50 protein-coding genes and 1 rRNA gene (1 of these 51 only partly in view) are annotated in these 56,541 nt (G+C 73.3%); 14 read left to right on the top strand and 37 right to left on the bottom strand.

All coding sequences use genetic code 11. The features are described from left to right. The 3 genes in view from ACIBW6_RS29820 to ACIBW6_RS29810 are tightly spaced (at most 53 nt apart) and all read right to left on the bottom strand, a layout consistent with a single transcriptional unit that may run on beyond the window. A protein-coding gene (locus tag ACIBW6_RS29820) for an amino acid ABC transporter permease (RefSeq protein WP_399064992.1) crosses the window boundary here: on the bottom strand, window positions 1-337 show its beginning. It extends 560 nt beyond the left edge of the window; the window shows 337 of its 897 coding nt (coding positions 1-337); it begins with the start codon at window positions 335-337; its stop codon lies off the left edge, out of view. 53 nt (window positions 338-390) lie between these two features. Then, a complete protein-coding gene (locus ACIBW6_RS29815) occupies window positions 391-2,181 on the bottom strand; it encodes an FAD/NAD(P)-binding protein (protein WP_399064990.1) in 1,791 nt (596 codons plus the stop codon). After that, complete coding sequence (locus ACIBW6_RS29810; protein ID WP_399064988.1) at window positions 2,178-3,026, bottom strand: amino acid ABC transporter permease; 849 nt, start codon at window positions 3,024-3,026, stop codon at window positions 2,178-2,180. The genes ACIBW6_RS29815 and ACIBW6_RS29810 overlap by 4 nt, the downstream gene beginning before the upstream one ends. Before the next feature lie 528 nt (window positions 3,027-3,554). Here ACIBW6_RS29810 and ACIBW6_RS29805 point away from each other — a divergent pair. After that, window positions 3,555-4,496, top strand: coding sequence for an ABC transporter substrate-binding protein (locus tag ACIBW6_RS29805; protein ID WP_399064986.1), 942 nt, complete (start codon window positions 3,555-3,557; stop codon window positions 4,494-4,496). A gap of 352 nt (window positions 4,497-4,848) precedes the next feature. Here the strand turns inward: ACIBW6_RS29805 and ACIBW6_RS29800 are convergent, their stop codons facing one another. After that, the gene (locus tag ACIBW6_RS29800; RefSeq protein WP_399064984.1) at window positions 4,849-6,168 is read right to left on the bottom strand and encodes a DUF5685 family protein; all 1,320 of its coding nucleotides are present in this window, start codon (window positions 6,166-6,168) and stop codon (window positions 4,849-4,851) included. 343 nt (window positions 6,169-6,511) lie between these two features. On the opposite strand from ACIBW6_RS29800, the gene ACIBW6_RS29795 reads away from it, so the two are divergent. Continuing rightward, entirely contained in the window at window positions 6,512-6,958 is a 447-nt protein-coding gene (locus ACIBW6_RS29795) for a cell division protein SepF (RefSeq protein WP_399064982.1), read from the top strand. Between the two features lie 129 nt (window positions 6,959-7,087). Here the strand turns inward: ACIBW6_RS29795 and ACIBW6_RS29790 are convergent, their stop codons facing one another. Beyond that, window positions 7,088-8,695, bottom strand: coding sequence for an MFS transporter (locus tag ACIBW6_RS29790; protein ID WP_399064980.1), 1,608 nt, complete (start codon window positions 8,693-8,695; stop codon window positions 7,088-7,090). Window positions 8,696-8,942: 247 nt separating this feature from the next. Here ACIBW6_RS29790 and ACIBW6_RS29785 point away from each other — a divergent pair, with 247 nt between their 5' ends. Further along, window positions 8,943-10,076 carry a hypothetical protein gene (locus tag ACIBW6_RS29785; protein ID WP_399064979.1) on the top strand — a complete coding sequence of 378 codons (1,134 nt, stop codon included), beginning with the start codon at window positions 8,943-8,945 and terminating at the stop codon, window positions 10,074-10,076. Between the two features lie 259 nt (window positions 10,077-10,335). Beyond that, window positions 10,336-11,349 carry a phosphatase PAP2 family protein gene (locus ACIBW6_RS29780; RefSeq protein WP_399064977.1) on the top strand — a complete coding sequence of 338 codons (1,014 nt, stop codon included), beginning with the start codon at window positions 10,336-10,338 and terminating at the stop codon, window positions 11,347-11,349. A 104-nt stretch (window positions 11,350-11,453) separates the two neighbouring features. Here ACIBW6_RS29780 and ACIBW6_RS29775 read toward each other — a convergent pair whose 3' ends face one another. Then, entirely contained in the window at window positions 11,454-11,669 is a 216-nt protein-coding gene (locus tag ACIBW6_RS29775; RefSeq protein WP_399064975.1) for an I78 family peptidase inhibitor, read from the bottom strand. A 424-nt stretch (window positions 11,670-12,093) separates the two neighbouring features. Between ACIBW6_RS29775 and ctaD the strand changes: the two genes are divergently transcribed. Further along, window positions 12,094-13,818 (top strand): cytochrome c oxidase subunit I, encoded by a 1,725-nt coding sequence (gene ctaD / locus ACIBW6_RS29770; RefSeq protein WP_399064973.1) that lies wholly within the window; start codon window positions 12,094-12,096, stop codon window positions 13,816-13,818. A gap of 7 nt (window positions 13,819-13,825) precedes the next feature. Here the strand turns inward: ctaD and ACIBW6_RS29765 are convergent, their stop codons facing one another. The 3 genes from ACIBW6_RS29765 to ACIBW6_RS29755 form a co-directional block, all read right to left on the bottom strand. Continuing rightward, window positions 13,826-14,602 (bottom strand): hypothetical protein, encoded by a 777-nt coding sequence (locus tag ACIBW6_RS29765; protein ID WP_399065180.1) that lies wholly within the window; start codon window positions 14,600-14,602, stop codon window positions 13,826-13,828. A 59-nt stretch (window positions 14,603-14,661) separates the two neighbouring features. After that, on the bottom strand, window positions 14,662-15,909 hold the full coding sequence (locus ACIBW6_RS29760; RefSeq protein ID WP_399064971.1) for a glycosyltransferase family 4 protein: 1,248 nt from the start codon (window positions 15,907-15,909) through the stop codon (window positions 14,662-14,664). Window positions 15,910-16,256: 347 nt separating this feature from the next. After that, on the bottom strand, window positions 16,257-16,703 hold the full coding sequence (locus ACIBW6_RS29755) for a transglycosylase family protein (RefSeq protein ID WP_399064969.1): 447 nt from the start codon (window positions 16,701-16,703) through the stop codon (window positions 16,257-16,259). Between the two features lie 189 nt (window positions 16,704-16,892). On the opposite strand from ACIBW6_RS29755, the gene ACIBW6_RS29750 reads away from it, so the two are divergent. Both ACIBW6_RS29750 and ACIBW6_RS29745 read left to right on the top strand, forming a co-directional pair. Then, a complete protein-coding gene (locus ACIBW6_RS29750; RefSeq protein ID WP_399064967.1) occupies window positions 16,893-17,690 on the top strand; it encodes a hypothetical protein in 798 nt (265 codons plus the stop codon). A 187-nt stretch (window positions 17,691-17,877) separates the two neighbouring features. Further along, entirely contained in the window at window positions 17,878-18,159 is a 282-nt protein-coding gene (locus ACIBW6_RS29745; protein WP_399064965.1) for a hypothetical protein, read from the top strand. Between the two features lie 42 nt (window positions 18,160-18,201). Here the strand turns inward: ACIBW6_RS29745 and der are convergent, their stop codons facing one another. From der to aroH, 5 genes are all read right to left on the bottom strand, one after another. Next, the gene (gene der / locus ACIBW6_RS29740; RefSeq protein ID WP_399064964.1) at window positions 18,202-19,674 is read right to left on the bottom strand and encodes a ribosome biogenesis GTPase Der; all 1,473 of its coding nucleotides are present in this window, start codon (window positions 19,672-19,674) and stop codon (window positions 18,202-18,204) included. Between the two features lie 76 nt (window positions 19,675-19,750). Further along, a complete protein-coding gene (locus ACIBW6_RS29735) occupies window positions 19,751-20,410 on the bottom strand; it encodes a lysophospholipid acyltransferase family protein (RefSeq protein WP_399064962.1) in 660 nt (219 codons plus the stop codon). Beyond that, window positions 20,407-21,102, bottom strand: a complete 696-nt coding sequence (gene cmk, locus ACIBW6_RS29730) for a (d)CMP kinase (protein WP_399064959.1) — start codon at window positions 21,100-21,102, stop codon at window positions 20,407-20,409. Before cmk ends, ACIBW6_RS29735 begins: the two co-directional genes overlap by 4 nt. A 100-nt stretch (window positions 21,103-21,202) precedes the next feature. After that, complete coding sequence (locus tag ACIBW6_RS29725; protein WP_399064957.1) at window positions 21,203-22,288, bottom strand: prephenate dehydrogenase; 1,086 nt, start codon at window positions 22,286-22,288, stop codon at window positions 21,203-21,205. Then, window positions 22,285-22,647, bottom strand: coding sequence for a chorismate mutase (aroH, locus tag ACIBW6_RS29720; protein WP_399064956.1), 363 nt, complete (start codon window positions 22,645-22,647; stop codon window positions 22,285-22,287). The genes ACIBW6_RS29725 and aroH overlap by 4 nt, the downstream gene beginning before the upstream one ends. Window positions 22,648-22,811: 164 nt before the next feature. Here aroH and ACIBW6_RS29715 point away from each other — a divergent pair, with 164 nt between their 5' ends. Next, window positions 22,812-23,519, top strand: a complete 708-nt coding sequence (locus ACIBW6_RS29715) for a DNA polymerase beta superfamily protein (protein ID WP_399064954.1) — start codon at window positions 22,812-22,814, stop codon at window positions 23,517-23,519. A 7-nt stretch (window positions 23,520-23,526) separates the two neighbouring features. On the opposite strand, the gene ACIBW6_RS29710 is transcribed toward ACIBW6_RS29715, so the two are convergent. From ACIBW6_RS29710 to ACIBW6_RS29660, 11 genes are all read right to left on the bottom strand, one after another. Continuing rightward, on the bottom strand, window positions 23,527-24,552 hold the full coding sequence (locus tag ACIBW6_RS29710; RefSeq protein WP_399064952.1) for an ADP-ribosylglycohydrolase family protein: 1,026 nt from the start codon (window positions 24,550-24,552) through the stop codon (window positions 23,527-23,529). After that, entirely contained in the window at window positions 24,549-25,298 is a 750-nt protein-coding gene (locus ACIBW6_RS29705; RefSeq protein WP_399064950.1) for an NUDIX hydrolase, read from the bottom strand. Before ACIBW6_RS29705 ends, ACIBW6_RS29710 begins: the two co-directional genes overlap by 4 nt. A gap of 87 nt (window positions 25,299-25,385) precedes the next feature. Then, on the bottom strand, window positions 25,386-26,567 hold the full coding sequence (locus ACIBW6_RS29700; RefSeq protein ID WP_399064948.1) for a pseudouridine synthase: 1,182 nt from the start codon (window positions 26,565-26,567) through the stop codon (window positions 25,386-25,388). A 12-nt stretch (window positions 26,568-26,579) separates the two neighbouring features. Then, window positions 26,580-27,230 carry an SMC-Scp complex subunit ScpB gene (gene scpB, locus ACIBW6_RS29695; RefSeq protein ID WP_399064946.1) on the bottom strand — a complete coding sequence of 217 codons (651 nt, stop codon included), beginning with the start codon at window positions 27,228-27,230 and terminating at the stop codon, window positions 26,580-26,582. Beyond that, entirely contained in the window at window positions 27,227-28,243 is a 1,017-nt protein-coding gene (locus ACIBW6_RS29690; protein WP_399064944.1) for a segregation and condensation protein A, read from the bottom strand. Before ACIBW6_RS29690 ends, scpB begins: the two co-directional genes overlap by 4 nt. 27 nt (window positions 28,244-28,270) lie before the next feature. Then, window positions 28,271-28,891 carry a hypothetical protein gene (locus ACIBW6_RS29685; protein ID WP_399064942.1) on the bottom strand — a complete coding sequence of 207 codons (621 nt, stop codon included), beginning with the start codon at window positions 28,889-28,891 and terminating at the stop codon, window positions 28,271-28,273. After that, the gene (locus tag ACIBW6_RS29680) at window positions 28,876-30,057 is read right to left on the bottom strand and encodes a ParA family protein (protein WP_399064941.1); all 1,182 of its coding nucleotides are present in this window, start codon (window positions 30,055-30,057) and stop codon (window positions 28,876-28,878) included. The genes ACIBW6_RS29685 and ACIBW6_RS29680 overlap by 16 nt, the downstream gene beginning before the upstream one ends. Before the next feature lie 331 nt (window positions 30,058-30,388). After that, window positions 30,389-31,504 (bottom strand): alanine dehydrogenase, encoded by a 1,116-nt coding sequence (ald, locus tag ACIBW6_RS29675; RefSeq protein WP_399064939.1) that lies wholly within the window; start codon window positions 31,502-31,504, stop codon window positions 30,389-30,391. Between the two features lie 145 nt (window positions 31,505-31,649). Further along, the gene (locus ACIBW6_RS29670; protein WP_399064937.1) at window positions 31,650-33,779 is read right to left on the bottom strand and encodes a tetratricopeptide repeat protein; all 2,130 of its coding nucleotides are present in this window, start codon (window positions 33,777-33,779) and stop codon (window positions 31,650-31,652) included. 529 nt (window positions 33,780-34,308) lie between these two features. Then, window positions 34,309-34,938, bottom strand: a complete 630-nt coding sequence (locus ACIBW6_RS29665; RefSeq protein WP_399064935.1) for an NUDIX domain-containing protein — start codon at window positions 34,936-34,938, stop codon at window positions 34,309-34,311. Window positions 34,939-35,032: 94 nt separating this feature from the next. After that, the gene (locus ACIBW6_RS29660; protein ID WP_399064932.1) at window positions 35,033-36,712 is read right to left on the bottom strand and encodes a CTP synthase; all 1,680 of its coding nucleotides are present in this window, start codon (window positions 36,710-36,712) and stop codon (window positions 35,033-35,035) included. 575 nt (window positions 36,713-37,287) lie between these two features. On the opposite strand from ACIBW6_RS29660, the gene ACIBW6_RS29655 reads away from it, so the two are divergent. Then, a complete protein-coding gene (locus ACIBW6_RS29655) occupies window positions 37,288-39,090 on the top strand; it encodes a glycoside hydrolase family 15 protein (RefSeq protein ID WP_399065178.1) in 1,803 nt (600 codons plus the stop codon). A gap of 44 nt (window positions 39,091-39,134) precedes the next feature. Beyond that, complete coding sequence (locus tag ACIBW6_RS29650) at window positions 39,135-40,799, top strand: PucR family transcriptional regulator (protein ID WP_399064931.1); 1,665 nt, start codon at window positions 39,135-39,137, stop codon at window positions 40,797-40,799. Between the two features lie 11 nt (window positions 40,800-40,810). Here the strand turns inward: ACIBW6_RS29650 and ACIBW6_RS29645 are convergent, their stop codons facing one another. From ACIBW6_RS29645 to ACIBW6_RS29620, 6 genes are all read right to left on the bottom strand, one after another. Then, entirely contained in the window at window positions 40,811-42,022 is a 1,212-nt protein-coding gene (locus ACIBW6_RS29645; protein ID WP_399064929.1) for a glycosyltransferase family 4 protein, read from the bottom strand. 151 nt (window positions 42,023-42,173) lie between these two features. Continuing rightward, window positions 42,174-42,965, bottom strand: coding sequence for a hypothetical protein (locus ACIBW6_RS29640; protein WP_399064927.1), 792 nt, complete (start codon window positions 42,963-42,965; stop codon window positions 42,174-42,176). A gap of 50 nt (window positions 42,966-43,015) precedes the next feature. Then, on the bottom strand, window positions 43,016-44,740 hold the full coding sequence (recN, locus tag ACIBW6_RS29635) for a DNA repair protein RecN (RefSeq protein WP_399065176.1): 1,725 nt from the start codon (window positions 44,738-44,740) through the stop codon (window positions 43,016-43,018). Window positions 44,741-44,997: 257 nt separating this feature from the next. Further along, window positions 44,998-45,900, bottom strand: a complete 903-nt coding sequence (locus ACIBW6_RS29630; protein WP_399064925.1) for an NAD kinase — start codon at window positions 45,898-45,900, stop codon at window positions 44,998-45,000. Then, complete coding sequence (locus ACIBW6_RS29625; protein ID WP_399064923.1) at window positions 45,897-46,712, bottom strand: TlyA family RNA methyltransferase; 816 nt, start codon at window positions 46,710-46,712, stop codon at window positions 45,897-45,899. The genes ACIBW6_RS29630 and ACIBW6_RS29625 overlap by 4 nt, the downstream gene beginning before the upstream one ends. A 7-nt stretch (window positions 46,713-46,719) precedes the next feature. Continuing rightward, entirely contained in the window at window positions 46,720-47,037 is a 318-nt protein-coding gene (locus tag ACIBW6_RS29620) for a hypothetical protein (protein ID WP_399064921.1), read from the bottom strand. Window positions 47,038-47,079: 42 nt separating this feature from the next. Between ACIBW6_RS29620 and ACIBW6_RS29615 the strand changes: the two genes are divergently transcribed. Further along, window positions 47,080-47,427 (top strand): SCP2 sterol-binding domain-containing protein, encoded by a 348-nt coding sequence (locus ACIBW6_RS29615; protein WP_399064919.1) that lies wholly within the window; start codon window positions 47,080-47,082, stop codon window positions 47,425-47,427. Here the strand turns inward: ACIBW6_RS29615 and ACIBW6_RS29610 are convergent. The 3 genes from ACIBW6_RS29610 to ACIBW6_RS29600 are packed head-to-tail and all read right to left on the bottom strand — an operon-like array spanning window position 47,411 to window position 50,390. Next, window positions 47,411-48,313: an ABC transporter ATP-binding protein gene (locus ACIBW6_RS29610; protein WP_399064917.1), complete on the bottom strand. Its 903-nt coding sequence runs from the start codon at window positions 48,311-48,313 to the stop codon at window positions 47,411-47,413. The two genes, ACIBW6_RS29615 and ACIBW6_RS29610, sit on opposite strands and share 17 nt — an antisense overlap. Next, a complete protein-coding gene (locus ACIBW6_RS29605) occupies window positions 48,310-49,347 on the bottom strand; it encodes a FecCD family ABC transporter permease (RefSeq protein WP_399064915.1) in 1,038 nt (345 codons plus the stop codon). Before ACIBW6_RS29605 ends, ACIBW6_RS29610 begins: the two co-directional genes overlap by 4 nt. Further along, window positions 49,344-50,390 carry a FecCD family ABC transporter permease gene (locus ACIBW6_RS29600; RefSeq protein ID WP_399064913.1) on the bottom strand — a complete coding sequence of 349 codons (1,047 nt, stop codon included), beginning with the start codon at window positions 50,388-50,390 and terminating at the stop codon, window positions 49,344-49,346. The genes ACIBW6_RS29605 and ACIBW6_RS29600 overlap by 4 nt, the downstream gene beginning before the upstream one ends. A gap of 286 nt (window positions 50,391-50,676) precedes the next feature. Here ACIBW6_RS29600 and ACIBW6_RS29595 point away from each other — a divergent pair, with 286 nt between their 5' ends. Then, entirely contained in the window at window positions 50,677-51,525 is an 849-nt protein-coding gene (locus ACIBW6_RS29595; RefSeq protein ID WP_399065174.1) for a siderophore-interacting protein, read from the top strand. A 318-nt stretch (window positions 51,526-51,843) separates the two neighbouring features. On the opposite strand, the gene ACIBW6_RS29590 is transcribed toward ACIBW6_RS29595, so the two are convergent. Beyond that, window positions 51,844-52,896, bottom strand: a complete 1,053-nt coding sequence (locus ACIBW6_RS29590; protein WP_399064911.1) for an HAD hydrolase-like protein — start codon at window positions 52,894-52,896, stop codon at window positions 51,844-51,846. A 72-nt stretch (window positions 52,897-52,968) separates the two neighbouring features. On the opposite strand from ACIBW6_RS29590, the gene ACIBW6_RS29585 reads away from it, so the two are divergent. Then, window positions 52,969-54,252, top strand: coding sequence for a DUF1015 family protein (locus ACIBW6_RS29585; protein ID WP_399064910.1), 1,284 nt, complete (start codon window positions 52,969-52,971; stop codon window positions 54,250-54,252). A 61-nt stretch (window positions 54,253-54,313) separates the two neighbouring features. Here the strand turns inward: ACIBW6_RS29585 and ACIBW6_RS29580 are convergent, their stop codons facing one another. Beyond that, window positions 54,314-55,150: a hypothetical protein gene (locus tag ACIBW6_RS29580; RefSeq protein ID WP_399065172.1), complete on the bottom strand. Its 837-nt coding sequence runs from the start codon at window positions 55,148-55,150 to the stop codon at window positions 54,314-54,316. A 609-nt stretch (window positions 55,151-55,759) separates the two neighbouring features. Between ACIBW6_RS29580 and ACIBW6_RS29575 the strand changes: the two genes are divergently transcribed. Next, window positions 55,760-56,449, top strand: a complete 690-nt coding sequence (locus ACIBW6_RS29575) for a hypothetical protein (RefSeq protein ID WP_399065192.1) — start codon at window positions 55,760-55,762, stop codon at window positions 56,447-56,449. Here the strand turns inward: ACIBW6_RS29575 and rrf are convergent. Then, window positions 56,449-56,541: ribosomal RNA gene (gene rrf, locus ACIBW6_RS29570) — 5S ribosomal RNA — on the bottom strand; the annotation flags it as partial. The two genes, ACIBW6_RS29575 and rrf, sit on opposite strands and share 1 nt — an antisense overlap.

The raw sequence follows: 56,541 nt of genomic DNA, 5'->3' as shown, positions 1-56,541 counted from the left end.
TCTTCAGGAACCGGCTGCGCGAAAGGCGCATGAAGGCGAGCACGATGCCGAGGGCGAAGCCGAGCGCGGTGCCGTAGAAGGTGAGCTGGAGGGTGGTCCAGACGGCTTTGAGGACGACGTCCGCGGCGAAGAACTCCGCGAACACCTCCCACTCCCAGCCCGCGTTGGTGACAAGGCCGTGGACGAACTGGGCGAGCAGCACCGCGGTCGCGGCGACGGCCGCCCACCGCCAGGGGTGGCGGACGGGGACGACCTTCAGCCGGCCGTAGTCGGTGCCGGGCGCGGCGGTGGCCGCTGTGTCGCTCTTCTCCAGGGGTGGATCGCTGGTCAGGGGCATGGAGGTACCTCACGGGGTCGGGACGGACGAGACGTGCGGGGCGGACGCGCAGCTCAGGCGGCGGTGGCGCTACAGGAGAGGTCGCGCAGGAACGCGAGGACCGCGCGCGCGGTGGCGTCGTTCTGCCGGAAGGAGGGGCTGTTCGTCCGGGGCCGGGTGAAGGCGCCGGCGCCGCGCGCGTTCGTCTGCGGGCCGAGCGCGAAGCGGCGCGGGTGGGCGCTGCCGTCGCGGTACAGGACCCGGCCGTCGTCCGGGTCGACGGCCAGCAGCCCGGCGGGGGTCGACGCGGCCCCTTCCTCGTACAGCTCGCGCAGCAGCCGGTCGCGGGTGCGGGCGAGCGTGGGGCCGGGCAGCCGGGCCTCGACGAGGGCGCGGGCCTCGACGGTGTGGCCGGGCACGGTGGCGCTGGTGGCGCGGAAGACGCCGTCCTCGGCGCTGACCCGCATGTCGGCGCCGACGAACCGCACGACGCCGGCGCGGGAGAGCGCGAGCAGCCGGCGCAGCCGTGGGCCGGGCGGCCCCGAGGCAAGGAAGCTGAAGAAGCCGTGCCACCAGGTGCCGATGTCGCCGAGCCGCACGAGCTGCCCGTACACGGAGAGCAGACCGAGGAAGACGGCCAGGTCGGGGCTGTGCGCCGGGTCGTGGCGGCGGCCGAGACCGGCGGTGACGTGGCCGCGCAGCCCGTCCTGCAACTGCTCGTACGAGGCGTACCGGACGCCGTCGAGGGGGTGGTCGAGGGCGGCGAGGTCGAGCCGGTCGGCCGGGTCGGGCACGGCGGACGCGACGAGGGCCGCCAGCTCGGCGCCGAGCGGGGTGGCGGCCGCGTACTTCTCCGCGAAGTCGTGCCAGGCCATCGTGGTGCGCCCGGGGTGCGCGGTGAAGAGGCGGTGGTAGTGCGCGTACCCGAGTTCCTTGTCGACGAGCGGCCACACATCGGCCCGGAAGTCGAACCCGCCTTTCCTGGCGAGGAGTTCGTCGATCTGGGCCGGGCCGAGGAAGCGCGGCAGCGGTGGCCGCCCGCCCGCCGTCGCGTCCCAGTCGTAGCCGATCTTCGAGTGGTAGGGCACGCCGCGCCGGGACCCGACGTGCAGCACGGGTTCGCGTCCGGAGGGCAGGTAGCGGTCCCCTTCGTAGCGGCCGCCGCGCCCCTCGGTGAGCAGCACCATCAGGTCGACGAAGGCGAGCCCGAAGCCGCGGACGAGGACGTCCTGTCCGGGTGCGAGCGCGCTCAGGTCGGAGTCGGCGGTGAAGTCCGGCGGCAGGTGGACCAGCCCGTGACGGGCGGCGTACGCGCTCAACTCCCGCTGTTCGTCGTCGGGTTCGGCGTCGAGGTGGCCCTGGGCGAGGACGACGGCGTCGGCGAGCAGCGGCCGGGTCCTGTCCTCCAGCCACACCTGCTGGCGGCCGTGGCGCGGTCCGCCGACGCGCAGCGCGCGGGTGGCGTGGTGGTGGACGGTGACGCCGTCGGGCAGCTCGGCGACGGCGCGCTCGAACACCCAGCGCAGGTAGCCGCCCTGGCGCCGCCGGTCGGCGAAGACGCGCCCGTCGATGCCGGCCCACTCGTGCAGGGCGGGCCCGGGCCGCACCGGCCCGTCGAGCCGCACGGTGTCGTCGGTGAACATGGTGACGTCCTGGGCCTGCGAGTTCATCCACAGCAGCGGTGACTGCTCACGCCGCCAGATCCGGCCGCCGCCCGGCGGGTAGGGGTCGACGAGGTGCACGTCGAGCGCCAACTCGCCGGTGTGTTCCTGCGCGTTGACCGCGAGGCGTTCGAGGACGCCGGTCCCCCGCGGCCCGGCGCCCACGATCACCAGGGCCCGCCGGCCGGGCCGCGCCGCGCTCATCGCGCCGTCCCGCGGGCGTAGTGCCGTTCGACGGCGTACTGGCCGGCGCTGAGCAGCGAGGTGACGACGATGTACCAGAGGGTGGCGACGAGCAGCAGCGGGATGACCTGGTAGGTGCGGTGGTAGACGAGCTGGACCGAGTACAGCAGGTCCTGGACGGCGATGACGCTGACGATGGAGGTGCCCTTGAGGGTGCCGATCAGCATGTTCCCGGCCGGCGGCACGATGGAGCGCATGGCCTGCGGCAGGACGATGCGCCGCCACCGGCGCCACCGGCTGAGGCCGAGGGCCTGGGCCGCCTCGACCTGCCCGCGTTCGACGGAGAGGATGCCGCCGCGCACGACCTCGGCGGCGTACGCGGCCTCGTGCAGGGTCAGCCCGATGATGGCGACGGTGACGGGCCCGAACAGGTCGACCGTCCGCACGCCGAGGACCGTCGGGTACAGGGCGCCGATGTTGAACCAGAACAGCAGCTGCACCAGGATGGGCATCGACCGGAACAGCCACACGTATCCCCAACTCACCGCCCGCAGTACAGGGTTGGTGGAGAGCCGCATGACGGCGAGCAGGGCGCCGAGGGCGAAGCCGAGCACCATGACGAGCGCGGTCAGCCAGAGCGTGAGCCCGAGCCCGCGCAGGACCGCCGCCGTCGTGAAGTACTCGGCGACGACGTCCCACTGGAAGGCCTCGTTGCGCAGGACCGAGGTGACGGCGAGGGCGAGCAGGGCGAGGACGAGGCCTGCGGCGCACCACTGGCCGACGCGGCGCTGCGGGACGATGCGCGGCACGGCGGCGGGATCGGGCGGGGCCGAGGGCGGCGCTTGGGCGAGGGTCTGTGAGGACATGAGAAGGCTCCGTGGTGCTGGACGTCCAGCACGGTCTTGCCTTCACACCTGCGGGTCGCACGCCTGGGCCGTGGACACGGACGCGGCACCGGAGCCCCTCAGCAGCGGTACCGCCCCCGAGAGTACGGGGCGGATCGCGGGCGCTGTCAAGGCTGTCCGGACTGTGAGCCGTCCGTCTCAAGTGAGTTGACGCCGAAACGGATGCCTGTTCCACTGTGCCCATGCATCCGCAGCAGTGGCTGGTCACGCGCTCCCACATCGACTTCGGTCGCGTGTGGTCCGCGTCCTGTTGATGCCCTTCTGACGCCTTCTGCGCGCGTCACCTCTCCTTGATCCTCCTTCTCCACTCGGCGCCTCTGCGCGCCCCGGCGTCGCGTCCGGCTTCCTCCGTCGCGACCGCTCTCTTCACGCGTCCCGGTATGCGCCGCCGCGCGCACCCGCCCGCGCCTTCACCCTGTCGCACCCTCCCCTCCCCTCGCCCCACTCCGTCCCGCGTGCCGGCCACTTCGAAGGGCAGAACCCCACCCCATGCGCACCACATCCCTGACCTCGGCGTTCGCGCTGATCACCGTCGCCGCCCTGGGGCTGACGGCCTGCGGCTCCGGGGACGGCGCCGGCGGCGCCGCGCCCGCCGCGGCCGAGAACGCCACGATCCCTACCACGGACGTGGTCTCCGCCGTCACGAAGGACCCCGCGGCGGCGAAGCTGCTCCCCGCGGACGTCCGCCGCTCCGGGCATCTCACCCTCGCGGTGAGCGTCGGCGGCTCGCCCCCCAACTCGGCCTACCTGCCCGACGGCAAGACGATCGTCGGGCAGGACATCGACTTCGCCCGGGCCGTCGCCGAGGTGCTCGGGATCGGCCTCGACCAGCAGGTCGCGGGGTTCGAGGCGATCCTGCCCGCCCTGGGCAGCGGCAAGTACGACCTCGGCACGGGCAACTTCGGCGTCACCGACGAGCGCCGCAGGACGATCGACTTCGTCACCTACATCAACGACGGCCAGGGCTTCGCCGTCCGCAAGGACAGCAGCCTGAAGAAGGTCACCGACCTGACCCAGCTCTGCGGGCTGAACGTGGCGACGGGCGCGGGCACCACCTTCGAGGCGACTCTGGAGAAGAGCAAGGCGGGCTGCGAGAAGGCGGGCAAGAAGGCCTACGACGTCAAGACGTACGCCGAGCCGAGCGCCGTCTGGTCCTCGCTCCAGCAGGGCCGCTCCGACCTGGTGATGAGCACGATCAACGGGCTGCGCTACGCGGTGACGCAGCAGGAGGGCCTGAAGTTCCTCAACGAGTTCCACCGGCTGGACGTCGGCTTCGCCTTCAAGAAGGGGACACCGCTGGCCCCCGCGTTCCAGGCCGCGGTGAACAAGCTGATCGCCGACGGCACGTACGCAAAGATCCTGAAGAAATGGGGCACGGCCCCCTCAGCGATCACCACGTCCCGCATCTCCCCACCCGAAATCAAGGACTGACGCGCCCTTCCGCGAGGGGGGGGGGGGGGGGGGGGGGGGGGGGGGGGGGGGGGGGGGGGGGCGGGCCCCCCGCTACCCCCCCCCCCCCAATCCCCCCCCCCCCCCCCCCCCCGCGCCGCGCCGCGCGGGGGGGGGGGGGGGGGGGGGGGCCCCCCCCCGGGGGGGCGGGGCCCCCCCCCACCCCGCCAGAGACCCGGGGCGCATCAGCGCCCCATCAGGGGCGCGGGGAACTGCGCGACCAGCCACGACGCACCGTCACCCGCCCACACCCCCAGCCGGGCACACGCTCCCCCACCCCCGCCTCCGCGCCCCGCACCATGCACCCCGCACTACGCACCCCGCACCCCGCACCTCACACCCCACAGTCACAACAGGAGCAGCACTCACAGCACTCACACGCCTCACAACAAGAGCAGTCACAGTCCCCACAGCTGCTGCAAAGCCCTTCCCGCTTCTTCCGGGACCAGGGCCCCTCGAACTCGTCCGCGCAGCACACCTTGCAGGTGCAGCAGAGACCGACCGCGACGGCGCACCCGGCGAGCAGCCCCCGCTTGCCGGGCTTGGGCGGCGGGACGGACGGCCCACCCCAGAATCCGCCTCCCCCGCCCCCGCTCCCGCTCCCGCTCCCGCCATGCCCGCCGGGCCCACCGGGCCCGCCGGGCCCGCCGGGCCCGCCGACTCCACCGGGCCCACCCCCATAGGGATTGCCGGAGGCGTACGCCCCCGAGCCGGCCGGCGCATACGGACCACCGGGCGCCCCGGTCGGCACCCACCCCTCGGGCACACCACCCCGCTGGGGCGTGGACGCGGCAGCGGCATGCGCGCCGAACGCCCGGTCCACCGACCGTCCCAGCTCGTGCGCGAGCAGCAGATGCGCCAGCTTCCCGTCGGTGAGGTCGGTCTCGCGCAGCGCGAGCCGGACCCCGCGCACGGCGTCGTCCGCGAGCCGCCGCGCCTCGGCGAGGCCGGTCCCGGTGGCGGTCAGCGGGTTCCAGGCCCCGGCGGCGGCGTCGGCGGCCCGGTCCTCGACGGCGTCCAGGAGGTGGGCGAGCCGGCCGAAGAGCCGCCCGGCCTCGGCGAGCGGCCGCGCGTTGCCCGGCCGCCCGGCGAGCACCGCGGTGTGCGCGAACGCCGCGGCGGTCGCGGTCTCGGTCGGCTCGGTGACGGTCAGCACGGAGGTGCCGGGCCTGGCCTGCGCCTCGACGCCCGGCTGCCGTGCGACGGCGTCGACGAGCACGGCCGTGTCGAAGCCGACCGCGGACCCCGTCTCGGCCCCGGCCCGGCTCCAGCGCGCGGCGACCCGCCGTGCGGCGGCGGCCACCGGGCGGCGGGCGAACGCGCCGTCCCGGTCGTCGACATGGTCGCGCACCTTCGCCGAGGCGAGGACCAGCGAGACGGCGGCGGCCAGCCGCGCGCCCTCGCCCCGCGCGACGGACGCGGTCCGCATCCCGCGCAGCGGGCAGGGGCCGGCCTGCCGGCGGCGGTCCCCGGGCCGCTGCGACTGAGCCTCCGTCAGGACGGAGACGAGCAGGCCGTCGTAGTTGGTGACGACCCGGGCGAACTGCCCATGGTCCCCGCGCAGCGCCAGGCAGAGCCCGCAGAGGTGGGCCGTCCACTGGGCGCGCAGCCCCTCACCGAGCCGATGACCGCAGGGCCGGACGATTCCGAACAAGGCGACTCCCCCGTACGCCGGATGACGGCCCGTCAACAAGTCGACACGCTGTGTCGATCCGCCCGGACCGGGACGATCGCATCGTAGCGACCCCCCGAAAGGCCCCTTCGTTCACCCGTACGCCCCTCACCTCACCCAAATGCCACGAACAATCATATTTCACTCACTGTCAGCAGGCTTTACCCGCATGACCCTTGGGAATACCGGGAGGACACCGTGTTGACTGTGCACCAGTCCCGTCACGAAAACCCCGCGCGGCGACTATCCACTTGGCGCCGCATCAGCATCATGGACGACGATGGGGATACAGAACGCAGAGGAACCGGTGTGAGAGGAGGCGTCCATGGGATCGGTGCGCAAGGCGAGTGCCTGGCTTGGCCTCGTCGACGACAACGATGACGAGCGTTACTACGACGACGATTACGACGAGGGCCCCGAGCCCGCCGCGAGCGCGGCCGCCTGGGTGACGGACCCGCGGGTGAAGGTCGCCGCGGAGGAGGCCGAGGAGGAGGGCCGCCGCATCGGCACCGTGACTCCGGACAGCTTCCGGGACGCGCGGCGGATCGGCGAGATGTTCCGGGACGGTGTCCCGGTCATCATGAACCTGACGGCGATGGAGCCCGCCGACGCCAAGCGCGTGGTGGACTTCGCGGCGGGACTCATCTTCGGCCTGCGCGGTTCGATCGACCGGGTCGCCACCCGGGTCTTCCTGCTGACCCCCGCGGACACGCAGATCGTCTCGGGGCGTGAGGCCCGGACCCAGCCGGACGGTTTCTTCAACCAGAGCTGAGGCGCTCCGCTCGGGACAGGGGTCCCGGGTGGACGCCCGGCGCCCTTCCCGCCATGGGTGACCCGGGGTTCCGGGCGGGTGGGAGGGCGGACGCGCGCGGCCGCGGGCCGGGCGCACCAGCACGGTGGATCAGCCGACCGACGACCGGGCCGGGAGGGACTCCGATTCCGCGCCGCCCGCCGCGGGCGCCTCGCACTCCATCCGCCGCGGCAGCCGCAGCGCGGCCCCCGCACCGAGGAACAGCAGCACCGCACTGACGACCAGCGTCACGTGCAGCCCGTGCACGAACGCCGCCCGCGCGGCCTCCCGCAGCGCCGCCCCCGCGCCGCCGCCGAGCCGCGCCGCGACCTGGTAGGCCTCCCCCAGCGAATGCCCGGCCGCGCCGCTCGCCGTGCCGGGGACCCCGGTGACGTGGGTGAGCCGGGGCGCGTAGGCCGCGTTCATCACGGAACCGAGCAGCGCGATGCCCATGCCCGCGCCGAGCTGGTACGAGGTCTCGCCGATCGCGGCCGCGCCCCCGGCGTCGTCGGCCGGTGCCTCGGTGAGCATCGACTCGTAGGCGCCGAACAGGGTGGACTGGAAGCCGAAGCCGAGCAGGACGAACCCGGTGCCGAGCAGCCAGGGCCGGTCCTGCTCGCCCATCAGGCACAGCAGCAGCACGGCGCAGGCGGTGAGCGTGAAGCCGCAGCTGACCATGGCGCGCGGCCCGATCCGGCGCAGCGTCGCGGAGCCGATGACCCCCGCGACCATCGCCGCGAACGTCAGCGGCAGCATCCGCAGGCCCGTCTCCAGCGGGGTCATCCGCAGCACGAGTTGCAGGTACTGGACGGCGATCAGTTCGAGCCCGACGAGCGCCAGCATCGCGATGACTATGCAGCCGACCGAGGTGGAGAACGCGGCGCGGGAGAACAGCCGCATGTCGATCAGCGGATGCTCGCGCCTGCGCTGCCTGCGGACGAAGAGCACGAGGAGTGCGACGCCCGCGAGGAACGGCACCACCGCGGCCGCGTCGAGCGGATCGCGGCCGATGCCGAGCTCCTTGATGCCGTAGACGACACCGAGCACGCCGAGCGCGGCGACCAGCGCGCCGAACAGGTCCCAGGGGCCGTCCGCGCGCCCCCTGGACTCGGGCACGAGGATCCGGCAGAGCGGCAGCATGACCGCCATCAGCGGGATGTTGATGAGGAAGACGGAGCCCCACCAGAAGTGCTCGACGAGGAAACCGCCGAGGACGGGTCCGGTGGCGGCGCCGACCGCGGCGACCGCGGTCCACACGCCGATGGCGACGGCCCGCTCGCGCCGGTCGGGGAAGACGTCCCGCAGGATCGACAGGGTCGCGGGCATGATCATCGCGCCGCCGATGCCGAGCAGGGCGCGGGCCAGGATCAGCACCTGCGCGGAGTCGGCGAGGACGGCCAGCGCGGAGGCCGCGCCGAACAGGGCGTAGCCGAGCAGCAGGATCCGTCTGCGGCCGACGCGGTCGCCGAGGGTGCCGAAGAGGATCAGCAGCGAGGCGCAGATCAGCGGATAGGCGTCGCCGATCCAGAGCAGCTCGACGGAGGTGGGCCGCAGCTCCTCGGTGACCGAGGGCAGGGCGACGTAGAGGATCGTCGAGTCGAGGGCGACCAGCAGCAGGCTGGTGCAGAGCACCACGAGGACGACCCAGCGGTTGGTGCGGGTGCGGGCGGCCGCCACTCGATCGCGCAGGCGTCCGGCGGCCGTGCTCGTCCCGGACATGTGCGTACCTCCCAGTGGTCCTCGCGTCCGGCGGATCCGCGGGCCGGGGATGCCCGCGGTCTTCGGCCCGGGAGGAGCGGCCTCCCGGCCCCGCTGCGAAAGGCGAGTGAGCCGTCAGCGTACGCGAGTTCAGGCCACTGACACGTGGCGGACCTCTCACGATGCGCCCGGAGCCGTGTGGTGTGCGCCACTCGCCTGACAGGGGCGGCGGACCGGCCGGGCTGCGACGGCGTCGATAATCGGGGCCGTGAACGACGAAGATCCGCATCGGCGGCCCATCCCGCGCCGGGCCCTGCCCGTGCTGCTCGGCTACGCGGGGGTGCGCGCCCTCGGCCTGCTGGCGCTCGCCGTCTGGAGCGCCGCCGCGGGCAAGAGTCCGCACACGCTGCTGAGCGCGCGCTGGGACTCCCTCTGGTACACCCGGGTCGCCGCACACGGGTACGGCTGGTCGGTGACGCTGCCGGACGGCAGCGTCCACTCGAACCTGGCGTTCTTCCCGCTGCTGCCGTGGCTGGAGCGGGCCGGGGCCGCGGTCCTGCCGCTCTCCTACGCCGACGCCGGCCTGCTGGTGAGCGCGCTGGCCTCCTTGGCGGCGGCCTGGGGGATCTTCGCCGTCGGTGACCAGGTGTACGGGCGCCGGGCCGGGGTCTGCCTGGCCGTCCTGTGGGGGGCGCTGCCCATCGGCGTCGTGGCGTCGATGGCGTACAGCGAGGCCCTCTTCACGGCCCTCGCGGCCTGGGGTCTCTACGCGGTCCTGCGGCGGCAGTGGGTGAGCGCGGGGCTGCTGGCCTCGCTCGCCGGACTGACCCGGCCGATCGGTGCGGCCGTCGTGGCGGCGCTCTGGGTGGCGGCCGCGCTGTGGATCGCGCGCGAGCGCCGGGCCCCGTGGCGGCTGCTGCTCGGCGTGCTGCTCGCGCCGGTGGGCGCCGCGGCGTACGTGCTGTGGGTCGGGCACCGCACCGGCGGCGGCCTCTTCGGCTACCTGGACGTGCAGGGCCAGTGGGGCAACGGCTTCGACGGCGGCGCCGCCTTCGCCCGGTTCATCGGCGACAGGTTCGCCTCGCCCTGGGGCGCGCTCGCCGGGGTGGGCCTGATCATCGGGGTGGCGCTGCTGATCTGGCTCTACGTGAGCGGGGTGCGGCAGCGCCAGCCGGTGCCGCTGCTGGTCTACACCGGGTTCGTCATGGTGCTTGCCCTGTGTGCTTCGGGGTACTTCGGATCGAAACCGCGGCTGCTGCTGCCCGCGTTCCCGCTGCTGCTCCCGGTCGCGGTGGCGCTCGCCCGGTGGCGTACCAGCAGGTCGGCGTGGTCGCTCGGCAGTCTGGCGCTGGTCTCGGCGGTCTACGGGGCGTTCTGGCTGAACGGTTCCGGCCCGCCATGACCGGTTCCGGCCGCCTCTGATCGATCATCGCGGGCCCGATGACCGGACGGAGAATTCCGTGCCAGCACGCGGTGAACGCATTTATAAGCGCGCCATAACGAGAGACGGGAAACGATCGGCGAATAACGGAGGGCTTCCGCGGCCGGTAAACGGAATGCCGGGAACAAAGGGACTTCTGAGAGGAATCCCACATCACATCGTCATCACAAAGCCTCTGTTTCGTGCTGGTCCGCCGCGCGCCCGCTGTAGCGTCGATTGGGTGCGTACCGAACGAAACCTGACCCGGCGCATCGAGCGGGTCTTCGCCCGGCTCGACCGCGAGCCCGAACGGCCGGCCAACCTGGACATGCCCAGGATGAGCCGGCACCGCGCCGTGCTCCTCGGGCTGACGCTCTCCTTCTACCTCGCGATCGTGGTGGCGGTCCTGACCACGTCGTGGCTGGTCGCCTTCGACTGGCAGGTCATGTTCTTCCGCCCCTACCAGCAGTGGCCGCAGATCCACGCCTTCCTCGACTACTGGGTGGTGCTCGGCCAGCGCGGCCCGACCGCCGTCATGGTGATGGCGTGGCTGGGCTGGCGCTCGTGGCGCCAGCACACCCTGCGCCCCCTGCTGATGTTCGGTACCGCACTCCTCCTGCTGAACGTGACGGTGGGCGCCGCCAAGCTCGGCATGGGCCGCGCCGGCCCGCACTACGCGACCCTCATCGGCTCGAACGAGATGTGGCAGAACGGCGATATATTTCCGTCGGGACACACCGCCAACGCCGTGGTGACCTGGGGAATCCTCGCCTACCTGGCCTCCACCCCGCGCGCCAGGCGCTGGCTCTCCGCGGTCTCCGCGGTGATCTCCCTGAGCGTCGGCCTGACCACCGTCTACCTCGGTACGCACTGGCTGAGCGACGTCCTCCTCGGCTGGGCCGCGGGCCTGCTCATCCTGCTCGCGCTGCCCTGGTTCGAGCCGCTGGTCGCCCGCGTCGAGGGCCTGGTCCTCGACCAGCGCACCCGCTGGCGCACCCGGCGCACCGGCCTGGCCGCCCCCGCCCCGGCCGCCGCGTCCACCCCGGCCCGGACCCCGGTCCCCGCCGAGGACGGCCCGAGGACCCGCGAGCCGGTCGGGGCCGCGCGCCCCACCAGCCGCCCCTCCGCGCTGCTCGCGCCGGGTCCGCACACCCCGCGCGGCGAGCGCACGCCGGTCAGCCCGGCGGGCAGCAGACGCCCGGCGACCGCCCGGAACGCGGCGCGGGCCGCCACCACCGACCCGCAGCGCGCCTAGAGCCTGACCCCACCCCAGGACCAGCGGGCACGGTACGCACAACCAGCCCGCGCAGCGGAAGGGCCCCGGAACCTCTCAGGAGGTCCGGGGCCCTTCCGTGTCGCTCAGCCCTTCCAGCACCGCGTCACCGTGCCGTCGGTGACCTCGAAGTTCAGCCTCCCCGTGCGGTACTCCATCGTGATGATCGCGCCCGGCGGCAGCTGCCGGACGGTCGACCAGCCACGGCCGCGCGCCTGCCGTTCGGCCGGCTCGGCGGCGAGTCCGACGTACGCGTCGGGGGTGTCCTGGGGCTCTGCGGGCGGGGTCGGAACGGGTGCCATACCGCCACCGTAGGCGGTCGGCGCGGGCGGCGCCAGGGCCGCCCGCGCAAGCCCGCCACGGGTTGGTACGGTCACGCTTTCGTCACAAGATCACGACAGTTGTTTCTGTCGAACTTCCTCACACGATCGGGCGGTTCCCGACTTCTTACGCTCTTCTTATGCGGGCTCCCCCGGCGGGCGTGCGGGCAATTCCGCGGGACCGTACGCAAGCCGCCGGACCGGTCCGGAAAAGGTGCCGACGGGGCCATTCCCGATTTCCCGCCCATGGCGAATCCCGCCGCGCGCCGGGCGAGTTGTACCCGTCCGGGAATTGCCCACCGGGTCCCGCGCAGGGCTCCGCCCCCTGTCGCGACGTGCGTGACGCGAGCATCATGGCGGTGTTCGACAGCAGGCCCGGGACGCGTCGGCAGCGAGGGGGTAAGCGATGGGGACGACCGGTGTGCAGGCCGGGCCACCGGCGGTGGGACCGGCCCGGGAACGGCAGCCGGGCCGGGTGGTCGTGGAGTGGCTGACCACCACCGACCACAAGAAGATCGGCCACCTCTACCTGATCACGGCGTTCGCGTTCTTCCTGGCCGGCGGCCTGATGGCGCTGCTGATGCGGGCCGAACTCGCCCGCCCCGGGCTCCAGCTGGTCTCCAACGAGGAGTACAACCAGCTCTTCACGATGCACGGCACGATCATGCTGCTGCTCTTCGCGACCCCGACCTTCGCCGGCTTCGCCAACGAGATCATGCCGCTGCAGATCGGCTCGCCCGACGTCGCGTTCCCCCGCCTGAACATGCTGTCGTACTGGCTGTTCCTCTTCGGCGGACTGATCGTGCTCGGCTCGCTCATGGTGCCGGGCGGCGCGGCGGACTTCGGCTGGTTCGCCTACGCGCCGCTGAACAGCCTGACCCGCTCCCCCGGCATCGGCGCCGACATGTGGATCATGGGTCTCGCGCTCTCCGGGTTCGGCACGATCCTCGGGTCGGTGAACTTCCTGACCACGATCATCGGGATGCGCGCGCCCGGCATGACGATGTTCCGGATGCCGATCTTCACCTGGAACACGCTCTTCACGTCGATCCTCGTGCTGCTCGCCTTCCCGGTCCTGGCCGCCGCGCTGCTCTGTCTGGAGGCGGACCGGCGGTTCGGCTCGGTGGTCTTCGAGGCCCGGTTCGGGGGCGCGCTGCTGTGGCAGCACCTCTTCTGGTTCTTCGGGCATCCCGAGGTCTACATCATCGCGCTGCCCTTCTTCGGCATCATCAGCGAGATCCTGCCGGTCTTCAGCCGCAAGCCGATCTGGGGCTACACGATGCTGGTCGGCGCCACGATGGCGATCACCGGCCTGTCGGTGGTCGTGTGGGCGCACCACATGTTCGTGACGGGCGGTGTGCTGCTGCCGTTCTTCTCGTTCATGTCCTTCCTCATCGCGGTGCCCACCGGCGTGAAGTTCTTCAACTGGACCGGCACGATGCTCAAGGGCTCGCTGTCGTTCGAGACACCGATGCTCTGGTCGGTCGGCTTCCTGGTGACCTTCCTGTTCGGCGGCCTGACCGGCGTCATCCTGGCCTCGCCGCCGATGGACTTCCACGTCTCGGACACGTACTTCGTGGTGGCGCACTTCCACTACGTGGTGTTCGGGACGGTCGTCTTCGCCACGTTCGCCGGGTTCTTCTTCTGGTGGCCCAAACTGACCGGGAAGCTGCTCGACGAGCGGCTCGGGAAGATCCAGTTCTGGACGCTCTTCGTCGGCTTCCACCTGACGTTCCTGGTGCAGCACTGGCTGGGCGCGGAGGGCATGCCACGGCGGTACGCGGACTACCTCGCGGCCGACGGGTTCACCGCCCTGAACTCGCTGTCGACCGTGGGCTCGTTCCTGGTCGGCCTGTCCACCCTGCCGTTCCTCTACAACCTCTGGAAGACGGCGAAATACGGGGCGAAGGTGGAGGTGGACGACCCCTGGGGCTTCGGCCGCTCCCTGGAGTGGGCCACCTCGTGCCCGCCGCCCCGGCACAACTTCACGACGCTGCCGAAGATCCGCTCGGAGTCCCCGGCGTTCGACCTGCACCACCCGCGGTTCGCGGCGCACGCGTCCGTCGAGTCCGGCGCCCGCACCGCCCACACCGCTCATAACGCGGACACCGACGCCCACGTCGGCGAGTGAGCGCGCGCTACAGCGCGGGGCGCACCACGATCGCGAGGTCGTTGTCGCCCGTGTAGTACGGCTCGGCCTCCAGCTCGCCCCCGGCGACACGGACCCGGCTCGCCGGGTAGGCGAAGATCGGCTTCTTGTCGGCCACGTCGTCCAGGAGCCGGGCCAGGCGCACCTCGGGCCCGTCCTCCCCGCCGGGCCGCAGCCACAGGTCCCAGCGCCCCTCGGAGAGCTCGTCGTAGCCGATGCGCAGGGTGAACTCGGCGCCGCTCACACCCAGTTCGGCGCGCAGGACCGGCCCCGAGGCGGCGCGGGCCCGTATCTCGGCCTGCGCCTTGGCGGTGAACTCCGTGCCGTAGACGCGGCCGTGGACGGTCAACTCACCGTCCACGATGAGCAGTTCGCCGGCCTCGGCGTGCGGGGTGCGCAGCCAGCTGCGGACCGTGAGGTTGCCGTGCTTGGTCGCGTACGGGATGCGCACGGCCACGTAGCCGCGCGATCCGCCGGGCGCGCGGTCGACCAGCGAGCGCAGGTCGTTCACCCCCGGCATCAGGCGCACCAGGTCGCCGCCGGCGACCTGGGCGTAGGCGTCCCAGCGCCCCTCGGGCAGGCCGACACTGATCGGCAGGGTGGCGCGCAGGCGGCCCTCGCCCACCGGGGTGAGCGGCAGCCGCACCTCCTCGCCGTCCGCCCGGCCGACCAGCACGAGGTGGGCCGGGGCGGGGCCGCTCCGGTCCAGGACGTCGAAGGTGAGCCCGCCGGCGGAGTCGGCGATGCAGTCGGCGCGGGGTGCCATGCGGACGGTCCTGTCGTCGGACGGGGGGTCGGTGCGGGGCGAGGCGAGCGGGGTGGTGGTCATGCGGTGCGCCCCTTCTCCAGCGGTCTCAGCGCGTCGCGTACGGCGTAGGCGCCGCTCAGCAGCGATCCGCGCGCCCGGTGCAGCAGTCCGACGGAGCCGCCCCGGCCGGTGAGCGAGCCGAAGAGGTCCTCGTAGCGCTCGGCGATCCGGGCGGGGTCGAACCGCGCGGAGTGCGTCAGCGCCTGCGCCGCCATCCGCTGCCGGAGCGCGTCGTCGTTGATCAGTTCGAGCAGGCCACCGGCGATCGCGGCGGTGTTGCCGACCTCGACGAGGCGTCCGTCGACACCGTTGTCGATGATCTCACCGGGGCCGTGCGGGCAGTCGGTGGAGACGACGGGCAGCCCGCACCGCATCGCCTCGACGATGGTCATGCCGAACGACTCGAACGTCGACGTCACGGCCGCGACCGAGCCCTTGGCCCACTCGGGCTCGATGGGGTGGGCGGTGCCCATGAGGAAGACGTGGTTGTACAGGCCGCGCTGGTCGATGAGGCGGCGCAGCTTCTCCTTCTGCTTGCCGCCGCCGTAGATCCGCAGCCGCCAGTCGGGGCGCTCGGCGCGCACCGTGTCGAACGCCTTGATCAGCAGGTCGTACCGCTTGACGGGGGCGAGCCGGCCCGCGGCCACGACCCACTTGCCGCTCCCGTCGGCCGGAGCGACGGCGGGCGCGGGCACCGGGTTGGGCATGGCCTCCAGGCGCACCCCGGGCAGCCGCATCCGGTCGCGGTAGGCGCGGGCGTCGGCCTCGGTGGTGGTGGTGAGCGCGTCGAGCCGGGGGTAGACGCTGCGCAGCCGGCCGCGCAGCCCCGCGGAGTGCGCGTCCAGCGTGAGGTGCTCCTGGCCGACGCGGAGCGGGCCGCGCCGGGTCTGGCGCGCCAGGTGCACGTTCAGGCCGGGCCGGGTGCCGACCACGACGTCCGCGTCGACGCCGGAGAGGTGCTCCGCGATGCGCCGGTCGGTGAGGGCGCTGTACTGGTCGTAGCGCCCCTCCTGCCGGGGGAAGACGGCGGCGGCCTTCGTGAAGTCGGGGTCGTCGCCGTCGTACCCGGCCGAGTCCTGGCGCAGGTCGACGAGGTGACGCAGCCGCACGCGGGGATCGGGCGCGAAGACGGGCTCGTCCCGGTGGCGGAAGACGGAGACGACCTCCACGTCGTGCTGCTCGGCCAGGGTGTTGGCGAGGTTGTACGTAGTGCGGATCGTCCCTCCGATCCCGTACGCATTGTGAATCAGGAAAGAAATCTGCATGCGTCCCCGTATCCCACCATTCCTCGCGGCCGGTCCGGACGGTCTGCTTTCGGTCTGAACGGCCCGGGTGCTCCGCCTACCGGATGGTTAGACAGGGATTCCCTGGCGTGGGTTGTGCCTCATCATCATGTTGTTCCAGAACAGTTGCCTGATCGGTAGTCATCTGCGGGAACCCTTTGGCCGTTCTGTCCATCAGCGTGACGACGTCGCTGGTGAGGACGGTGGACCACGTCAACAGCCGTCCGGTTCCCATCGCTCCTTCGAGTGGGCCCGCGTCCACCCGCCGCCCGGAAGACAGGCCTTTCGGGTGGTGGGCGGCGCGGGCCGCGTGCGGTAGGGCGCGGAGGCTACGCGAACAGCCCCGGCGGGACATGGCCGCGGTCGGCGAGCCGGTACTGCTTCGCGCAGGCGGGCCAGGCGCCCCAGCCCTGCGCGCTCTGCACCTTCTCGGCCACCTTGATCTGCTCGTCCCGGGTGGCGAGGTCGGCGCGCGGCGCGTACTTCAGGCCGCCGTACGCCTCCCAGGTGGACTGCTTGAACTGGAGTCCGCCGTAGTAGGAGTTGCCGGTGTTGGCGGACCACCGCCCGCCGCTCTCGCACTCGGCGATGCAGGACCACGGCCGCTCTTCGTCCGCGCACGCGGAGGACGGCGCGGTGTCGGGGTTCCCGGGCCCGAAGAAAGCGGGGGGCGGGGCTGCGGACGCGACGGCCGGCGGGCAGGCCAGGGCGAGCAGCCCGGCCAGGAGGACCACGGCCCGGCCGTACGACTTCGGCTTCATAGGCATCAGGTACATCGGGCCACGCTAAGCAGGGGCGCGCGACCGCCTCCGCTGCCGCGCCGCGGGCGCCGCGCGGGCCCCACCCGGTCGGCGCACCGCGCGCGGCCCGGCCCCGCGCGGATTCCGTCCGGTCGTGGGCGTGACCCGGGCCGCGGATCGCCCGTTGTTCCTTCATCAGCACGCATGCGACCCAGAGGAGCCCCCGTGCCGCGCTTGCTCGACGTGAGTGACGACGTACGCGCCGAGATCGGCGACGACGAAGCCGACCGGCTGCTCGCCGGTGAGAACACCCCCGGCGGTTACGACTGCACGTCCTGCCGGACCCCCGGTGACGCCGGGCAGGAACGCACCAGCACGGTCCTGTTCGTGGGCGAGGAGACCGCCGTCCTCGCGTTCGCCCACGCCGGCTGCCTGCCCTCGCAGGTGGTCCAGGTCGCCGAGGACCAGTTGCAGGGCGCCGTGCGCGCCGTCTCCGGCGCCCCCGACGCGGCGGCCGCCTCCGTGCCCGCCCAGGCCGGCGCGGCGCAGGCCGTGCTCGGCGTGACCAGCGGCCTGGTGCTGATCGCGGGCGACCTGCACCCCGCGCTCGTCATCGAGCCGACCGGCCCCATCTCCCGTCCCGGCACCGTGACGGCGGACGGCGACGACTTCCTGCCGCTCCTCATCGAGCAGGGTTTCATGCCGGTCACCGAGCTGACCCAGCCGCCGCACGCGCTGCCCGGCTGGTCGGTGCTGCTCGCCATGGGCCAGCTGCACGCCGTGCTCCAGCCCGGCACCGGCGGCTCCCCCTCCCAGGTCGCGTGGTGGCAGGCGCACCAGCCGCTCGTGGTCACCGAGGGCTGGCGTGCGGCGGCCAACAAGACGCACACGGTGCTCGTCTTCGCCGCCCCCGCCGGCTCCATCGGCCGCCAGCCCCGCGAGGACGTGCTGCGTGACGCCCTCGACAAGGCCGCGGCCAACGGCCGTCTGGTCGCCGCCGCCATGCCGCTCGCGGGCACCTGAGCCGGCCGGCCCCGCACCCCGGGCCCCCGACGAACGCGCCGGTCACCCGGCTGACGTCTCGCAAAAGCCGAGGCCGAGGGCGCATCCGTCGGGGGCCCGGGTCGTTGGCACGTACGTGCACCCATACGACCCCACCTCAGCCCCCGCCACCGGACGGCGCCAGCCGTACCCGAGCTACATCCCGTCGATGCGTCCCTCGGAGGACTACGCGTCGGGCCGCTCGGCCACGCCGATCTACGACGCCCTGTACGCGGAGTACCGCCGGTCCTTCCGGACACTGCCCGGCGACCGCAGCGGCGAGGAGGAGCTGGGCTTCACGGCCTTCGGGCCCGGGTACTACGGGACGCGGCACCACACCCCGTACTACGCGACGGGCCAGCACCACTATCCGCAGCAGAACGGGCGGCAGCCCGGCCCCGGGGGTCATTTCCCGGCCGCGCTGCCGCCCGCTCCGCGCCGCGAGCACTGAGGCTTCCTCCCCCGGCCCCGCGGCGCACTGTGCAGTCGACTGCTACTTCTTGCGCCCGCGCTTCTCCCGGACCCGCACGGAAATGTGGATCGGCGTCCCCTCGAACCCGAACTCCTCGCGCAGACGCCGCTCCACGAACCGCCGGTAGCCGTGCTCGATGAACCCGGAGGAGAAGAGCACGAACCGCGGCGGCTTGGTGCCGGCCTGCGTACCGAAGAGGATGCGGGGCTGCTTGCCGCCGCGGATCGGGTGCGGGTGGGCGGCGACGAGTTCGCCGAGGAACGCGTTGAGGCGGCCCGTCGGGACGCGGGTCTCCCAGCCGTCCAGGGCCGTCTCGATCGCCGGGACCAGCTTCTCCATGTGGCGGCCGGTACGCGCCGACACGTTCACCCGCGGCGCCCACGCGATCTGGGCGAGCTCGGTCTCGATCTCGCGCTCCAGGTAGTAGCGGCGCTCCTCGTCGAGGGTGTCCCACTTGTTGAACGCGACGACGATCGCGCGGCCAGCCTCGACCGCCATCGTCACGATCCGCTGGTCCTGCACCGAGATGGTCTCGGAGGCGTCGATCAGGATGACCGCGACCTCCGCCTTCTCGACGGCGGCGGCGGTGCGCAGCGAGGCGTAGTAGTCGGCGCCCTGCTGGAGGTGGACGCGCTTGCGGATGCCGGCCGTGTCGATGAACTTCCAGGTGACGCCGCCCAGTTCGATGAGCTCGTCGACCGGGTCGCGGGTGGTGCCCGCCAGCTCGTTGACGACGACGCGGTCCTCGTCGGCCACCTTGTTCAGGAGCGAGGACTTGCCGACGTTCGGGCGGCCGATCAGCGCGATCCGGCGGGGGCCGCCGATGGCGGTGCCGAAGGTCTGCGGGGGCGCGTCGGGCAGCGCCTCGATGACGGCGTCCAGCATGTCGCCGGTGCCGCGGCCGTGCAGCGAGGAGACCGGGTGCGGCTCGCCGATGCCGAGCGACCACAGGGCGGTGGCGTCGGCCTCGCCGCTGGGGCCGTCGACCTTGTTGGCGCAGAGCACCACGGGCTTCTTGGCCTTGCGCAGCAGCCGGACGACGGCCTCGTCGGTGTCGGTGACGCCGACGGTGGAGTCGACGACGAAGACGACCGCGTCGGCGGTCTCGATCGCGTACTCGGCCTGCGCGGCCACCGACGCGTCGATGCCGAGCACGTCCTGCTCCCAGCCGCCGGTGTCGACGACCTTGAAGCGGCGGCCCGCCCACTCGGCCTCGTAGGTGACGCGGTCGCGGGTGACGCCCGGCTTGTCCTCGACGACCGCCTCGCGGCGGCCGATGATGCGGTTCACCAGGGTCGACTTGCCGACGTTCGGGCGGCCGACGACGGCGAGGACGGGCAGCGGGCCGTGGCCCGCCTCCTCGATCGCGCCCTCGACGTCCTCGACGTCGAAGCCCTCCTCGGCGGCGAGCTCCATGAACTGCGCGTACTCCGCGTCGCCGAGCGCCCCGTGCTCGTGGTCCGGCGAGCCCTCGGGCTGGATCTGGTCGTTCATGAAGTCCGTACCTCGTCGTTCATTCGTGGTGATCGGTGTTCCGCGGCGGACCGCGGTCCACTACTGAAAGTCTCGCTCAGCGCCCGGTCAGGCGCCTGGCGTCCGCCAGGTGGGCGGTGAGCCGCTCCTGGATGCGCACGGTGGCCGCGTCGAGCGCGGTGCGCGTGCGCCGTCCGCTGCCGTCGCCCGCCTCGAAGGGGTCGCCGAAGACGACGTCGACCCGGCTGCGCAGCGGAGGCAGCTTCTTTATCAACCGGCCGCGCCTGTCCGTGCTTCCCAGGACGGCGACCGGGACGATCGGGGCGCCGCCGCGGACGGCGAAGTAGGCGAGCCCGGCCCGCAGCGACGCGAAGTCGCCGGCGCCGCGCGTGCCCTCGGGGAAGATGCCGAGCGCCCCGCCCGCGGCGAGGACGTCGAGCGCCCGGGTGATCGCCGTCCGGTCCGCGCCGGACCGGTCGACCTTCACCTGCCCGATGCCTTCGAGGAAGGTGCCGAGCGGTCCGACGAACGCCTCCTGCTTGATGAGGAAGTGCGTCGGGCGCGGGGCGACGCCCATGACCATGGGGCCGTCCACGTTGTGCGCGTGGTTCACCGCGAAGACGACCGGGCCGCTCGCCGGGACCCGCCAGGCGCCCAGGACGCGCGGCTTCCACAGCCCGTACATCAGGCCGACGCCGATGCGCCGGCCGATCTCGGCCCCGCGCTCCGAGGGGCCCGCAGGGCTGCCGGAGGTCATGCGGCGGTCCGCTTCTCCTCGACGAGGGTGACGACGCACTCGATGACCTGCTGGAGCGTGAGGTCGGTGGTGTCCACCTCGACGGCGTCGCCGGCCTTGGCCAGCGGCGACGTCTTGCGGGTCGAGTCGGCCGCGTCCCGCTTGATCAGGGCCTCCTGCGTGGCCTTGACGTCGGCGCCCTTCAGCTCGCCGGAGCGGCGGGCGGCACGGGCCTCGGGCGAGGCGGTGAGGAAGATCTTCAGGTCGGCGTCGGGCAGCACGGTCGTACCGATGTCCCGGCCCTCGACGACGATGCCCCGGCCGTCCGCCGCGGCCGAGGCCGCGATGGAGCGCTGCAGTTCGGTGATGCGGGCGCGCACCTCGGGGACGGCGCTGACGGCGCTGACCTTGGAGGTGACCTCACCGGTGCGGATCGGGCCCGCCACGTCCGTGCCGTCGACGGTGATGGTCGGCGCGGCCGGGTCCGTGCCGGAGACGATCTCGGCCTTGCCCGCGACCGCGGCGACGGCGGACGGGTCGGTCAGGTCGATCCCGTTGTTCACCATCCACCAGGTGATCGCGCGGTACTGGGCGCCGGTGTCGAGGTAGCTCAGGCCGAGCTGGGCGGCGACGGCCTTCGAGGTGCTCGACTTGCCCGTGCCGGAGGGTCCGTCGATGGCGACGATCACGGCTGCCGGGGCGGCGGTTTCCACGGTGACGGACACCTTTCTGAGTGCACGAGGCAGGAGGGCGGGGCGCGAAGGCGCCCCGCACAAGGTTACTGGCTCCCGCGAGCGCCTCTTACTGCCGCTCTCACTGCCGCATCGACCAGCCGCGCTCGCGCAGCGAGGCGGTCAGCTTCGGGGCCGCGGCGGGGTGGACCATGAGCTGCACGAAACCGGCCTGCTGCCCGGTCGCGTGCTCGATGCGGACGTCCTCGATGTTGACGCCCGCGGCGCCCGCGTCCGCGAAGATGCGGGCCAGCTCGCCGGGCTGGTCGGAGATGAGGACGGCGACGATCTCGTACGCGGCGGGGGCCGCGCCGTGCTTGCCGGGGACCCGGCTCTGGCCCGCGTTGCCCCGGCGGAGCATGGTCTCCACGCCGTCGGCGCCCGCGCGGCGCTTGGCGTCGTCGCCGGACTGGAGCGCGCGCAGCGCCTGGACCGTCTCGTCGAGGTCGGCGGAGACGGCGGAGAGGAGGTCGGCGACCGGGCCCGGGTTCGCGGAGAGGATGTCGATCCACATGCCCGGCTCGGAGGCGGCGATCCGCGTCACGTCGCGGATGCCCTGCCCGCAGAGGCGTACGGCGCTCTCCTCCGCGTTCTCCAGGCGGGCCGCGACCATGCTGGAGACCAGGTGGGGCATGTGCGAGACGAGGGCGACGGCCCGGTCGTGGGCGTCGGCGTCCATGACGACGGGCACGGCGCGGCACAGGGCGACCAGTTCGAGGGCGACGTTCAGGACCTCGGTGTCGGTGGCCGGGGACGGGGTCAGCACCCACGGGCGGCCCTCGAAGAGGTCGGCGGTCGCGGCGAGGGGGCCGCTGCGCTCCCGGCCGCTCATCGGGTGCGTACCGATGTAGGCCGTGAGGTCGAGGCCGAGGGCTTCCAGCTCGCGGCGCGGGCCGCCCTTCACGCTGGCGACGTCGAGGTAGGCGCGGGCGGCGCCGCGGCGCATGGCACCGGCCAGGGTCGCGGCCACGTGGGCCGGGGGGACGGCGACGAGGCACAGGTCGACCGTGTCCTGCGGGGCCTCGTCCGTCCCGGCGCCGAGCGCGGCGGCGGTGCGGGCCTGCGCGGTGTCGTGGTCGGCGAGGTGCACGCGCACGCCGCGCGAGGCGAGGGCCAGGGCGGCGGAGGTGCCGATGAGGCCCGTGCCGATGACGAGTGCGGTTCTCACTGGGCGATGTCCTTGCGCAGCGCGGCCGCGGCGCCGAGGTAGACGTGCGCGACGTCGGCCCGGGGCAGGTCGGTCTCGACGTGCGCGAGGACGCGGACGACGCGCGGCATGGCGCCTTCGATGTCCAGTTCCTGGGCGCAGATCAGGGGCACGTCGACGATGCCGAGCTTGCGGGCGGCGGCCGCCGGGAAGTCGGAGTGCAGGTCGGGCGTGGCCGTGAACCAGATCGAGATCAGGTCGTCGCCGGTCAGCCGGTTGCGCTCCAGGATGGCGGTGAGCACTTTGCTGACCTGCTCGTCCATGTGCCCGGCCTCGTCACGCTCGAGTTGCACGGCGCCCCGGACCGCTCGTACCGCCACGGTGTCACTCCTTGATCCGTTCATACGTCTGCCATGGTCAGCGTAGTGGGGCGGGCCGGCGGGGGCGCGCGGCGCCCGTCTGTCGAGACGCGCTGTCCACGGAGCGGCGGCGCGGCGCGGAAATTCGCTCTCGTCCCGCTCGCGGGAGGCCGTACGCTCCCGGCATGGAAGCGGAGCACACGCGGGCCGGGGATCTGGTGCGCGACCACACGGTCTACGCCTGCGTCATGGGCTCGCGCGCCTTCGGTCTGGCCACGCAGGAGAGCGACACGGACCGCCGTGGCGTCTACCTCGCGCCGACCCCGCTGTACTGGCGGTTCGAGAAGCCGCCCGCCCATGTCGAGGGGCCGGCGCCGGAGCAGTTCTCCTGGGAGCTGGAGCGCTTCTGCGAGCTGGCGCTGCGGGCGAATCCGAACGTTCTGGAGTGCCTGCACTCCCCGCTCGTCGAGCACGTCACGCCGGTCGGCCGCGAGCTGCTCGCGCTGCGCACGGCGTTCCTCTCGCGGCAGGCCCACACCACGTTCGCGCGGTACGCGGCCGGGCAGCGCAAGAAGCTGGAGGCCGACGTCCGCGTGCACGGCGCCCCGCGCTGGAAGCACGCGATGCACCTGCTGCGGCTGCTGATGTCCTGCCGCGACCTGCTGCGCACCGGTGAGCTGACGATCGACGTGGGCGCGCAGCGCGAGCCGCTCCTTGCGGTGAAGCGGGGCGAGGTCCCGTGGCCGGAGATCGACCGCCGGATGACCCGGCTGGCGGCCGAGGCGGAGGAGGCCGCGGTGCGCACCGCGCTGCCGCCGGAGCCGGACCGGGCCCGGATCGAGGACTTCCTGATCCGGACGCGACGCGCCTCCGCCCGGGAAGCCGCCGCTTAGGGCCTGCTCAGACCGCGTCCCACTCCGCGCCGAACGCGAGCAGTTCGTCGCGGTGCTCGACGCGGGCCACCCACTCCGGCGGCCAGCCGTCCGGCCCGAGGTGGGCGCCCGCGAAGGCGCCGGTCAGCGCCGCGATCGAGTCCGAGTCGCCGGAGGTGCAGGCGGCGCGGCGCAGCGCGAGCACCGGTGCGTCCACGAAGAGCAGGAAGCACAGCAGGCCGGTGGCGAGCGCCTCCTCGGCGATCCACCCGGCGCCGGTGGCCAGGCAGGGGTCGGTCTCCGGGGAGGGGGCGGCCAGGGCGTCCCGCAGCCGGTCCAGGACGCCGAGGCACTCGTCCCAGCCGGTGGCGATGAACGCCTCGGGCGTCGCCGCCCCGCCCCGCGTCCACAGGTCGCCGAGCCACCGCTCGTGGTAGGTCCCGCGGTTGTCGTACGCGTACGAGCGCAGGCGGCCGACGAGACCGGTCGGTTCGGCGCCCTCGGCGAGCAGCCGCACGGCGTGCGCGGTGAGGTCGGAGGCGGCGAGCGCCGTGGGGTGGCCGTGGGTCAGGGCGGCCTGCATCTGGGCGGCGCCCGCCCGCTGCTCGTCGCTCAGCCCCGGGACGAGCCCGAGCGGGGTGACCCGCATGTTGGCGCCGCACCCCTTGGAGTGCAGCTGGCTCGCGTCCTGCCAGGCCCGGCCCTCGGTCTTGAGCCGGTCGCACGCGCGCAGACAGGTGGCCCCGGGCGCGCGGTTGTTCTCCGGGGACTGGTACCAGTCCACGAACTCCTCGCGCAGCGGCCGCTCCCAGCGCTTCGGGCCGAGCAGCCCGCGTCCCGTGCCGGTGCGCAGGCCGCGGGCGACGGCGAGCGCCATCTGCGTGTCGTCGGTGATGTACGCGACGGGGCCGGGCAGCTCCATGGCGCGCCAGGGTCCGCACTTGGCCAGGATCGCCGGTACGTCGTCGAACTCGGTCGGGGCTCCGAGCGCGTCCCCGAGGGCGAGCCCCAGCAGTGATCCGGTGGCGGGGCGCTCGGTCATGGGAAGCGTCATCGGCGGCTGCCTTCCGTGGCGTCGGGTGCGGGCTTGATCAGCGGCGGCAGCAGGGAGGTGGCGCCGCCGGCCCGGTACAGGGCGGCCGGTTTGCCGCGGCCGCCGGTCAGCCGGGACGCGCCCGGGACCTGTTCGACGAATCCGGGGGTGGCCAGTACCTTGCGCCGGAAGTTGGCCGGGTCGAGCTCGGTGCCCCAGACGACCTCGTAGACCTGGCGCAGCTCGCCGAGGGTGAACTCGGGCGGGCAGAACGCGGTGGCCAGGCAGGTGTACTCCAGCTTGCCGCCGATCCGCTCGTGGGCGTCGGCGAGGATGGTGGCGTGGTCGAAGGCGAGCGGCCCGTAGGCGCCGCGGGCCCCCGGCTCGTAGGGCAGCCACGCGGCGCGTGCGGCGTCGCCGCCGCCCCGGGCCTGCGGGGCGTCGGGGACGAGCGCGGCGAACGCGACGGAGACGACCCGCATCCGCGGGTCCCGGTCCGGGGCGCTGTAGGTGCGCAGCTGCTCCAGGTGGAGCCCGGCCACGTCGCTCAGTCCGGTCTCCTCGGCCAGCTCGCGCCGCGCCGCGCTCTCCGCCGACTCCTGCGGCGCGAGGAACCCGCCGGGCAGCGCCCAGCGGCCCGCGTAGGGCTCCTGGCCGCGCTCGACGAGCAGGATGTGCAGCCGGCTCGCGCGGAGCGTGAAGACGGCGAGGTCCACGGTGACGGCGAAGGGCTCATAGGCGTGTTTGTCGTAGCCGTGCGGCGACATGCGGCAGCCCCCTCCCTTATTGGTCTGAGCGACTCTAAAGGGAGGGGGCGGCCGGGGACAAGCCCCCTGCGACCCGGAACGCCGGACCTACAGGTCGACCTCCTGCATCAGCATGCCGACCTCGGTGTTGGACAGGCGCCGCAGCCAGCCCGACTTCTGGTCGCCGAGCGTGATCGGACCGAAGGCGACCCGGACCAGCTTGTCGACGGGGAAGCCGGCCTCGGCGAGCATCCGCCGCACGATGTGCTTGCGCCCCTCGTGCAGGGTCACCTCGACCAGGTAGTTCTTGCCGGTCTGCTCGACGACGCGGAAGTGGTCCGCCTTGGCGTACCCGTCCTCCAGCTGGATGCCGTCCTTGAGCTGCTTGCCCAGGTCGCGCGGGATCGGACCCACGATGTGCGCGAGGTAGACCTTCTTCACGCCGTACTTGGGGTGGGTCAGGCGGTGCGCCAGCTCGCCGTGGTTGGTGAGCAGGATCACGCCCTCGGTCTCGGTGTCGAGCCGTCCGACGTGGAACAGCCGGGTCTCACGGTTGTTCGTGTAGTCGCCCAGGCACTGCCGGCCCTCGTTGTCCTCCATGGTGGAGACGACGCCGGCCGGCTTGTTCAGGGCGAAGAACTGGTACGACTGCGTCGCCACCGTCAGCCCGTCGACCTTGATCTCGTCCTTCTCCGGGTCGACGCGCATGCCCTGCTCCAGCACGATCTCGCCGTTGACCTCGACGCGGGCCTGCTCGACCAGCTCCTCGCAGGCGCGGCGCGAGCCGTAACCGGCGCGGGCCAGCACCTTCTGCAGCCGCTCGCCCTCCTGCTCGGCGCCGGGGAAGGTCTTGGGGAGCTTCACGTCCTTCTTGCCGGCGTACCGCTCGCGGTTGCGCTCCTCGGCCCTGGCCTCGTACTCGCGCGAGGTCGCCGGGACCCAGCGCCCGCGGCCCTGCGCGGGCTGCTGCCCACGCTTGGGGCCGCCCTTGGCGCCGCCGCGCGCCGAGGCGCCGCGGCCCGACTTCGGGCCGTCCTGCGTGCCGCCGGGGCCCACGTCGTACCGCCGCTCCTCGGGACGCGGCTTCTTCGGGCGGCCGGCGCCGCCCTGCTTGTCGTCGCGGGCGTTGCCGGCGCTCCGGAAGTCGCCGCGGCCACCGCCGCTGCCACCCCGGGCGCCACCGCCGCTGCCACCCCGGGCGCCACCGCCGCTACCGCCGCGGCCGCCGCTGTTGCCACCACGGCTCCCGCCGTTGTTTCCGCTGCTGTTCCTGCCGCTGCTGCTTCGCATCAAAGATTCCGTCTAGTCGGCTGCGTGCTCGGTGTACTCGGACCCTGGCGCATCGGGTGCGTCCGGGTCGAACGACGGAACCCCTTCCAGCGTCTCGGCCTCGATCGCGTCCGCCTCGGGGAGGAAGGGCGCGAGTTCCGGCAGCTCGTCCAGGCCGCGCAGGCCCATCCGCTCCAGAAAGTAGTTCGTCGTCCTGTACAGGATCGCACCTGTTTCGGGTTCCGTGCCCGCCTCCGCCACCAGCCCCCGCTGCAACAGGGTCCGCATGACCCCGTCACAGTTGACCCCGCGCACCGCGGAGACGCGCGACCGGCTCACCGGCTGGCGGTACGCGACGACCGCGAGGGTCTCCAGAGCGGCCTGGGTGAGCCGGGCGATCTGCCCGTCGAGCACGAACCCCTCGACGGCGTCCGCGTACTCCGGGCGCGTGTAGAACCGCCAGCCCCCGGCGACCCGGCGCAGCTCGAAGCCGCGCCCCTGCACGGTGTACTCGTCGGCCAGCTCCCGCAGCGCGTCCGCCACGGCCCGCCGCGGCCGCTGGAGGATCTTGGCGAGCTGTTCCTCGGTGGCGGGCTCGTCGACGACCATCAGCACCGCCTCCAGGGCCGGCCGCAGGGCGAGTCCCGCCACGCCGCTCGCCGTGCCCTCGGTCTCCCCGCTCATCGCGCACTCTCCCTGTCCTCGTCATGCCCGCCGGCCGGCTCGGGCGCCCGGTCGAACTCGTCGGTCACCACGGGTTCCGCCGCGTCCGCGGCCCCGGTCCAGCGCACGAGGAGCTCCCCGAGCGCGGTCTCCTGGTCCAGGGCGACGACCTTCTCCCGGTACAGCTCCAGGAGCGCCAGGAACCGGGCCACCACGGTCAGGGTGTCCCCGGTGTCGGCCACCAGCTCCTGGAAGCTGGCCCGGCCCAGCTCCCGCAGCCGGGCCACCACGAGCCCGGCCTGCTCCTGCACGCTCACCAGCGGCGCGTGGATGTGCTCGACGTAGACCCGCGGCTTCGGCTTGGGCTGCATCGCCTTCACCGCGAGCCCGGCGAACCCCTCGGGGCCGATGCTGATGACGACGTCCGGGAGCAGCTCCGCGTGGTGCGGCTCCAGGCCCACGGTGCGCGGGTGGCGCCGCGCCTCGTCGTCGAGCCGCGCGCTGAAGATGTCGGCGATCCGCTTGTACGCGCGGTACTGGAGCAGCCGGGCGAAGAGCAGGTCGCGGGCTTCGAGGAGGGCCAGGTCGGCCTCGTCCTCCACCTCGGCGGCGGGCAGCAGCCGGGCGGCCTTCAGGTCGAGCAGGGTCGCGGCGACGACGAGGAACTCGGTGGTCTGGTCGAGGTCCCAGTCCGGGCCCATCGCCCGGATGTGGGCCATGAACTCGTCGGTCACCTTCGACAGCGCGACCTCGGTGACGTCGAGCTTGTGCTTCGAGATGAGCTGCAACAGCAGATCGAAGGGGCCCTCGAAATTGGCGAGCCGCACGGTGAAGCGCCCGTCGTCGGGCTCGGTCCCGGGGACCGTCTCGGGGACCGCCTCGGGCTCCGCGGCGGGTTCAGGGGCCGGATCGGCCTCGGGAACCGGTTCGGGCTCGGGCTCCGGCTCGGGCGGCGCCTCGGGAACCGCTCCGCGGCCCAGCGCGCGGCGGCGCGCGCCACGGCCGGGCGGCAGGGAGGAATCGTTCACGGGCATCACTGCCGGAGGCTACCGCCGCGGCGGCTACCGCCCGCGCAGCCGGCGGACGAGAATGCTCGCGTCCCCCCGGGACTCCAGGTCGGCCAGGACCACGGCGACCGCTTCGCGCACGATGCGGCCGCGGTCCACGGCGAGCCCGTGCTCGCCGCGCAGCACGAGCCGCGCGTGTTCGAGGTCCATCAGCTCCTCGGCGGAGACGTACACGGTGATCTTCTCGTCGTGCCGCTCACGTCCGCTGGGGCGCCGGTTGGCGGCGCGGGAGCGGCGCCGGGCCGCCGCGGTCGAGCCACGCCCCTGGGCAGAACCTTCCTGCGCCCCGCCGGAGGCCCGGCGGGCCGGCTTCTCCGCCGCCTCACCGGCCGCTGCCCGGCTGCGCGAGGGAGCCTCCGACCCTACGGCCTCGGCGGCCGTGTGCTCGCCGGACGGCGCGGGGGCCGCCTCGGACGCCGGGGCCGAGGCGGCAGGGTCGGAGGCTCCCTCGTCCGCGCCGGACGAGACGGCGGCCGCCTCGTCGCTCTCCCCGGCAGGGCCGGGGACCCGCGCCTCACCGTTGGCAGGACGCCGCGGCGACGACGACTGCAGTGCCATTCCCCCGGTCGTACGGAACAGTTCGTCGGCCCCCGGCAGACTCACTCGGCGTGACACCGGGCGAGCACCTCCCTGGCGAGCTGGCGGTAGGCCGCGGCACCGACGGAGTTCGAGGCGTACGTGGTGATCGGCTCACCGGCGACCGTGGTCTCCGGGAAGCGGACCGTGCGCCCGATGACCGTGTGGTACACGTGATCGTCGAAGGCCTCGACCACGCGGGCCAGGACCTCACGGCTGTGCACCGTGCGGGAGTCGTACATCGTGGCGAGGATGCCGTCGAGTTCGAGCTCCGGGTTGAGCCGCTCCTGGACCTTCTCGATGGTCTCGGTCAGCAGGGCCACCCCGCGCAGCGCGAAGAACTCGCACTCCAGCGGCACTATGACCTTGTGCGCCGCGGTCAGCGCGTTGACCGTGAGCAGGCCGAGCGAGGGCTGACAGTCGATCACGATGTAGTCGTAGTCGGCCATCAGCGGCTTCAGGGCGCGCTGGAGCGTGGACTCGCGCGCCACCTCGCTGACCAGCTGCACCTCGGCAGCGGACAGGTCGATGTTGCTCGGCAGCAGGTCCATATTGGGCACGGCCGTCTTGAGCAGCACCTCGTCCGCGGACATCCCCCGCTCCATGAGCAGGTTGTAGACCGTGAGGTCGAGCTCCATCGGGTTCACACCCAGGCCCACCGAGAGGGCGCCCTGCGGGTCGAAGTCGACGAGCAGGACCCGGCGGCCGTACTCGGCGAGCGCGGCACCCAGGTTGATGGTCGACGTGGTCTTGCCGACGCCGCCCTTCTGGTTGCACATCGCGATGATCTTCGCCGGGCCGTGGTCGGTCAGCGGTCCTGGAATCGGGAAGTACGGCAGCGGGCGTCCGGTGGGGCCGACGCGCTCACGGCGCTGCCGGGCAGCGTCCGGGGCAAGCGTGGCCGCGTACTCGGGGTCCGGCTCGTACTCGGCGTCGGGGTCGTAGAAGTGCCCCTCGGGGGACAGTTCGTCGTAGTCGGCGAAGTGGCTGTGTGTGTCGCCGCTTCGGTCGCCGGCCATGGCGTTCACGTGATGGCCATCCATGCTCTGGTGTGCTGTCTGCGTCGGCTTCTGTTCGGGGCTGCTCTGGTAGCCGCTCTGGTGGGCCGCGAAGGTACGCACAGCTACGGAGCCGACAGCTTGAAGCCCCGCGGGTCCCTGTCCGCCTGACTGGCCACCTCCGGGAGTAAATGTCGACTCATTCACAAGTCGTCTTACCTCCTTGGATGTGGCCAGGAACATTTATCGATAGGTCAGCGTGGCACCTTGCCGACGGTTGGCGACTCTATGGCGTGTCACCGCTCCGCAGCAACACAATCCGCCGTTCCCGGCTCGATGTGTCGGCAAAGCAACACCCTCATGTCAAGGGCGTGCGACGGTTCTTCGGGGTGTTTTACGGGTGCGCGAACCGGCCAAAGGGTTATGTTCGCGACGAGTTGACCAAGTCCGTACGCATGCGTCTACGGCCGGACCCTTCGCAAGGTCCGGCCGTAAGCGTGAGATTGACGACTTCTGTTGACGTCGCCTCAGGGCGTGCTCAGCCGAGCAGCGTCTCCAGCTCCAGGTGGTCGAGACCGTGTGCCTCCGCGACCTCCTTGTAAACCACCTTGCCGTCATGGGTGTTGAGGCCCAGGGCGAGCGCGGGGTCGCGGCGCAGGGCGTCGGCCCAGCCGCGGTTGGCCAGCTCCACGATGTACGGGAGCGTGGCGTTGGTCAGCGCGTAGGTCGAGGTGTTGGGCACCGCGCCGGGCATGTTGGCGACACAGTAGAAGACCGAGTTGTGGACCGCGAAGGTCGGCTCGGCGTGCGTGGTCGGGTGCGAGTCCTCGAAGCAGCCGCCCTGGTCGATCGCGATGTCGACAAGGACACTTCCCGGCTTCATGCGCGAGACCAGCTCGTTGGTGACCAGCTTCGGCGCCTTGGCGCCGGGGATCAGCACCGCGCCGATCACGAGGTCGGCCTCCAGGCAGGCCTTCTCCAGCTCGAAGGCGTTGGAGACGACGGTCTGGATCTTCGTGCCGAAGATCTTGTCGGCTTCCTTGAGCTTGTTGATGTCCTTGTCGAGCAGGGTCACGTGGAAGCCCATGCCGATGGCGATCTGGGCCGCGTTCCAGCCCGAGACGCCGCCGCCGATGACCACGGCGCGGCCCGCGAGCACGCCGGGGACGCCGCCGGGCAGCACACCGCGGCCGCCGTTGGCGGCCATCAGGTGGTAGGCGCCGACCTGCGGGGCGAGCCGGCCCGCGACCTCGGACATCGGGGCGAGCAGCGGCAGCTGGCGGCCCGCGGTCTCGACCGTCTCGTAGGCGATCGCCGTGGTGCCCGACTCCAGCAGCGCGTCGGTGCACTCCCTGGACGCGGCCAGGTGCAGGTAGGTGAAGAGCGTCTGGTCCTTGCGGAGGCGGTGGTACTCCTCCGCGATGGGCTCCTTGACCTTCAGGAGCAGGTCGGCGACGGCCCACACCTCGTCCGCGGTCCCGAGGATCCCGGCGCCCGCCGCGACGTACTCCGCGTCCGGGATCGAGGAGCCCACGCCGGCGCCTCGCTCGACGAAGACCTGGTGGCCGTGGCGCACGAGCTCGTGCACGCCTGCGGGGGTGATGGCCACCCGGAACTCGTTGTTCTTGACCTCGCGGGGGATGCCGACCTTCATCGTCGATCACGGTCCTTGGCTCAGGGGATGTACCGGTCATTGCACTGCATACCAGTGCGCCGACGGACACACCGGAGGACGCCACGGAAGTACGCGGCGGAGCCAGTCTAATGAAGGTTTTCTCGCTGTCTAGCCTTTCGAACCATCAATCTTCTGCGGATGCACTACGGATTTCGCAGGTGTTAGCGGCTTGTTCCGAAGGGTTTGCTTCCGGAGCGCCGCCCGCGCGCCCGCCGGCCAGCTCCTCTCCCAGCATGCGCTCGGCCGCACCCCGGTGCAGCTTGGCCGCGGCGGGGTCGCCGAGCCGCTCCAAAGTGTCCGCGAGCCGCACCTGGAGCGCCGCCTGCAGCCGTACGTCCTTGGCCTGGCGCGCCCACTCGACCGCCTCCTGGCACGTGTGCAGCGACTCCTCGGGCCGCCCGGCGTACTCCTGGACCCGGGCCAGCTCGCTCAGGGCCCGCGCCTGCGCGGCGACGTCGCCCTCCTTGCGGTACCCGACGACGGCCGAGCGCCAGCCGCGCAGCGCCTCGCCGTAGCGCCCCGCGTACGTGTGGACGGTGGCGATGCGCCCGTGCAGCCGGGCGGCGTCGGAGCGCTCGCCGCGGGTGAGCCGCTGGGCGAGCGCCCTGCCGTACCAGTCGGCGGCCCGCTGCCAGTCCCCGAGCGCCTGGTGGGCGCCGCCTACGGATTCCATCGCGCGGCCGGTCGCGTACGGGTCCTGGGCGGCCCGTCCGGCGTCCAGCGCGGCCCGGTAGCGCGCGAGGGCGTCCAGGGTCCGGCCGGTCCCGGCGTCGAGGTCGGCGAGGTTGAGCAGGGCGGCGGCCTTCTCCCGCGGCAGGTTCCTGCGCTCGGCGACGTCCAGGACGAGCCGGTGGATCGCGTACAGCTCGGGCGCGGCGGCCTCGGCGCCCCGGTGTGCCACCAGGGCCCGGGCCAGTGCGGCCATCAGCCGCCGGGCGAGGGTGTCCAGCTCACCGTCGGCCACGGCGAGGCGGGCCGCGGCGAGCAGGGCGGGCTGCCGGGCCGCGAGCCACCGCGCGGCGGCGCCCGGGTCGGGGAAGCGCAGGGCGCTGGGCAGCCCGGCGAGCTTCTTGCGGGCCGGAGTGCCGTCGGGTTCGGTCACCGCGCGGCAGGATGTCAGCAGCCGGACGGTCCGTTCCAGCATGCGGGCGCGGGCGAGCTGGAGTTCGGCGGGGCGGTCGAGCGTCTCGGTGAGGCCGCGCAGCAGGGGGACGAGGCAGCCGGGCACCTCGTACTGCGGCACCGCGGAGCCGACGGCCCGGACGAGCCCGAGGGAGACGAAGTCGTCGAGGGTGGTGCGGGCGGCGGATACGGAGCAGCCCGCGAGCGCGGACGCGGTGTGCGGGTCGACGTATCCCTCCGGCGCCAGGGACAGGTAGCGCAGTATCCGGGCGGCGGGGGCGGCCAGGGAGGCGTAGGCGTGCCGGAAGACGCGGGCGAGGGCCGAGCCGTCCCCGGCGTCGTCGGCGGTGTGCAACTGCCGGGCCAGATCGGCCACGGACTCCTTGGGGCGCCGGGCGAGCCAGCCGCCGGCGATCTCCAGGGCGGCGGGTTCGGCGCCGCACAGTTCGACCAGGGACTCGGCGGAGCGGGGGTCGCAGGTGATCCGGACGGAGCCGGTGTGCCGGCTCAGGAGCTCCAGCGCGGCCTTCATGTCGAGGCCGCCGAGCGTGCAGGGCCGGACGTCCGCGATTCCCGTGAGCGGGCCCTCGGCGACCGCGACGACCAGACAGTCCGGGGTGTCGGGGAGCAGCGGGTCGACGTGCTCGGCGCCGCCCGCATCGTCGAGCAGCAGCACGACGCGGCGCACGGACAGGCCCTCGCGCAGCCGCTCGGCCAGGTCGTCGGCCGACTCGCCGGGAGGCGCGGGCAGTTCGAGGGCGTCGAGCAGCTCGCGGGCGACGCGTTCGGTCGGCACGGGCGTGCCGTCGGGGGCGGTGAGGCGGGTGCGCAGCGCGCCGTCCGGGTAGCGGTCGGCGACCTGGGCGAGGAGTTCCTCCGCGAGGGCGGTGCGGCCGGTGCCGGGGCGTCCCGCGATCAGCAGGACGCGGGCGCGGGGGGCCTTGCGGCCGGCGAGGGTGTCAAGGCCGGCCCGCTCGATGTCGGACCGCAGCTCCTTCAACTCGCGCCTGCGTCCGAGGAACTGACCGCCCGTCATGGGCTGGTCCCGGCGGGGGCGGGGCCGGCCGCGGAGCTGCTCGGAGCCGGGCTCGACCGCCGCCTCGTCGTCCGATTCGACCGCCTGATCCGTCACGGGCCACGCTCCGTCTCACCCATCCCCTCCGGGGGTCGGCAGGGGCGGATCCGAGCCTAGTTCAGGGTGTGCGGGTGCCTTGGGCAGGCGGCGCGCGGAAGTCCCCTGATCGGATCAGCGGATCTTCCTACCGGCCCGCGCCCCCCTGACGGACCGTTCTCCGGCCGCCCCGCGGGTGGGGGCTGGTCGCGCAGTTCCCCGCGCCCCTGAAAGGCGCACTGCGTGCGCCCCAGTTTTCGGCTGCACGCCCGGTGGGGGCTGGTCGCGCAGTTCCCCGCGCCCCTGAAGGCATGCGGCTTCGCCGCTGCCTTCAGGGGCGCGGGGCTGATGAGATGGTGCACGAAGTGCGCATCTCAGGGGCGCGGGGAACTGCGCGAGCGGCCACGACGGCGCGGCAGGTGAAGGACGGCCTTTGAGGGGCGCGGGGAACTGCGCGACCAGCCCCCACCGGGCAGCCGGCCGAACGACGAACCGTCAGGGACGCAGCCGACCCCGCCGGGCGATACCCACCCCCCGCCGGCCGGAGGCCTCAGGCGTCGAAGGGCCGCGCAGGCCAAGGCGCCTCGGCCGGACGCAAGGCGTCGACCCCGTCCCCCGCAAGCGCCGCACTGAGCGAAAGCACCCCCACCACCAGGCAGTTGTTATGAAGGTCCCCCGCAAGCACCCCCCGCACGAGATCCTGGAGCCGCACCCGCCCCAGCTCCATGTCCGCCTCCTCGTCCTCCACCGCGAAGCGATCCCCCTCCGCCTCGGAGAGATCCCGCGCGAGGAAGATCCGCACGGCCTCGGAGCACCCCCCGGGCGTGGTGTACACGTCGGTCAGGACCCGCCAGTCCTCGGCCTTGACGTGCGCCTCCTCGTACAGCTCGCGCTGCGCGGCGTGCAGCGGGTTCTCCCCGGGGACGTCGAGCAGACCGGCCGGGATCTCCCAGAGCTTCATGCCCACGGGGTGCCGGTACTGCTTGAGGACCAGGACACGCCCCTCGTCGTCGAGGGCGAGGACGGCCACGGAGCCGGGGTGCACCTGGTAGTCGCGGCGGGCCACCGACCCGTCGGGCATGACGACGTCGTCGGTGCGCACGGAGGTCTTGTTCCCGACGAAGGGGGTCTCGGTGGCCCGGACCTCCCACTGCTCGGCGGTGTCCTTGATCGTCGTCATGTCGACACGTCCTCCCACGCACGCAAAAGAAACCGGGGCACGTGCCGCATAAGGCACGCACCCCGGTAACCGTACATCGCTGCTGCGACAGGCCTTACTTGGCCTTCTTGCCCCCCGCGGCGGCGACCTTGCGGGCGACGGCGGCCTTCACGAGACCGGCGAAGAGCGGGTGCGGACGCGTCGGACGCGAGCGCAGCTCGGGGTGGGCCTGGGTGGCGACCAGGTACGGGTGGACCTCGCGCGGGTACTCGACGTACTCGACGAGCTTGCCGTCCGGGGAGAGGCCGGAGAACTGCAGACCGGCCTTCTTCTCCAGCTCGGCGCGGTAGGCGTTGTTCACCTCGTAGCGGTGGCGGTGGCGCTCCTCGACGTACTCCTTGTCGTCGTACACCTCGCGCACGATGGAGCCCTCGGCGAGCTTGGCCGGGTACATGCCGAGCCGCATGGTGCCGCCCATGTCGCCCTCACCGGCGACGATGTCGAGCTGCTCGGCCATCGTGGCGATGACCGGGTGGCCGGTGGCGGGGTCGAACTCGGTGGAGTTGGCGTCCGGCACGTCGGCGAGGTTGCGCGCGGCCTCGACGACGATGCACTGCAGGCCCAGGCAGAGGCCGAGCAGCGGCACCTTGTTCTCGCGGGCGAAGCGGATCGCGCCGACCTTGCCGGAGACGCCGCGCTCGCCGAAGCCGCCGGGGATGCAGATCGCGTCGACGTCGCCGAGCTGCTTCGCGGCCCCGGCCGGGGTCTTGCAGTCGTCGGAGGTGACCCACTTGATCTTGACGCGGGCCTTGTTGGCGAAGCCGCCGGCGCGCAGCGCCTCGGTCACCGACAGGTAGGCGTCGGGCAGGTCGATGTACTTGCCGACCAGGGCCATGACGATCTCGTGGTCGGGGTTGTGGACGCGGTCGAGCAGGTCGTCCCAGGTCGTCCAGTCCACGTCGCGGAAGGGCAGGTCCAGCTTGCGGACGACGTACGCGTCGAGGCCCTCGGTGTGCACGACCTTCGGGATGTCGTAGATCGAGCGGGCGTCGGGGCAGGCCACGACGGCGTCCTCGTCCACGTCGCACATCAGCGAGATCTTGCGCTTGATGGCGGTGGGCACCTCGCGGTCGCAGCGCAGCACGATCGCGTCGGGCTGGATGCCGATGTTGCGCAGGGCGGCCACCGAGTGCTGGGTGGGCTTGGTCTTCAGCTCGCCGGAGGGGCCGATGTAGGGCAGCAGCGAGATGTGCACCACGAACACGTTGTCCCGGCCGACCTCGTGGCGGACCTGGCGGACGGTCTCCAGGAACGGCAGCGACTCGATGTCGCCGACCGTGCCGCCGACCTCGGTGATCACCACGTCGACACCCCCGTCCGAGGACGTCGCCATCCGCCGGATGCGGTGCTTGATCTCGTTGGTGATGTGCGGGATGACCTGGACGGTGTCGCCGAGGTACTCGCCGCGCCGCTCCTTGGCGATGACCTGCGAGTAGACCTGGCCGGTCGTGACGTTGGCGGAGCCGTCGAGGTCGACGTCGAGGAAGCGCTCGTAGTGGCCGATGTCCAGGTCGGTCTCGGCGCCGTCGTTCGTGACGAAGACCTCACCGTGCTGGAACGGGTTCATCGTGCCGGGGTCGACGTTCAGGTACGGGTCGAGCTTCTGCATGACCACGCGCAGGCCCCGGGCCTTGAGCAGCATCCCGAGGCTGGAGGCGGTGAGGCCCTTGCCGAGGGAGGAAGCGACACCCCCGGTGACGAAGATGTGCTTGGTCGTCGTGGATTTGGGCGTCATGGCCAAGAGGGGGCTCCCGTGGTCGCGGTCTGGAGGGTGCGTACCGGCGTGCTCTCCGGACTTCTGGGGGGAGGCGCCGTCGCTGCGGTTCGGGGGTTCGAGGACCACCGGCTCACGGGCTACCAGGGTATCAGCGAAGGAACGAGGGTGCTTCCGGCCACGCTCCGCGCACGCTCCACCACGAGGTCACATCATCGTCACTCGACGGTCACCCATTCGGCGCAGGTACGTTGGCAGGAGCGGCAAGCGGATCACTTGGGTGCGACGTATCCTGCTCGGACAGTCGGCTGTCGAGTCACACAGGAAAACGGCATCACAACGGCACCACCCCGTCCGTTCCCGACCGTAGGCCGGACCCGGAGACCGCTCTCCGGTGCCACCGCCGGAACAACCGGCTCGTCAGTTCGTTTGACAACGACGTACCCCCACGACGTATCAAGACGATCCGTTTGACCCACAATCGACCGTTGACCGTTGACCATTTTTACCGCTGACCGCTGAGACCCATTTGCGTTCGCCCCGCGCCACGCCGTCGCGGCTGCGGGGCGGACGTGGCCGTTCGACTGGAGACGCACGTGGCCGGGCGCATCGAGGATTACGCACTTATCGGAGACATGCAGACCGCTGCCCTGGTCTGCCGGGACGGCACAGTCGACTGGCTGTGCCTGCCCCGCTTCGACTCGCACGCCATTTTCGCCGGGCTGCTCGGCACCGAGGACCACGGGTTCTGGCGCCTGGGTCCCGCGCACGCCGAGGGCGAGGAGCCACCGAGCGCGGCCCGCCGCGGTTATCTGGGGGACTCGCTGATCCTGGAGTCCGAGTGGGACACCCCGCACGGCACGGTCCGCGTCACCGACTTCATGCCGCCACGTGACGGCGCGCCCCAGCTGACCCGGATCGTGGAAGGCGTCAGCGGCCGCGTCCGGATGCGTTCGGCGCTGCGGATGCGTTTCTCGTACGGGCGGATCACGCCCTGGGTGCACAAGGTGGACAACCGCACGGTCGCGGTGGCCGGGCCGGACTCCGTGTGGCTGGACTCCGAGGCCGAGACGTACGGCGAGGACCTGACCACGTACTCGGACTTCACGGTGGCGCCCGGCCAGCAGGTCGCGTTCACCATCCAGTGGCAGCCCTCGCACAAGGACCAGCCGCCGGTGCCGGACCCGCGGGGCGCCCTCGCGGCGACGGAGGAGTTCTGGCGCGAGTGGGTCGGGCACTGTACGTACCACGGCCCCTACCGCGAGGCCGTGGTGCGTTCCCTGATCACGCTCAAGGCGCTGACGTACGCGCCGACCGGCGGCATCGTCGCCGCGCCGACCACGTCGCTGCCGGAGGAGATCGGCGGCGTCCGCAACTGGGACTACCGCTACACCTGGCTGCGGGACGCGGCCATCACCCTGTCGTCGCTGCTGCGCACCGGCTACCGCGAGGAGGCCCGCGCCTGGCGCGAGTGGCTGCTGCGGGCCGTCGCGGGCGACCCGGAGAACCTGCAGATCATGTACGGCATCGCGGGCGAGCGCGAGCTGGGCGAGGCGGAGCTGGACTGGCTGCCCGGCTACGAGAACTCGGGCCCCGTGCGGGTCGGCAACGGGGCGGCGCACCAGCTCCAGCTCGACGTGTACGGCGAGGTCACCGAGGCGCTGCACCTCGCGCACATGACGGGCCTCGCCCGCAACGACTACGCCTCGCTGCTCCAGCTCAAGCTGATCCAGTACCTGGAGAAGCACTGGGACGAGCCGGACGAGGGCATCTGGGAGGTGCGCGGCCCGCGCCGGCACTTCGTCCACTCCAAGGTGATGGCCTGGGTCGCGGTCGACCGGACCATCAAGCTGCTGGAGTCGGGCGACGCGGACGGGCCGCTGGAGCGGTGGCGAGAGCTGCGCGACGACATCCACCGGGACGTGTGCGAGCGGGGCTACGACCCGGAGCGGAACACGTTCACGCAGTCCTACGGCAGCCGGGAGCTGGACGCGTCCTTGCTGCTCATCCCGCAGATGGGCTTCCTGCCGCCGGACGACAAGCGGGTGATCGGCACCATCGAGGCGATCCAGCGGGAGCTGTCCACGCCGGACGGCTTCATCCTGCGCTACCCGACCGACGGGGAGGCCGCGGGGCTCGACGGGCTGCCGGGCGACGAGGGGGCGTTCCTCGCCTGCTCGTTCTGGATGGCGGACGACCTGGCGATGATCGGCCGGGTCGACGAGGCGCGCAAGCTCTTCGAGCGCCTCCTGGCCCTCCGCAACGACCTGGGCCTGCTCGCCGAGGAGTGGGACCCGCACCTGCAGCGCCAGGTCGGCAACTTCCCGCAGGCGTTCAGCCACGTGCCGCTGATCGACACGGCCCTGCGGCTGACCTCGTCGGGCGCCTACAGCGGCTGACCCCGGGATGCCCGTGGAGCGGTCGCGCCGGTAGCGTCCGCTCCATGGACAGCTCCCCCGCCCCGCAGAACGTCCCCGGCGGCATCACCGTGCAGCGTGCCCTGGAACTGCCGGGGCTGCGCAGCGGGCTGCCCGAGGTGGTGGCGGGCGCGGACCGGCTGCAGCGGACCGTGCGCTGGGTGCACGCGGGCGAGGTCCCCAACATCGCGTCGCTGCTCAAGGGCGGCGAGCTGCTGCTGAGCACGGGGTATGGCATCGGGACCCGGCCCGCCGAGCAGCGGGCCTTCGTGCGCAAGCTGGCCGAGCGGGGCATCGCGGCGCTGGTGATCGAGCTGGGGCAGCGGTTCGCGCGGCTGCCCGCGGCGCTCGTGGAGACGGCGCGCGCGGCCGGCCTGCCGCTGGTGCAGCTGCACCGCGAGGTGCCGTTCGTGACGGTCACCGAGGAGATCCACACCGAGATCGTCAACGGGCACTACGCGCTGCTCCAGCGGGCCGAGGAGGTGCACCGGCGGTGCACCGAGGCGCTGCTCGGCGGCGGCGGGATCCCCCAGGTCCTGCGCATCCTCGCCGGGTTCAGCGGCAACCCGGTCTTCCTGGAGACCGTCGACGGACAGCTCCTGTACGCGGCCGGGGTCGCCGCCGACGTCGCCGACCCGCTCCAGGTGTGGCAGGGCATGCGCGGCACGCATCAGGACGAGCCGCCCGGCGGGGCGGTGCTCGTGGAGGTGCCCGGCGGCGGCCCCGGCGCCGGTTCGGTGCGGGCACGGCTCGTCCTGCTGCCCGCGTCGGCGCCGCTCGCGCCGGTGCACCGGATCGCCGCCGAGCGGGCCGCGGGCTCGCTGGCCGTGGTGCTGATGCAGGCCCGGCAGGAGGAGGAGCTCGCGGCGCTCGGCCGCGGCGACTTCCTCACCGACCTCGCCGAGGGCCGGATCGCGCCCGAGGACGCTCCCGCGCAGGCCCGGGTCCTTGGCTTCAGGCCCACCGGCCAGGGGCCGCTGCTCCCGGTGGTGATGCGGCTGCCGGAGGCCCCGGCCGGTTCGGTCGGCCTGTCCCCCGGCGGGGGCGGCTGGGCGGTGCTCGCCCGGGCCGTGTCGGAGGAGCTGGCCTCGGTCGGTGTCCCGGTCCTGCTGGGCGTACGTCCCGTGGAGGGGCGGGTGCCGCTGCTGATCGGGCTGCGCTCGGAGGGCGAGCGCCCGGCGGTCGCGGAGCGGGTCGGCGCGGCGCTGCGGGCCGGGGTGGAGCGGGCCGGGATGCGGCGGGCGGGCGCGAAGGCCTCGGTGGTGGTGGTCGGTGGCGCGGGCGGCTGGGCCGCGGCGGCGGCGGGCCTGCGGCACGCGGCGGAGACCGCGACGGCGGCGCAGGGCCTGGAGGACCGGGCCTGGTACGACGCGCGGCGCCTGGACATCGACCTGTTGCTGTGGCGGCTGCACTGCCACGACGAGGAGGCGCTTGCCGCGTTCGTGGAGCGGGCGATCGGTCCGCTCCAGGAGCACGACAAGCGGGCGAAGCCGCCGCTGCTGCCGACGCTGCAGATCTATCTGGCGCATGCGGGCCGCAAGGCGGAGACGGCGCGGGAGCTGCATCTGAACCGGCAGACCCTCTACAACCGCCTCGCCCGGATCGGGGAGTTGCTCGGCACGGACCTGGACGATCCGCAGACGGTGCTCGCGCTGAGCCTGGCGCTGCGGGCCCGCCGCCACGTGCCGTAGCGCGACCGGCCTCAGAAGGCGCCGGTCAACTCGTCGTAGATGCTGAGGACTTGTGCGACCGTGGCGTCCTCGGTCGGCCAGGACGCGGCCTGGGCACTGCCCAGATCCCGCAGTTCGGCGCGGCGCCCGGGGTCGGCCAGCAGCCGGTCGACGGCGCGGGCCAGCGCCGGAGCGTCGCCGTAGGGCACCAACTCGGCTGCTTCGCCGACCAGTTCGGGGATGCCGCCGACCGCGGTCGCGACCAGCGGGACCCGCGCGTGCAGCGCCTCCTGGGCGAGCAGCGAGCGCGACTCCCAACTGCTGGGCAGCAGGGCGACGTCGGCGGCGGGCAGCAGCTCGGCGATGTCGTCGCGCCGGCCGGCCAGCCGCACCGCCAGCCCCTCGCTCTCGATCCGCCGCTGGAGCGCGGCCCGTTCGGGCCCCTCACCGGCGATGACGAGCAGCGGCGCGGGGTCGTGGGCGAGCCAGGCGTGCGCGGCGTCGAGCAGCACGTCGTAGCCCCGGTGCCGCTCCAGGCTGCCGACGGCCATCAGCAACGGGCGGTCCAGGGCGCCGAGTTCGGCCCGGATCTTCAGACGGGCGCGTTCGGCGTCCTCAGCGCTCTCGGGGCGCCCGGCGTTTCCGGTGCTTGCGAAGGCTCCGGGATTCTCCGGGCCCTCGTGGCTCCCGGTGTCCTCGGCGCCCCTCCGCTCGGGCCTGCGCGGCAGCGAGGAGACCGCGGCGAGCCGGGCGTCCCGGGCGCCGCGCGCCCTGGCCCGGTCGACCAGGTCGGACGAGGTGCCGAGGACCACCGACGCGGCCCGGGCCACCCGCTTCTCCAGCATCCGCAGCAGGTGGGCGCGGGCCCCTTCGGCGTACGAGCGGGTGTGCCAGGTGACGACGAGCGGGATGCTCCGGCCGTGCAGCGCGAGGGAGGCGCGCAGGGCGGCGTGCAGTCCGTGCGCGTGCACCAGGTCGGCGTCGGCGCAGGCCACGCGGAGCGCGGCGACGGACGCCGGGTCGCTGCGGCGCGGCACCGCGAGGTGGTGGGCGCCGACGTCGCCGAACCCGTACGCGCGCTCCGCCTCGGACGGCGCGCAGACCGTGACGCGCACCCCGCGGGCGACCAGGCCCGCGGCCAGCGACCGGACGTGGGCGCTGCTGCCCGCGCTGCCGCCGCCCAGCACCTGCACGGTGCGCAGCGGCGACTGTCCGTGGGGTGAGTGGCTGCTCACGTGGCTCACGCGGCGGGGCTCCTGGTGCGTCGGTTCGGGTGGTCCAGGCCAAGGATGCCAGCCCGTACGGACGTTCCGGCACCGGCCACGGTCCCCCACGGGGCCGTCTCAGGCAACCCGGCGCACCGGACCACCCGCACGGGTGAGGTGGCGGCCGGTGTCACGCGCGGGGTCCCGGGCCCTGGCGCGCAGCGGTGAGGTCCTTGGCGGCCCACGCGCTCACCCGGGCCCCGCACGCGGCCGCCGCGACGAGGCCGGCTCCGTGCGCGAGCAGCCCGGCCCGCCCGTTGCCCGCGACGATGGCGACGCCGAGCGCGGCACCGAGCGCGTGTGCCCCGGCGTCGCCGAGCATGCCCCGCTCGGCGAGGTCGTCCGGGAGCACGGCCACGGCGGCCCCCATCGGCGCCGCCGCGAGCGATCCGCGCACCAGACCGGCGCTGCCGAGCACGAGAGCGGCCTGCGCGGCGCGGCCGGGGCGCACGTCGACGAGGTTGAGGAAATGCGCGGTACCGGCCACCACGACACCGGCCAGCGCCCGGTCGGCCCAGCGCTCCTTGAGCAGCGCGCCCGCGACGAGACCTGCGGCCGAGATGCCGAACAACTTCACGGCGCCGCTGGTCAGTTCGCCCTCGCGCAACGCGCCGAGGTGGGCGCGCGGGCCGCGCCGCGGATCGCCCGCCCCGGCCACGTCGTCGTACGCGCCGCAGGCCCCGGCCGCGACCGTGGCGATGAGGGCCGCGCCCCGGGTGCCCGGGTCCGCGGCGAGCGCGCCTGCCGCGACGCCGAGCGTGACGGCGGGCCCTGCGCACAGATCGACGTCCCGGCCCGCGTGGTTCGTGCGGTCCCACACGGCTGCGCCGCCCGGCTTGGTGCGGCGCAGAGCGGTGCGGGCGGCACGGGTGACGCCACCGGCGAGAGCGGCGGCACGCAGGAGGCGGGCGAGGTCGGTCATGCGCTCACCTTAGGCCCGCCCGCACGCCCGGCGTCCCCGTGCCCGTTGCGCTACGCGTCCGCCCGGGCCGTCTCGAGGAGCTCCTCCGCGTGGGCCCGCGCCGTCTGCGAGTCCTCCTGGCCCGCGAGCATCCGCGACAACTCCCGTACGCGGTCCTCGCCTTCGAGCACGGTGACCCCGGAGCGGGTGACGGTGCCGTCGTTCGTCTTCTCGACCAGGAGCTGGCGGTCGGCGAACGCGGCGACCTGCGGCAGGTGCGTGACGACCACGACCTGCGCCGACTTGGCGAGCTTGGCCAGGCGCCGGCCGATCTCGACGGCGGCCTTGCCGCCGACGCCCGCGTCGACCTCGTCGAAGAGGTAGGTGGGGACGGGGTCGGTGCCGGCGAAGACGACCTCCACCGCGAGCATCACCCGGGACAGCTCACCGCCGGACGCGCCCTTGGCGATGGGGCGGGGCGGTGCCCCCGGGTGCGGGGCGAGCAGCAGCTCGACCTCGTCGACGCCGCTGGGCCCGCAGGCCACCGTCCGGCCGTCGACCTCGACGCCGTCGTCCGCGTCGGTCCCGGTCTGCCGGATGTCGAAGGAGACCCGGGCGTGCGGCATGGCCAGCGAGGCCAGCTCGTCGGTGACGGCGGCCGCGAACCGGGAGGCCGCCTCGGTGCGGGCGTGTGTCAACTCCTGCGCCAGGGCGCCCAGTTCGTCGCGGAGTGCGGCGCGCTCTGCGGCGAGTTCACCGATCCGCTCGTCGTCGCCGTCGAGTTCGAGCAGCCGTGCGGCGCTCGTCTCGGCCCAGGCGAGCACACCGGCGATGTCCTCGCCGTACTTGCGGGTCAGCTGAGTGAGGGCCGCGCGCCGCTCCTCCACGGCCGAGAGCCGCAGCGGGTCGGCGTCCAGGTCGTCGGCGTACCCGGCGAGCTCGGCGGCGACGTCGGTGAGCAGGATCTGCACCTCGCCGATCCGCTCGGCGAGCGCGGCGAGGGCCGGGTCGTGGGAGCGGACGGCGTCCAGGGCGCGGCCGGCGCCGCCGACCAGGGTCGTGGCGTCGACGCTCTCCGGGTCCTCGGGGTTCCCGGCGAGCGCGGCGTGCGCGGCGGCGGCGGCCGAGGCGAGCGCCTCCGCGTGGCCGAGCCGCGAGGCCTCCTCGGCCAGTTCGACGTCCTCGCCCGCGCGGGGTTCGACGGCGGCGATCTCGTCGAGCCCGAACCGCAGCAGGTCCGCTTCCTGGGCCCGCTCCCGGGCGCGGGTGGTGATCTCGTCGAGCTCGGCGCTGACGGTCCTCAGCCGCTTGTACACGGCCGCGTACTTGGCGAGCGGCCCGGCGACGGCGTCCCCCGCGTACCGGTCGAGCGCCTGGCGCTGGCGTCCGAGCTTCAGCAGCCCCTGCTGGTCGGTCTGGCCGTGGACGGCCACCAGCTCGTCGGCCAGCTCGGCGAGGACGCCCACCGGCACGGAGCGCCCGCCCAGGTGCGCCCGCGAGCGCCCCTCGGCCGACACGGTGCGGCTGACCAGCAGCGCCCCGTCGTCCAGCTCGGCACCGGCCTCCTCGGCACGCACCGCGGCGCCGGAGCCCGCGGGCACGGTGAGGCGCCCCTCCACCACGGCGCTCTTCGCGCCGATCCGCACGAGCGCGGCGTCGGCCCGCCCGCCGAGCAGCAGCCCGAGGCTGGTGACCACCATCGTCTTGCCCGCACCGGTCTCGCCGGTCACCGCAGTGAAGCCGGGTGACAGCTCGACCACAGCGTCGTCGATGACTCCGAGCGACCGTATCCGCATCTCCTCCAACACGAACACGACCTTACGAGGTCCCGGCCCCTCCGTGCGACGGCCCCCGTCCCCAGTGCCCCGAAAGGGGCCCGACCATCGACACATCTTCCACGTCAGTGCCCCGACAGGGGCGCGGGGAACTGCGCGCGCAACCCCCACGACCCGCCGCCCGGCAGCAACACCGCCACCACCCCGGACCTGTCCGCCCAGACCACCCCGCACAACCCGACCCGGAGCACAGATCTCCAGGCCCCCCGGGGGCACCGCTAAGGCGCCCCCCGCCACCCCGCCACCGGCAACGCGAACTTCGCCACCAGCCGATCCGTGAACACCGCATGATGCAGCCGGGCCAGCCGCACCGGCACGGCCCCCCGCCGCACCTCCACCCGCGCCCCGGCGGGCAACCCCACCGTCCGCCGCCCGTCGCACCACAGCACCCCGTGCGGCGTGTGCGGCTGCACCTCGACGGCCAGCACCGAGTTCGGCGAGGTCACCAGGGGCTTGGCGAACAGGGCGTGCGCGCTGATCGGCACCATGAGCAGCGCCTCGACCTCGGGCCAGACCACGGGCCCGCCCGCCGAGAAGGCGTACGCGGTCGACCCGGTCGGCGTCGCGCAGACGATCCCGTCGCAGCCGAACCCGGTGACGGGCCGCCCGTCGATCTCCAGCACGACCTCGAGCATCCGCTCGGGCTCGGTCTTCTGCACGGCGGCCTCGTTCAGCGCCCAGTCGCGGTGCACGACGTCCCCGTTGCGGTGCACGACGACGTCGATCGTCATGCGCTCCTCGACCTCGTACTCCTTGGTGACGACGCGGTCGACGACCTGGTCGAGGTCGTCCCGCTCCGCCTCCGCGAGGAACCCGACGCGCCCCAGGTTCACGCCGAGCATCGGCACCCCGGACGCGCGGGCGAACTCGGCCCCGCGCAGCAGCGTCCCGTCACCGCCGAGGACGATGAGCAGCTCGGCCCCGTCGAGGCAGGCGGGCGTGGCCTCCTTGACCAGCTCGACCTCGGGCGGCAGCGGCAGGTCGGCCGCCTCCGACTCCAGGACCCGCACGCCGATGCCGTGCTTCAGCAGGCCCTGGACGACGCGCTCGGCGCTGCGGATGGCCGCGGGCCGCCCGGTGTGCGCGAGCAGGAAAACAGTACGAGCTCGGGTCTGTGTCAACGCGGCCCCTCCGCCACTGCACGGTCGATGTCGGCCGGGTCCGGTTCGGGCGCCCCGGCACGCAGCCACAGAAAATACTCGACATTTCCGGAAGGCCCGGGCAGGGGGCTCGCGGTGACGCCCCGCACGCCGAGCCCGAGCTTGAACGCCTGTGCGGCCACACCTCGCACGGCCTCGGCCCGCAGCTCGGGGCTGCGCACGACACCGCCGCTGCCGAGCCGCTCCTTGCCGACCTCGAACTGCGGCTTGACCATGAGGACGAGGTCCGCGTCGGGCGCCGCGCACCGGGCCAGGGCGGGCAGCACCAGGCCCAGTGGGATGAAGGACAGGTCGCCGACCACGATGTCCACCGGCACGCCGTCGATCGCTTCCAGCGTCAACTCGCGTACGTTCGTACGGTCCTTGACGGTGACGCGTTCGTCGCTCTGGAGTGACCAGGCGAGCTGCCCGTAGCCGACGTCGACGGCGACGACGTGCGCGACCCCGGCCCGCAGCAGGACGTCGGTGAAGCCCCCGGTCGACGCGCCGGCGTCCAGCGCCCGCCGCCCCTCCACCACGAGCCCCTGCGGCGTGAAGGCCGCCAGCGCGCCCGCGAGCTTGTGCCCGCCGCGCGAGACGTACTCGGGGTCGTCGTCGTCCGGCGCGACGACGATCGCCGCGGCCTTCTCCACCTGCGTCGCCGGCTTGGTCGCGACGATCTTGCCGACGGAGACCCGGCCGGCCGCGATCAGCTGGCTGGCGTGCTCCCGCGAGCGGGCCAGCTCACGGCGGACGAGTTCGGCGTCGAGGCGGATACGTGCCACACCTGCCACGGTCGGTTCAGCTCCTGTGCTCATACGGGGAAGACGGCCGGGGCGTGGCGTCCAGCGCGGTCAGCGCGGCGCGCAGCCCCTGGTGTACATCCTCGTACACCTCGGCGTGTCCGTCCGCCGCGAGGTGGTCCACGTCGCCGAGCCGCTCCAGCTGCGCGTCCACGTCCGCGTTGCCGGTGGGGGTGCGGTCGACCCCTAGGGGGGCGGGCGCCGCGGGTTCGTACGACGCCTCACCGGAGGCCGCCGCTCCGGCACCAGTGTCGGCGGCTCCTACGTCAGCTCCGGCGTCGGCTGCGGCTCCGGCTTCCGCGGGGATCTCGCTCATGCCCAGACGCTACCCCGGAAGCCCCGTGTACGGTCGATCACGATGGCGACGACGCAGGAGTGCCGGGCGGCACTCGACACACTCTCGGACACCATGGCGGGCGCGGACGGGGAGGTCCGGGCCGCCGCGGCGCTCGACCGCACCCTGAGCTGCCACGTCACGGACCTGGACGTGACGTTCTCCGGACGGCTCGCGGACGGCCGGATCGAGGTGCTCGCCACCCGGCCCGGACCGCCCGCGGAGAAGGCGCAGATCCGCCTCGCGATGACCGGCGACGACCTGGTGGCGCTGGTGCGGGGCCGGCTGAACTTCGCGAAGGCGTGGGCCGCGGGCCGCATCCGCCTCGAAGCCTCGTTCCGGGACCTGCTGCGCCTCAGGACGCTGCTCTAGCCACCTCGGGGGCCTTCGCGTGGCCGGGCTGCCGCGCCTTGCGGGCCGCGGGCACGACCAGCGGGGTCCCCGTCTCCGGATCGTCGATGACCTGGCACTTCATCCCGAACAGCCGCTCGACGAGGTCGGCGGTGACGATGTCCTTCGGCGCCCCCTCCGCGATGATCTCGCCGCCGCGCAGGGCGATGAGGTGGGTGGCGTACCGGGCCGCGTGGTTGAGGTCGTGCAGCACCGCGACGAGCGTGCGCCCCTGCTCCTCGTGCAGCTCCGCGCAGAGGTCGAGCACGTCGATCTGGTGCTGGATGTCGAGGAACGTCGTCGGCTCGTCGAGGAGCAGCAGCGGCGTCTGCTGGGCGAGCGCCATCGCGATCCACACGCGCTGGCGCTGGCCGCCGGAGAGCTCGTCGACGTAGCGGTCGGCGAGTTCGGCGACGCCGGTGGACTCCATCGACTCCCGGACGACCTGCTCGTCCTCGGGCGACCACTGGCGCAGGAGGCCCTGGTGCGGGTAGCGGCCGCGGGCGACGAGGTCGCCGACGGTGATGCCGTCGGGCGCGACGGACGACTGCGGCAGCAGACCGAGCGTCTTGGCGACCTTCTTCGCGGGCATCGACTGGATGGCGTTGCCGTCGAGCAGGACCCGGCCCGCGCTCGGCTTGAGCATCCGCGACAGGGCGCGCAGCAGCGTGGACTTGCCGCAGGCGTTCGGGCCGACGATGACCGTGAAGGAGTGGTCGGGGATCTCCACGGACAGCTTCTCGGCGATGACGCGCTGGTCGTATCCGAGGGTCACGTCGTCGGCTATCAGCCTGTTCACAGCGGTGCTCCTTGCGTTTCGGTGCGGCTGGGCCGGGTCGGCGGGGCGGGGGTCGAGGCGGGCGCTCATATCCGGCCCGCCTTGCGCTCGGTGACCAGCAGCCAGAGCAGATAGGCGCCGCCGACGACGCCGGTCACCACGCCGACGGGCAGCTGGTCCGCGCCGAACATCCGCTGCGAGGCCAGGTCGGCGACGATCAGGAGGGTGGCGCCCATCCAGGTGGCGGCCGTCAGGTTCGGCCCGGGCGACTTGGTCAGGCGCCGGGCGATCTGCGGGGCGGTGAGCGCCACGAAGACGACGGGCCCGGCCGCGGCGGTCGCGGCGGCGGTCAGGAAGACGGAGGCGGTGAGCAGCAGCAGCCGGGTCCGTTCGACCCGGATGCCGAGCGCGCCGGCCGAGTCGTCGCCCATCTCCAGCATGCGCAGCGGCCGCGCGAACGCCGCGACGACCGGCACGAGGACCGCGAAGAGGATCAGCAGCGGCCACACCTGCTCCCAGCCGCGGCCGTTGAGGGACCCGGTCATCCACACGGTGGCGCGGGCCGCGTCCACGAAGTCGGCCTTGGTCAGCAGGTAGCCGTTGATCGCGGTGACGAACGCGGAGACGCCGATGCCGACGAGGACGAGGCGGTAGCCGTGCACACCCCGCTTCCAGGCCAGCACGTAGATCAAAAGCCCGGTGACGAGTCCGCCGACCAGCGCACCGGCCGCGACCGCCCCGGCGCTGCCGCCGAAGATGACGATCATGACGAGCGCGCCGGAGGTCGAGCCCTGCCCGATGCCGAGCACGTCGGGGCTGCCCAGCGGGTTGCGCGAGATGGACTGGAAGAGGGCGCCCGACAGGCCGAGCGCGCCGCCGACCAGCAGGCCGACGAGGACCCGCGGCAGCCGCAGGTCGTTGATGATGAACTCCTGCCCGGCGTTGCCGTCGCCCGTCAGGGCGCGCAGCACGTCGAGGGCCGGGATCGGGAAGTCGCCGGTGCCGATCAGGACGACGCTCGCGGCGAGCGCGGCCACGACGAGGACGGCCACGACGACGGCCGCCCGCAGGTCGAGGCGGACGGAGAGGCCGCCCGGAGTACGGACCGCCTTGGGCGTCTTCACAGCTGGGCCAACCTCCGGCGTCGTACGAGAAAGATGAAGACCGGCGCGCCGATGACGGCGGTGACGATGCCGACCTGGAGTTCGGCCGGGCGGGCCACGAGCCGGCCGACCACGTCGGCGCCGAGCAGCAGCACGGGCGACAGGACCGCCGCGTACGGCAGGATCCAGCGCATGTCCGGCCCGGTGAACGAGCGCACGATGTGCGGCACCATCAGGCCGACGAAGACGATGGGCCCGCAGGCCGCGGTGGCGGCGCCGCAGAGCAGCGTCGCGGCGGCCATGCTCAGGGCGCGGGTGCGGCCGAGGTGGGCGCCGAGGGCGCGGGCGGTGTCGTCGCCCATCGCCATCGCGTTCAGCGGCCGGGCCAGGGCGAAGGCGAGCACGACACCGACGGCGATGAACGGCAGCACCTGCTGGATGATGTCCGTCTTGGCACTGGCCAGCGAGCCGACCTGCCAGAACCGCATCCGGTTGAGCGCCACGTCGTCGGTGATCATCACGGCGTAGAGGTAGCCGGAGAGCGCCGCGGTGATCGCGGTCCCGGCGAGCGCGAGCCGCACCGGCGTGGCGCTGCGGGTGCCCCCCAGTACGTACACGAGGACCCCGACGGCGGCGGCGCCGAAGAAGGCGAACCACACGTAGCCGCTGAGCGAGGTCACTCCGAAGAAGCTGATGGCGGTGACGACCGCGGCCGAGGCGCCCATGTTGATGCCGAGGATGCCGGGGTCGGCCAGCGGGTTGCGGGTCAGCGCCTGGAGCACGGCGCCGGCGAGGCCGAGCGCGACCCCGGCCAGCAGACCGAGCAGCGTCCGCGAGACGCGTTCGCCGACGACGATGTCCGCGTACGTGCCCGAGTCGTGGAAGAGGCCGTGCCAGACCTGGTCGAGCGCGAGCGGTTTGGCGCCGACGGCGATGCTCGCCACGAGGACGGCGACCAGCACGACGAGCGAGGCGAGCAGCCCGGCCGTGCGTATTGCCGCACGACGGCCGGGGGGCGCGGGTACGGGCTCCGCGCTCGTTTCTGGGGGACTGTCGACCAACACGAGGTTAGGTTAGCCTACCCTCCGAATCGGTCACATCCCGCTGTGCCGAGAGAAGCATCTCCCATGCCTCCTGCCCTGTCACGGGCGGCCCCCGGCGTGCGCCGGACGCGGTCGGTGCGACGTCCGCCCTCGGTGGGTCCGCCCTCGGTGCTCTGCTCACCGCGTGCGGCGACGGCAAACCCGGCGGCGGCCCCGGCCCGCCACCGGCCCGCCGCCGGCCTGCCGCCGGCGCCCGGTGAGCCCAGGAGGCCACCCCATGACGGAACAGACCCAGGAGGCCACCCCCATGACCGAGACCGCCACGCCGGCCGCAGCCGCCCCGGTTCCGGCACCCTCGCCCTTCGGCCTGTTCGACCTGCACGTCCTGCGCGTCGAGCGCGTCACCCCGGTCATGATCCGGGTCGTCTTCGGCGGCCCGGACCTCGCCCGCATGGCCACGGCCGGCCGCGACCAGCGCATCAAGCTGTTCCTGCCGTCGCCGGGGCAGCCGGCCCCACGCCTCCCGGACGCGTCCGACAGCGGGTGGTACGCCACGTGGCAGTCCTACGACCCGGCGACGCGCGGCATCATGCGGACCTACACGATCCGCACCCTGGACGCCGCCGCCGGTGAGCTGACGGTCGACTTCGCGGCCCACGGCGACGAGGGACCGGCGTCCCGCTGGGCGCTGCGGGCCGCCCCGGGCGACCGGGCAGGCGTCTTCGCCCCGGTCACCGCGGAGAACCAGGCCTTCGAGTTCCGGCCGCCCGCCGGCACCGACTGGATCCTCCTGGCCGCGGACCCCTCGGCCCTGCCGGCCGTCGCCAACATCCTGGCGCAGCTGCCGCCCTCCGTCCCCGTCCGCGCCTGGATCGAGGTGCCCTCGACGGACGACCGGCAGGAGCTAGGCGCGGGCCCGGACACGGACATCACCTGGCTGACCGCCACCGGCTCCACCCCCGAGGCGCTCCGCACGGCAGCGCTCCCCGAGGGCACGCCCTACGCCTGGGTGGCGGGCGAGTCGACGACGGTGAAGGCGATCCGCCGCCACCTGGTGCAGGAACGCGGCTTCGACCGCACCCGCGTCCAGTTCAGCGGCTACTGGCGCCGGGGCACGTCGGAGGACGGCCTCCAGGAAACGGGCGAGGCAGCCTGACCGGTCCCGGCCGCGCCCCGCGGGGCGGCCTGACCCGTCCCCTCCGAGCCCCCGCGGGGCGGCCCGACCGGTCCCCTCCGCGCCCCCGCAGGGCGGCCTGACCCGTCCCCTCCGCGCCCCCGCAGGGCGGCCCGGCCGGTCCCCTCCGCGCCCCCACAGGGCGGCCCGACCCGGTCCCTCCGCGGCCCCCGCAGGACAAGACAGCGCGACCCGTCCCCTCCGCGCCCCCGCAGGGCCGCCTGACCCGTCCCCTCTACGCCCCCGTGAGGCGGCCTGACACCACCACCCCCATCACCCCGCACGGCAGCCGGAGCACCCCTACATCCCCAACCGTGCCAACACCTTCGCCGCGTCCAGCTCGCACGTCCCGTCCCCCGCCGCCGTCCAGGCGGCAGCGCACAGCGCGCGCAGGCCGTCGATCTCGTCGCCGTCCCCCTCCAGCTCCAGCCGCTCGTCCCCGGCCGTGGCCGTCCATCCGCCGCACCGGAACCCGTCGCCTTCCCCGCTCACTTCCGGCTGGCCGGTCAGCACGCCGCGCAGGTCCCGGTCCACGTACGTGGGCCGGTGCCGCGGCGGCGCGGCCAGCAGTTGCGCCCCGTCCGTCACGCCGGTGAGCACGAGCAGCGAGTCGACCTCCCCGTTGAACGCGCCCTCGATGTCCGTGTCCAGCCGGTCCCCCACCACCAGCGGCGTCTTCGCGCCGGTCCGCAGGATCGTCTCCCGGTGCATCGGCGGCAGCGGCTTCCCCGCCACCTTCGGCTCGGCCCCGGTCGCGATCCGGACGACCTCGACCGCCGCCCCGTTCCCCGGCGCGATCCCGCGGGCGCTCGGAATCGTCAGGTCCGTGTTGGAGGCGAACCACGGCACCCCCGCGGCGATCGCGTAACAGGCCTCGGCGAACCGCCCCCACGCCATGTCGGGCCCGCCGTACCCCTGCGCGACGGCCACCGGCTCGTCCTCGGCGGAGTCCACTGGTTCGAGGCCCCGCTCCCGCAGGGCGACCCGCAGCCCCTCCCCGCCGATCACCAGCACCCGCGCCCCCTCGGGCACCTCGTCGCTGATGAGCCGGGCGACGGCCTGCGCCGAGGTGATGACGTCCCCGGCCTCGGACGGGATCCCGAGCTCGCACAGGTGGTCGGCCACGGCACCGGGCGTCCGCAGCGCGTTGTTCGTGACGTACGCCAGCCCCATCCCCGCCTCCCGCGCCTCGGCCAGCGAGTCGACGGCGTGCGCGATGGCCTCCCCACCCGCGTACACGACCCCGTCCAGGTCGAGCAGCGCGGTGTCGTACGCCTCGCTCAGTGCCCGCGAACTGCTCCCGGGCCGCACCCGCGGCCCCCCGTCGCCCGCACCGCTCGCGCTCTGGCTCATTTCCGTATCGCCCTTCCCTCGATCCACTCCCCCGATCATCCCCCAAGCCGCTGACACTCGTACGATGCACTGATGAACACTGCAGGTGACGGCTTGGATCTGCGCCCCTTCCGCGGGGTGCGCTACGTCCCCGCGCGCATCGGCAGCCTCGCCGCCGTCACCTCGCCCCCGTACGACGTCGTCGTCCGCCCGGACGGCCTGCTGCACCTGGAGAGCGCGGACCCGCACAACATCGTCCGCCTGATCCTCCCGCAGGCCGGCCCGTCGGGCTCCCCCCAGGCACGCAACGACCAGGCGGCCTCGACCCTGCACCGCTGGCTCGCCGAGGGCGTCCTCGCCCCCGACGCCGAACCGGCCCTCTACGTGTACGAACAGCGCGGCGGCGGCCTGCTCCAGCGCGGGCTCATCGGCGCCCTGCGCCTGTCCGACGCCGCCCAGGGCGTGGTCCTGCCGCACGAGGACGTGATGCCGCACGTGGTCGAGGACCGCGCCGGCCTCATGCGCACCACGGAAGCGAACTTCGAGCCGCTCCTGCTGACCTACCGCGGCGACGGCGACGCGACGGGCGCCACCGCCGTCATCGAGGCCACGGCCCGCCGCGCCCCGCTCCTGGCGACGACCACCGAGGACGGCTACAGCCACCGCCTGTGGGCCCTCACCGACCCGGCGGACATCCAGCGGGTCCGCGCCGACCTCGCCCGCCATCAGGCCCTGATCGCCGACGGCCACCACCGCTGGGCGACCTACCTGCGGCTGCGGGCCGAACACCCGTCGCCCTCCCCGTGGGACCACGGCCTGGTCCTCCTGGTCGACACGGCCCGCTATCCACTGCGGGTCCGCGCCATCCACCGGCTGCTGAACCGCCTCCCGGTCGACCGCGCCCTCGCCGCGGCCGCCCCCTTCTTCCGCGTCCAGGAGGTCAAGGGCCCGCTCGACCGGGCCCTGGAGTCGCTCGCCGAGGCCGCGGCGGGCGGCAATGCCTTCCTCCTCACCGGCGCCGACGCCACGTACCACCTGCTGGACCGCCCCGACCCGGCGCTCCTCGCCCGCACGGTCCCCGCGGACCGCCCCGAGGCCTGGCGCACCCTGGACGCGACGGTCCTGCACTCGACCCTCCTCGGCCACGTCTGGGGCATCCCGGAGGACTCCCCCGCCGACGTCGCGTACATCCACGACACGGAGGCGACGGTCGAGAAGGCGCGGCGCGACGACGGCACGGCCGTCCTCATGCACCCGGTCCGCGAGGACGTGGTCCGGGAGCTGGCGCGCCAGGGCGTGACGATGCCCCGCAAGTCGACGTCGTTCGGCCCGAAGCCGGCCACCGGCCTGGTCCTGCGCACGCTCACCGACGACTGACGGGCGGGCCCCGAAGGACCCGCCCGTCATCTGTCATCCGCTACTGCGGACGCCTCGCCTACTACTTCCGCTCGGCGCCGTCCGCGTCCTCGCCGTCGCCGTCGGAGTCGCGGAAGCCACCATCGGCGTCATCGAAGTCACCGTCGGCGTCATCTTGGTCGTCGGCCTCGACCGCGCCACGGGTGGAGCCGACGCTCGCCTCGATGTCGTCTCCCTCGTCGTCGAAGGCGTCGACGAACTCGACTCCGTCCAGCTCGGCCAGCCGGTCCGACGCGTCCGTGGTGCCGTCCTTGTCGGACTCCACGGCCTTGGCGAACCACTCCCGGGCCTCGCCCTCACGATCCGCGGCCAGCAGCGCGTCGGCGTAGGCGTACCGCAGCCGCGCGGTCCACGGCTGTACGGAGTTCGAGGCCAGCTCGGGGCTCTGCAGCGTCACGATGGCGGCGTCCAGCTGCCCCATGTCGCGCCGGGCACCGGCGGCCACGAGCCGCATCTCGACCTGGCCGGCCTTGTCGAGCTTCTGCACCTCGGGCGCCCCGGCCATGTCGAGCGCCTTCTCGGGCCGCTCGAGTCCGCGCTCGCAGTCAGCCATCACGGGCCACAGCTCCACGCGCCCGGTCATCCGCCGCGCCGCCCGGAACTCGGCGAGCGCCTCGCTGTAGTTCTGGCTGGCGTAGGCGGCGAACCCGGCGGCCTCGCGGACCGCGGCGACGCGGGACGCGAGCCGCAGTGCGACCTTCGCGTACCCGTAGGCGCCCTCGGCGTCCTCGTCGATGAGCCGGGCCACCATCACCAGGTTCTTGGCGACGTCCTCCGCGAGCCCCTTCGGCAGGGACTGCAGCTCCTGCTGTACGTCCTTGTCGAGCTCGAAGCCGGAGACGTCCTCGGGGATCGGCAGCCGCCGGATCGGCTCACGGTCCCGCTCGCGCTCGTCGCGGTAGCGGCCGCCACCACGGCGGTCGTCGCGCCGGTCGTCCCGCCGGTCGTCACGGCCCCGGTAGCCACCGCCCCCACCGGGACGCCCGCCCCGGTCGTCGCGCCCACGGAACCCGCCACCACGGTTGTCGTCCCGCCGGTCGTCGCGCCCGCGGAAACCACCGCCACGGCTGTCCCCACCGCGGTCATCGCGGCGGTCGTCACGGCGGAAGGGGGGCCGGTCACCATCGCGACGGGGACCCCGGTCGCGGTCACGGTCCCCGTACGAGGGACGGTCGTCGCGTCCACGGAACCCGCCACCACGGTTGTCGTCCCGCCGGTCGTCGCGCCCGCGGAAACCACCGCCACGGCTGTCCCCACCGCGGTCATCGCGGCGGTCGTCACGGCGGAAGGGGGGCCGGTCACCATCGCGACGGGGACCCCGGTCGCGGTCACGGTCTCCGTAGGAGGGACGGTCGTCCCGGCCACGGAACCCGCCACCACGGTTGTCATCACGCCGGTCATCACGACGGAACCCGCCACCACGGTTGTCCCCGCCGCGGTTGTCGTCACGCCGGAAGCCGCCACCACGGTGGTCGTCACGCCGGTCGTCACGGCGGAAGGGGGGCCGGTCACCATCGCGACGGGACCCCCGATCACGGTCACGATCCCCGTACGAGGGACGGTCGTCGCGCCCACGGAACCCGCCACCACGGTTGTCATCACGCCGGTCATCACGACGGAACCCGCCACCGCGGTTGTCGCCACCACGGTTGTCATCGCGGCGGTCGTCACGGCGGAAGGGGGGCCGGTCACCGTCACGACGGGGACCACGATCACGGTCACGATCCCCGTAAGAGGGACGGTCGTCCCGGCCACGGAACCCGCCACCACGGTTGTCATCACGCCGGTCATCACGCCCGCGGAAACCACCGCCGCGGCTGTCCCCACCGCGGTTGTCATCGCGCCGGTCGCCACCACGGAACGGGGGCCGGTCACCGTCACGGCGCGGACCACGATCCCGGTCACCCTGCGGCCGGTCGCGGCGCGGAGCGCCACCGCTGCTGTAGCCGCCACGGTCACCACTGTCCCGGCGGCGCTGATCGCGCTCCGGTCGCTCGTCGGGAGAGTTGGTGGGCATCGGGGTGACTCCTGTCTTCGGTACCGCATTCATTCTCGCGCAGCCGGCGGACCGGCGCGCTGCGAGAAAAGTTCTGGAAATACAAAAAGGACCTTCGGTCCCAGCATGTGTGCCGGGACCGAAGGTCCTCTTCAAAAATAGTTCGGCGGCGTCCTACTCTCCCACAGGGTCCCCCCTGCAGTACCATCGGCGCTGTGAGGCTTAGCTTCCGGGTTCGGAATGTAACCGGGCGT

Origin of the sequence: Streptomyces sp. NPDC049813, from assembly GCF_044465085.1 — a bacterium.
Classification (GTDB): domain Bacteria; phylum Actinomycetota; class Actinomycetes; order Streptomycetales; family Streptomycetaceae; genus Streptomyces.
This window is presented reverse-complemented; position numbering and strand designations above follow the sequence as displayed.

What these genes read in the sequence shown, in the direction of transcription:
- ACIBW6_RS29745 (WP_399064965.1), top strand. Translation starts at nt 17,878, where the DNA reads ATGCGTCCCTCGGAGGACTACGCGTCGGGCCGCTCGGCCACGCCGATC.
- ACIBW6_RS29595 (WP_399065174.1), top strand. Translation starts at nt 50,677, where the DNA reads ATGACCGAGACCGCCACGCCGGCCGCAGCCGCCCCGGTTCCGGCACCC.
- ACIBW6_RS29810 (WP_399064988.1), bottom strand. Translation starts at nt 3,026, where the DNA reads ATGTCCTCACAGACCCTCGCCCAAGCGCCGCCCTCGGCCCCGCCCGAT.
- ACIBW6_RS29585 (WP_399064910.1), top strand. Translation starts at nt 52,969, where the DNA reads ATGAACACTGCAGGTGACGGCTTGGATCTGCGCCCCTTCCGCGGGGTG.
- ACIBW6_RS29590 (WP_399064911.1), bottom strand. Translation starts at nt 52,896, where the DNA reads ATGAGCCAGAGCGCGAGCGGTGCGGGCGACGGGGGGCCGCGGGTGCGG.
- ACIBW6_RS29700 (WP_399064948.1), bottom strand. Translation starts at nt 26,567, where the DNA reads ATGCGAAGCAGCAGCGGCAGGAACAGCAGCGGAAACAACGGCGGGAGC.
- ACIBW6_RS29815 (WP_399064990.1), bottom strand. Translation starts at nt 2,181, where the DNA reads ATGAGCGCGGCGCGGCCCGGCCGGCGGGCCCTGGTGATCGTGGGCGCC.
- ACIBW6_RS29760 (WP_399064971.1), bottom strand. Translation starts at nt 15,909, where the DNA reads ATGCAGATTTCTTTCCTGATTCACAATGCGTACGGGATCGGAGGGACG.
- scpB (WP_399064946.1), bottom strand. Translation starts at nt 27,230, where the DNA reads ATGAGCGGGGAGACCGAGGGCACGGCGAGCGGCGTGGCGGGACTCGCC.
- ACIBW6_RS29735 (WP_399064962.1), bottom strand. Translation starts at nt 20,410, where the DNA reads ATGACCTCCGGCAGCCCTGCGGGCCCCTCGGAGCGCGGGGCCGAGATC.
- ACIBW6_RS29710 (WP_399064952.1), bottom strand. Translation starts at nt 24,552, where the DNA reads ATGACGCTTCCCATGACCGAGCGCCCCGCCACCGGATCACTGCTGGGG.
- ACIBW6_RS29775 (WP_399064975.1), bottom strand. Translation starts at nt 11,669, where the DNA reads ATGGCACCCGTTCCGACCCCGCCCGCAGAGCCCCAGGACACCCCCGAC.
- ACIBW6_RS29665 (WP_399064935.1), bottom strand. Translation starts at nt 34,938, where the DNA reads ATGACGACGATCAAGGACACCGCCGAGCAGTGGGAGGTCCGGGCCACC.
- ACIBW6_RS29690 (WP_399064944.1), bottom strand. Translation starts at nt 28,243, where the DNA reads ATGCCCGTGAACGATTCCTCCCTGCCGCCCGGCCGTGGCGCGCGCCGC.
- der (WP_399064964.1), bottom strand. Translation starts at nt 19,674, where the DNA reads ATGAACGACCAGATCCAGCCCGAGGGCTCGCCGGACCACGAGCACGGG.
- ACIBW6_RS29660 (WP_399064932.1), bottom strand. Translation starts at nt 36,712, where the DNA reads ATGACGCCCAAATCCACGACGACCAAGCACATCTTCGTCACCGGGGGT.
- ACIBW6_RS29715 (WP_399064954.1), top strand. Translation starts at nt 22,812, where the DNA reads ATGGAAGCGGAGCACACGCGGGCCGGGGATCTGGTGCGCGACCACACG.
- ACIBW6_RS29610 (WP_399064917.1), bottom strand. Translation starts at nt 48,313, where the DNA reads ATGAGCGCCCGCCTCGACCCCCGCCCCGCCGACCCGGCCCAGCCGCAC.
- ACIBW6_RS29650 (WP_399064931.1), top strand. Translation starts at nt 39,135, where the DNA reads ATGGACAGCTCCCCCGCCCCGCAGAACGTCCCCGGCGGCATCACCGTG.
- ACIBW6_RS29805 (WP_399064986.1), top strand. Translation starts at nt 3,555, where the DNA reads ATGCGCACCACATCCCTGACCTCGGCGTTCGCGCTGATCACCGTCGCC.
- ACIBW6_RS29755 (WP_399064969.1), bottom strand. Translation starts at nt 16,703, where the DNA reads ATGTACCTGATGCCTATGAAGCCGAAGTCGTACGGCCGGGCCGTGGTC.
- ACIBW6_RS29705 (WP_399064950.1), bottom strand. Translation starts at nt 25,298, where the DNA reads ATGTCGCCGCACGGCTACGACAAACACGCCTATGAGCCCTTCGCCGTC.
- recN (WP_399065176.1), bottom strand. Translation starts at nt 44,740, where the DNA reads ATGCGGATACGGTCGCTCGGAGTCATCGACGACGCTGTGGTCGAGCTG.
- ACIBW6_RS29795 (WP_399064982.1), top strand. Translation starts at nt 6,512, where the DNA reads ATGGGATCGGTGCGCAAGGCGAGTGCCTGGCTTGGCCTCGTCGACGAC.
- ACIBW6_RS29790 (WP_399064980.1), bottom strand. Translation starts at nt 8,695, where the DNA reads ATGTCCGGGACGAGCACGGCCGCCGGACGCCTGCGCGATCGAGTGGCG.
- ctaD (WP_399064973.1), top strand. Translation starts at nt 12,094, where the DNA reads ATGGGGACGACCGGTGTGCAGGCCGGGCCACCGGCGGTGGGACCGGCC.
- ACIBW6_RS29615 (WP_399064919.1), top strand. Translation starts at nt 47,080, where the DNA reads ATGGCGACGACGCAGGAGTGCCGGGCGGCACTCGACACACTCTCGGAC.
- ACIBW6_RS29620 (WP_399064921.1), bottom strand. Translation starts at nt 47,037, where the DNA reads ATGAGCGAGATCCCCGCGGAAGCCGGAGCCGCAGCCGACGCCGGAGCT.
- ald (WP_399064939.1), bottom strand. Translation starts at nt 31,504, where the DNA reads ATGAAGGTCGGCATCCCCCGCGAGGTCAAGAACAACGAGTTCCGGGTG.
- ACIBW6_RS29765 (WP_399065180.1), bottom strand. Translation starts at nt 14,602, where the DNA reads ATGGCACCCCGCGCCGACTGCATCGCCGACTCCGCCGGCGGGCTCACC.
- ACIBW6_RS29640 (WP_399064927.1), bottom strand. Translation starts at nt 42,965, where the DNA reads ATGACCGACCTCGCCCGCCTCCTGCGTGCCGCCGCTCTCGCCGGTGGC.